Origin of the sequence: Streptomyces sp. LBL, from assembly GCF_029893585.1 — a bacterium.
Taxonomy (GTDB): domain Bacteria; phylum Actinomycetota; class Actinomycetes; order Streptomycetales; family Streptomycetaceae; genus Streptomyces.
Window position 1 is genome coordinate 1 of record NZ_JARXYX010000018.1, and the last position, 57,293, is coordinate 57,293.

Below are 57,293 nucleotides of genomic sequence, written 5' to 3' on the forward strand. Positions count from 1 at the left end.
CGGTTGCCGATCGAGTCGTAGCCGTATTCCGTCCAGAACGGGGACACTCCCCCGACCGTCGAGGACGACGCACCGGAGGAGCACGCGCTCTCCGACGCCCCCGTGCCCGACGCCCCACCGGACGTCACCGACGACGTCCACATGTCCGTCAGTTCGGTAATGGTGGATGATCCGCAATCTCCGTCAAAGGTTCAGATCTTGCTGAGGGAAGAAGGCAAGTAGCTTCGTGACGCTCGCAGGAACGGCCGAGGCTCCCTTAAGGTCTCGGCGGTTTCTCGCATGCGGCGTGGGGCGTCGTTCCGCTCGGGGTATGTCGACCTATCCGTGCCGGAACTCTGGATCTATTCTCCTGCTGACCGGGTTGCGGTGGAGATTTCATTCTCTGGCGTAGTGACTGCGGCCCATGTGCCTGTGGATGCTGATGACCGGAGTTCTGCGTAACTCCGTTTGACGGCAACGCTGACGGCAACGTCAGCGGACAAGCACCGCTGAGGGCGGCAGCTCTTCGGAGTCGTCGCCCTCAGCAGTTCCTTGATCACGACGAGGTCGACTCCCTCTTCCAGTAGCAGGGTCGCGGTCGAGTGGCGAAGGTCGTGGAAGCGGATGTGCCGGAGCCCGGCTCGGTTGAGGAGGCTGCGGAAGCGGCGGGTGAGGTTGGCCGGGTCGAGAGGTCTGCCGGTGGGCGTGGTGAAGGCGAAGCCACTGTCTCTCCAGATCGGCCCGGGCCTTCTTCCGCTCCCACTCTGTCCTTGGGCAGTGAAGTCAGTCGCCCTGTCATCCAGTCGAGGCGTTTGACAACGAACTCAGGCGTCCATGCCCACCAGCCGCCCCGACCAGCTGGAGGACCCCAAAACGAGGCTGCACAGGCGCCGTTGCGGTGAAGAATGGCAGCCATGACGAACGAGGGCTCCTCCATCGACCCGGCCAAGCCCAGCATCGCCCGCGTCTACGACTACCTGCTCGGCGGCAAGGACAACTACGCCGTGGACCGTGAGATCGGCGACGTGTTCAAGCGCGACCTGCCCGGTTCGGTGGCCATCGCCTTCGCCAACCGCGCGGCCCTGACGCGGGCGGTCAGGGAGATCGCGAATACCACCGGCATTCGGCAGTTCATCGACCTGGGCAGTGGCCTGCCGACCGCGGACAACGTCCACCAGGTCGCGCAACGGCACGCTCCCGAGTCCCGGGTCATCTACGTCGACATCGACCCCCAAGTGTTGGTCTACGGCCGCGCACTGCTGGAGAAGAACGACCGGACCCGCGTCGTCGCGGTCGATGTGCGCAACCCCGAAGGCATCCGCACTCACCCCGACACCATCGAAATCATCGACTTCGCTCGTCCCGTGGCCGTCATCCTCAGCGCCATCCTCCACCACGTAAACGATGACGAGGACCCTGCCGGCATCGTCCGCTACTGGCGCGACCACGTCCCCTCCGGAAGCTACTTCTTCGTCAGCCACTTCCGCTCTGGCAACAACCCGGAGACCGCGGAGGCCGAGACGGTCCTCCAGCAGACGTTCGGTCGCGGCCGGTGGCGCAGCGACGCGGAAATCGCCTCCCTGCTGGACGGCCTGGAAATCCTCGACCCCGGGATCGTCCCCGCGTCCCTGTGGCGTCCCGACAAAACCGACAACGCGTGGGACAGGGGCGAAAGACGAGAGCTCACGGTCTGGGAACACCTCATCGCCGCCGGACTGGCCCGGAAAGCCTAGACGTAATCCCCGGATGGCGATCGCCGGGCGGTTGCGCCTCTGACCGCCAGATCGCCGGGGTGGCGCAGCGCCTCGGTATCCACCCCGGCTGCGTTGGAGTGAGTGGCAGATGGTGGCGGTGCCTGCGTTGAGGTCGAGGTCTTCCCAGCGGAGGCTGAGGAGTTCGCCTTTGCGGAGTCCGGTGCGCAGGGCGAGTTCGTAGAGCGCATGCAGCCGGTCGGCGAGGGCAGCGTCGAGGAAATGGCGGGCCTCGGTTGCGGTGATCCCCTCCCGCACCCGGCCGAGCGAGCCGCAGCCGGAAGAGCTGGCCTACGTCATCGGAGAAAGCCTCTTCTGGGGCGAGCCGGGAGACACGGGCGGCACCAAAGGCATCCCAGGAGAGCAGCCGCCGCACCCTACTCCGCCCGCATCCCGGGACATGGATCTGGAGGGCAAGCTGGATCTGATCCTGGAGCAGATGGCCGACCCGCGAACCACGCCGGTTGTGACTCGCATCATGCCGCTCATGCCGCGCGTCGGCATCGCTCCATGCAGGACGGGCACAGCTACCGGGTGCCCTCTGGACAAAACAGAAGGTTAGGCTAACCTAAGCCTGATTCCGCCACCCACTGTTGGCGTGCACCCCGTTGTCCCCGTACGCACGAAAGCAGACCCCTCCATGCCGAACGCCAGTACCGCCCGCCTCTCCCGCCGCGGCCTGCTCGCCACCGGCGGCGCGCTCGGCCTCGGCGCCTTCCTGGCCGCCTGCGGCGACAGCGACGCGGAGAGCGGCGACTCGGACTCGACAGCGCCCGCCCAGGCATCCGGCCCCTGGTCCTTCAAGGACGACCGCGGCACGACCGCGAAGCTGGACGAAGTCCCGGCGAAGATAGTCGCCTTCACCGGTGTGGCCGCGGCCCTCTTCGACTACGGCATCGAGGTCAAGGGCGTGTTCGGCCCGACCACGACGAAGAGCGGCAAGGCCGACGTCCAGGCAGGCGACATGGACGTCAGTAAGCTGACGGTCTTCGGGAACGTGTGGGACCAGTTCAACATCGAGAAGTACGCGGCCTTCGCACCGCAGGTCCTGATCACCACCACCTTCGACGCCGCCGGCACCCTCTGGTACGTGCCCGAGAAGTCGAAGGACAAGATCGCCAAGCTGGCCCCGAGCGTCGCCGTCTCCGTCTACGACCGTCAGCTGACCAAGCCGCTCGCGCGCATGTGGGAGCTGGCCGAGTCGCTCGGCGCGGACCTGACGGCCGCCAAGGTCACCGACGCCAAGAAGCGTTTCGAGGCCGCCTCGGAACGGCTGCGCAAGGCCGCCAAGGCCCGGCCCGAGATCAAGGTGCTGGCGGGTTCCGCCGCGGAGAGCGCGTTCTACGTCTCCGGTAACAACCTCTCCATCGATCTGGAGTACTTCAAAGCCCTCGGCGTGAACTTCGTCGAGCCCCCGGAGTCCGCCAAGAAGGCGACCGGCGGCTGGTACGAGACGCTGAGCTGGGAGAACGTCGACAAGTATCCCGCCGACATCATCATGATGGACGACCGCACCGCGACCATCCAGCCCGCCGACATCACCGAGGCGACCTGGAAGAAACTCCCCGCGGTCGCGGCCGGCCAGGTCATCTCCCGCTCTCCCGAGCCGATCCTGTCGTACGACAAGTGCGTGCCGATGGTCGAGAACCTCGCGAAGGCCATCGAGGACGCGAAGAGGGTCAGTTGAACCCGCGCCGCAGGTAAGCATCCCTGACGCCGATTCAGGAGTTACCCATGACTACCGCCGTAGCCGCCCCGTTCCGTTTCTTCTCCCTCCAGGTCGTACGGACGAGGCGGCTGGGTCCGTCCCTGGTCCGGGTGACCTTCGGCGGGGAGGATCTGCACGCCCTCTTCTCCGACGGGCGGGACCAGAGCCTGTCGCTGTTCGTTCCGCATCCCGGCCAGCCCGAGCCCGTCGTACCGATCGAGCTCGGCGACGGCTGGTGGCAGGCGTGGCGTGAACTCCCGGACGACGTACGGGCCGTGATGCGCTCGTACACGCTCCGGGACCTGCGGCGCGGCCCCGACGGGAACACCGTCGAGATCGACATCGACTTCGTGCTGCACACGCCGGCCGGTCCGGCCTCCGCGTGGGCCGCACGGGCCGCCGCCGGGGACAAGGTCCTGCTGCTCGGGCCGGCGCTCGCGGACAACCGGGCGATCCGGTTCCGGCCGCCGGCGGACACCGACCTGGTGGTGATCTGGGGCGACGAGAGCGCCGTCCCCGCCGCCTGCTCCATCGTCGGGTCGCTGCCGGCCGGCACCCGTGCCCGGGTCTGGCTGGAGGTGCCGCACGCCGCGGACATCCAGGACCTGGTGACCGAGGCGGACGCCGAGATCACCTGGCTGGTGCGGGAGGGAAACCACACCACCGGCTCCCCCCTGGCACTCGACCCCCTCCGCGCCGCCCACCTCCCGCCGGCCGAGCGTCCGTACGTCTGGATCGCGGGCGAGTCCGGCTGTGTGAAGGAGCTGCGCCGGCACTTCGTGCGGGAGCGGGGGTTCGACCGGCGCAGGATCACCTTCGTCGGCTACTGGCGGCGGGGCCTGTCCGAGGAGCAGCTTCGCGAGCAGGAGTGACCTGACCCGTTTCACCCCAACTCGCCTCCGCCAGGCCTGCGTTCGGAGTGACGGCGGTCACGGCAGGTCAAGGTTTCGTTCGCTTTAATTAGGTTAGGCTTACCTAAATTGAAGCCGAGGCTCCGTCCCACTCCCCGCCCCACGGACTGTCCCCACCGGAGGACCCGCACATGCGCTCGCACCTGCTCAACGACACGACCGCGGAGCACTACCGACGCTCCGTGACCGAAGGAATAGAGCGGGTGGCGGCCAAACTCGCCACCACGTCCCGTCCGTTCACCGGCATCACCGCCGACGCCCTCTCCCCGCGCATCGACGAGATCGACCTCGACCAGCCGCTGCAGGACACCGCCGCGGCACTCGACGAGCTGGAGGACGTCTACCTCCGGGACGCCGTCTACTTCCACCACCCCCGCTACCTCGCCCACCTCAACTGCCCGGTCGTCATCCCGGCCGTGCTCGGCGAGGCGATCCTCTCCGCCGTCAACTCCTCCCTGGACACCTGGGACCAGTCGGCCGGCGGCACCCTCATCGAACGCAAGCTCATCGACTGGACCGCCGGGCGCATCGGCCTCGGCGAGAACGCCGACGGCGTGTTCACCTCCGGCGGCACCCAGTCCAACCTCCAGGCACTGCTGCTGGCCCGCGAGGAGGCCAAGCCGGGCCGGGAGGGGTGGGAAGGTCCGGCCTCCTTCGGCACCATGCGCATCTTCGCCTCCGAGGCCAGCCACTTCAGCGTGAAGAAGTCCGCGGAACTGCTGGGCCTGGGCCAGGACGCCGTGGTGTCGATCCCCGTAGGCGCCGACCAGCGGATGCAGACCGTGGCGCTCGCCCGTGAGCTGGAGCGCTGCGAGCAGGACGGTCTCGTCCCCATGGCCGTCGTCGCCACCGCCGGCACCACCGACTTCGGCTCCATCGACCCGTTGCCCGAGATCGCCGAGCTGTGTGCCCAGTACGGCGTGTGGATGCACGTGGATGCCGCCTACGGCTGCGGGCTGCTCGCCTCCGTGAAGTACCGCGGCCGTATCGACGGCATCGAGCGCGCCGACTCGGTCACCGTCGACTACCACAAGTCCTTCTTCCAGCCGGTGAGTTCGTCCGCCGTGCTGGTCCGGGACGCGGCCACCCTGCGCCACGCCACCTACCACGCGGAGTACCTCAACCCGCGCCGCACGATCCAGGAACGCATCCCCAACCAGGTCGACAAGTCCCTCCAGACCACCCGCCGCTTCGACGCGCTCAAGCTCTGGATGACCCTGCGCGTGATGGGCGCCGACGGCATCGGACAGCTCTTCGACGAGGTCTGCGACCTGGCGGTGGAGGGCTGGAAACTGCTCGCCGCCGACCCCCGCTTCGACGTCGTCGTCGAGCCGGCCCTCTCCACCCTCGTCTTCCGGTACATCCCGGCCGACGTCACCGACCCCGCCGAGATCGACCGCGCCAACCTCCACGCCCGTAAGGCCCTGTTCGCCTCCGGCGACGCGGTGGTCGCCGGTACCAAGGTGGGCGCCCGCCACTACCTCAAGTTCACCCTGCTCAACCCCGAGACGACGACCGACGACATGACCGCCGTCCTCGACCTGATCGCCGGCCATGCCGAGCAGTACCTGGGAGAGTCTTTTGACCGCGCTTCCTGAAGCCACGAACCGCACCCATGACTTCGTGGGCATCGGGCTCGGCCCCTTCAACCTCGGCCTGGCGTGCCTCACCGAGCCCATCGCCGAACTCGACGGCGTCTTCCTGGAGTCGAAGCCCGACTTCGAGTGGCACGCCGGCATGTTCCTGGACGGTGCCCACCTCCAGACCCCGTTCATGTCGGACCTGGTCACCCTCGCCGACCCGACCTCGCCGTACTCCTTCCTCAACTACCTGAAGGAGAAGGGCCGGCTGTACTCGTTCTACATCCGCGAGAACTTCTACCCCCTGCGGGTCGAGTACGACGACTACTGCCGCTGGGCCGCGAACAAGCTGAGCAGCGTGCGCTTCTCGACGACGGTCGCGGAGGTGACGTACGAGGACGAGTTGTACGCCGTACGGACCACCGACGGGGACGTCCACCGCGCCCGCCACCTGGTCCTCGGCACCGGTACGACCCCGTACATCCCGCAGGCCTGCGCGGACCTGGGCGGCGACCTCCTGCACAACTCCCGTTATGTGCGGCACAAGGCGGAGCTGCAGCGGAAGGAGTCGATCACGCTCGTCGGCAGCGGCCAGTCCGCCGCCGAGATCTACCACGACCTCCTCAGCGAGATCGACGTCCACGGCTACCAGCTGAACTGGGTGACCCGCTCGCCCCGCTTCTTCCCCCTCGAATACACCAAGCTCACGCTGGAGATGACCTCCCCGGACTACATCGACTACTTCCGTGCCCTGCCGGAGGCCACCCGCTACCGGCTCACCGCCCAGCAGAAGGGCCTGTTCAAGGGCATCGACGGCGACCTCATCAACGAGATCTTCGATCTGCTCTACCAGAAGAACCTCGGCGGTCCGGTCCCCACCCGGCTCCTCACCAACTCCTCGCTGACCGGCGCGCGGTACGAGAACGGCACGTACACCCTCTCCTTCCACCAGGAGGAGCAGGAGAAGGACTTCGAGATCAGCTCCCAGGGGCTGGTCCTGGCCACCGGCTACCACTACGCCGAGCCGGAGTTCCTCGCGCCGATCAAGGACAGGCTGCGCTACGACTCCCAGGGCAACTTCGACGTGGCTCGCAACTACGCCATCGACACCACCGGCCGGGGCGTGTTCCTGCAGAACGCCGGCGTCCACACCCACAGCGTCACGTCCCCCGACCTCGGCATGGGCGCCTACCGCAACAGCTACCTCATCCGTGAGCTGCTCGGCACCGAGTACTACCCGGTCGAGAAGACCATCGCGTTCCAGGAGTTCGGCATATGACCATCACCTTCCGCCCGCTCGACCCCCTCAAGGACGCCGAGCTGCTGCACTCCTGGGTCACCCACCCCAAGGCGGCCTTCTGGATGATGCAGGACGCGGGCCTTGAGGACGTCGAGCGGGAGTACACGCAGATCGCCGCCGACGAGCACCATCACGCCCTGCTCGGTCTGCACGACGGTGTACCGGCGTTCCTGATGGAGAAGTACGACCCGGCCCACCGCGAGCTGGTCGGCCTGTACGAGCCGCGGCCCGGTGATGTCGGCATGCACTTCCTGGTCGCCCCCACCGACCGGCCCGTGCACGGCTTCACCCGGGCGGTCATCACGGCCGTGATGGCGCACCTCTTCGCGGACCCGGAGGTCCACCGCGTGGTCGTCGAGCCGGACGTGACCAACACGGCCGTGCACGCCCTCAACGAGGCAGTCGGGTTCGTGCCCGACCGGAAGATACAGAAACCGGAGAAGACGGCGTTGTTGAGCTTCTGCACCCGTGAACAGTTCCACCAGGCGGTGCCCGCATGACCCTCGCCGACGCCGTGGCCCACCTCTCCCCCGAACGCTGGGAGACGGCCGGCCGTCTCCTCGTCCGCAAGGCCCTCGCGGAGTTCGCCCACGAGCGGCTCATCACGCCCGAAAAAGCCGTCGCGAAGGCTGTCGAGCAGGACGGCGAGAAGCACGACGAGCAGTACGTCGTCCGCAGCGACGACGGCCTCACCAGCTACCGCTTCTCGGCCACCCGCCGTGCCCTGGACCACTGGCAGGTGGACGCCGGTTCGATCACCCGCACCCGCGACGGGAAGGAACTCCCGCTCGACGCTCTCGACTTCTTCATCGAGCTGAAGAAGTCGCTGGGCCTGAGCGACGAGATCCTGCCGGTCTACCTGGAGGAGATCTCCTCCACCGTCTCCGGCACCTGCTTCAAACTCACCAAGCCGCAGATCCCGGTCGCCGAGCTGGTGAACAGCGGCTTCCAGGCCATCGAGACCGGCATGACCGAGGGCCACCCGTGCTTCGTCGCGAACAACGGGCGGCTCGGCTTCGGGATCCACGACTACCTCTCGTACGCCCCCGAGGCCGCGAGCCCGGTCCGTCTGGTGTGGCTGGCGGCGCACCGCTCGCGGGCGGCGTTCACGGCGGGCGTCGGGATCGCGTACGAGTCCTTCGTACGGGAGGAACTGGGCGAGGAGACGGTCGACCGCTTCGACCGGACGCTGCGGGACAAGGGCCTCGACCCCGCCGACCACCTCCTCATCCCCGTCCATCCCTGGCAGTGGTGGAACAAGCTCAGCGTCACCTTCGCCGCCGAGGTCGCGCGTGGCCACCTCGTCTGCCTGGGCGAGGGCGACGACGAGTATCTGGCCCAGCAGTCCATCCGGACCTTCTTCAACCGGTCGCACCCCGAGAAGCACTATGTGAAGACGGCCCTGTCCGTCCTCAACATGGGCTTCATGCGCGGACTCTCGGCCGCGTACATGGAGGCGACCCCGGCGATCAACGACTGGCTGGCCCAGCTCATCGAGGGCGACCCGGTGCTGAAGTCGACGGGCCTCACCATCATCCGGGAGCGGGCCGCCGTGGGCTACCGGCACCTGGAGTACGAGCAGGCGACCGACCGCTACTCGCCGTACCGCAAGATGCTCGCCGCGCTGTGGCGGGAGAGCCCGGTCCCGTCCCTCCAGGACGGCGAGTCGCTCGCCACGATGGCCTCCCTCGTCCATGTGGACCACGAGGGCGCCTCCTTCGCGGGTGCCCTGATCGAGCGGTCCGGGCTGCCGCCGGCGCAGTGGCTGCGCCGCTATCTGACGGCGTACTACACCCCGCTGCTGCACAGCTTCTACGCCTACGACCTGGTGTTCATGCCGCACGGCGAGAACGTGATCCTGGTCCTGAAGGACGGCGTGGTCCAGCGCGCGATCTACAAGGACATCGCCGAGGAGATCGCCGTCATGGATCCGGACGCGGTGCTGCCGCCGACGGTCGAGCGGGTGCGCGTCGAGATCCCGGACGACCAGAAACTCCTGTCGATCTTCACGGACGTCTTCGACTGCTTCTTCCGGTTCCTCGCCGCGAACCTCGCCACCGAGGGGATCCTGGAGGAGGAGGACTTCTGGCGCACGGTCGCCGAGGTCACCCGCGACTACCAGCGCTCGGCGCCCGAACTCGCCGACCGGTTCGAGCAGTACGACATCTTCGCCCCCGAGTTCGCGTTGTCCTGCCTCAACCGGCTCCAGTTGCGCGACAACCGGCAGATGGTGGACCTGACGGACCCCTCCGGCGCGCTGCAGCTGGTCGGGAACCTTCAGAACCCTCTGGCCGGGCTCTGACAGAGACGGACAGACGGACGTGCGGACGGACGGGCGGACGGGCGGACGGGCGGACGGGCACCCCGGAGTACGGTCCTCCGGGGTGCCCGTCCGTCGGTGTGCCCGCCTTTCGAGCTGCCCGCCTTTCGAGCTGCCCGAACTACCGTGCGGGCCAGGGGACTTCCGGCGCCCGGTGATAGCCGATCCCCAGCGCGTCCCACCGCGGCCCCTGCGCCGCGAGCCGCACCTTGTACGTGCCCCAGTCGTGCGTGGCCGCCGGCGACCAGCCGAGCTCGGCGACGCCCGCGAGGCGTGGGAAGGCCATGTACTCGAGGTCCGCGCTCGTCACGAGTGTCTCGGTCCACATCGGCGCTTCGACACCCCGCACGGCCTCGGCCGGCGCTCCCGGCAGATAGGCGCCCGGATCCCAGTCGTAGGACCGCTTCACGTCGACGTACCCCGCCCAGGACAGCCCCAGGGGCGTGTCCTCGTCGTATTTCATGTCGAGGTAGATCCGGTCGGCGGGCGAGAGGATCAGTCCGGTGCCGTTCTGCGCGGCCTTGGCGACCTGGGCTTTCTCCGCCGCGCTCGTCGAGTCCAGGCCCCAGTACTGGGCGAGCGCCCCCTTCGCCGGGGTCGCGCCGGTCAGCTGGTGCCAGCCGACCACCGTCTTGCCGTACTTGGCGACGATAGGCTGCACCCGGTCCATGAACGTGACGTAGTCCTCATGGCTCGTGGAGTGCGCCTCGTCGCCGCCGATGTGGAGGTAGCGGCCCGGGGTGAGGGCGGCCAGCTCCCGGATGACGTCGTCCACGAAGTCGTACGTGATCTCCTTCGACACGCACAGCGAGCTGAAGCCGACGTCGGTGCCGGTGTAGAGCGGGGGCGCGACGCCGTCGCAGTTCAGGTCGGCGTAGGAGGCCAACGCCGCGTTCGTGTGGCCCGGCATGTCCATCTCCGGGACGACCTCCAGGTAGCGCGAGGCCGCGTACCGGACGATCTCCCGGTAGTCGGCCTTCGTGTAGGAGCCGCCGGGGCCGCCGCCCACCTGTGTGGAGCCGCCGTACGTGCTCAGGCGCGGCCAGGAGTCGATCGCGATGCGCCAGCCCTGGTCGTCGATGAGGTGCAGGTGCAGCTTGTTGACCTTGTAGAGGGCGAGTTGGTCGATGTAGCGCTTGACCTGGTCGACGGTGAAGTAGTGCCGGGAGACGTCGAGCATCGCGCCGCGCCAGCCGTAGCGCGGGGTGTCCTGGATCGTGCCGCCCGCGACCAGCCAGGGGCCGGGCTGCGCGGTGTCCTTCTCGACGGCCGCCGGCAGGAGCTGGCGCAGGGTCTGGACGCCGTGGAAGAGCCCGGCGGGCCGGGTGGCGGTGACGGTGACGCCCTTGGCCCCGCTGTCGAGACGGTAGCCCTCGGCACCGAACGGGCCCTTGGCCAGACGCAGTCGGATACCGCCGTCGCCCTGGGTGGTGACGGGGAGGGGGTAGCCGGTGGAGGGGCGCAGCAGCCGCGCGAGGTAGGCGCCGAGGTCGCGGGCCTCGCTGGAGTCGTCGACGCGGATGTGCGTGTCGCGGGTGATGCGGTACGGCGATCCCCCGGGCGTGACCGAGGCGGGCGCCGGGACCACCCGGTCGAGCGGGGTCGTGGGCGGTGTACCGGCGGCGGGTGAACCGGCGGCCGGTGTCGCGCCGACGGCGAAGGCGCTCGCCGTCGCGACGAGCAGCAGCGAACCGAGAAGGCGGGTCGTCCTGTGGCGCTGTCTCACCAACGGTCCCTTCCTTGCGCTCCTAGTACTCCTAGTACTCCTAGTACTGCAACCGTGTTTGGCGTGACGGGTATTCAGTTCACGGGCTGTGGCCACGTCGATTGTAGTGACTGATGCGTGCGCGGTGTTGTGCTTGTCGTCGCCGGCGGGACCAGTGCAGGACCTGGGTGACCGGGGGAAGAAGACGTGCGGGGTGCTGCCGTCGGCGGGCCACGGAGCCGGCTCCGGCCCGTCCCGTCACCGGGGCGGGCCACGGAGCCGGCTCGGGGCGGGGTCACGGGCGGGCGGGGAGGTCCTCCATGAGCGAGGACCAGTGGCTGATCGTCGGCTGCTCCAGCAGGTCGGTGTAGCGGACCACGGCTCCGCTGCTGCTCCACCGGCTGGCCAGCGTCATGACCGCGAGCGAGGTGAGCCCGAGCATGATCAGGTTCTCTTCGTCGGCGACCTCCTCCGGAGCCGCGCCCAGAAGGTCGGCGATGTCGCGCCGCATCTCCGCCCGGCCGAAGGTTGCCGGTGCCGGTGCCGGTGCCGGTGCCGAAACCGAAGCCGGAGCGGGAGCGGGGACGGGGCCCGGTGCCGGTGTCGCCGGGACCGCGTGCAGCGCGACGCTGCGCAGTTTCTCGCTCGTCTCCTCGCGCTCCCGCTCGGGGGTCGACTGGGCGACGATCCCGGCGCCCGCGCGCAGCCACGTCCGGTTCTCGGCGCGGAACACCGTCCTCAGCACGAGGGCCGCGTCGAGCGTGCCGTCCTGGCCGACCGTCAGCACCGCTCCCGCGTACAGTCCCCGGTCGCCCGGCTCGTACTCCCGGATGTAACGGTAGGCGACGTCCTTGGGGACGCCCGAGGCCGTCACGGCGGGGAACAGCGTGGCGAACGCGTCCCATGCGCCCCTGTCCCGCGGCAGTTCGGCCCGGACCTCCGAGCCCAGGTGCTGCACGCTGCCGCGCTCCTTGACCACCATGAAGTCGCTGACCACCGGGGAAGCGGGCGCGCTGAGCGCGGCGAGCTCGTCGTAGGCGATCTTGACGGAGATCGCGTGCTCGAAGATCTCCTTGCTGTCCGCCAGCAGTCCCTCCCTGACCCGGGCGTTCTCCTCCGCGTCCGGGTACAGCGCCCGGGTGCCGGCGAGCGGCTGGGCGGTCACCTGCCGGGAGGAGTCCACCGACACCACGATCTCGGGGCTGAACCCCGCCGCCTCGATCCCGCCGAGTCGCAGCAGGAAGGACCTGGCCGGCGTGTTGTTCCGTCGGCCCTCGACGTAGGTGGCCACCAGGTCGATCTCTCCGGAGAGCGGGACGACCCGGGAGAGGATGACCTTCTGCAGCTTCCCCTCGTTGATGTCCCGGACCGTGTGGTCGACCGCCTTCTCGTAGTCGGCCGCGCCGGCATCCTCCACGGGGACGGGCGCGGTCTCGACGTCCGGCTCCGCGGTCGGGCCGAGCACGAGGTCGGCGACGCGGTTCAGGCGGTGCCGGTCGGTGCCCCGGATCTCGGCGACGCCGTCGTGCAGCGTCACCTCCAGCTCCGGGACGATAAGGCGCAGCAACGGCCGGTCGTCGAGTGTGTCGTGCAGCTCGCCGCCCGCGTAGGAGAGTTCGAAGTCGGCGGTGCCGTAGGCCCGCCACTCCTCGACGGGCAGGCCGTCGAGGGCCCGCTGCAGCGCGGGGTAGGGGGACGAGGTCCAGGGCTCGCGGCTCTCCCTGCCGCGGTGGCGCACACGGACGGCATCACGGTGCACCGCGACGTCCGCGAGGCGGCCGACCGCGAACGCGTACCCCCGGGGGCCCTCGTAGACGACGTGGTCCTCGGTGCCGAACTCGCGGGCCAGTGCCGCCACGACGAGCAGCGGATCGTTGGACGTCGGCACGACCAGTTTGTGGTAGCGGATGCGGTGGGACATGGCCCTCCTTGTGTCTCGTGGCTCGTGGCTTGTGGCTCGTGGCTTGTGTCTCGTGGCTTGTGTCTCGTGGCTTGTGTCTCACGGTTCGTATGCCGCGGCCTGTGTGCCGCGGTGTCCGCCCGCGGCGTGCGGCGTTGCCGCCCCCGGCCCCCGGCGGGGCGGCGGGCCGGCGGTGGTCCTGGGGTGTCCGCGGGGCGGTGGGCGGCCGGTCATCCCGAGGCGCCGGCGGGACGCCGCTCGGCCAGGAACCGGGCGAGCGCCTTCTTGTCGACCTTGCCCACGCTCGTCAGCGGCCAGGAGTCGACGACCTCCACGCGGTCCGGCGCCTTGAAGGCGGCGATCCCGCGGGCGGTCAGGAACCGCCTGACCTCGCCCAGACTCGGGCCGGCTCCGCTGACCCGCAGGAAAGCGCACATCGTCTCTCCGAGCCCGGCGTCCGCCATGCCGACGACGACGGCCTCCTGGATCGCCGGGTGTTCGACCAGGTGCTGCTCCACCTCGGCGGCGGCTATCTTCTCCCCGCCCCGGTTGATCTGGTCCTTGATCCGGCCCTCGACGACCAGGTTCCCCTCGGGTGTCACCCGGACCACGTCGCCGGTCCGGTAGTAGCCCTCGAGGGTGAACGCGACGCGGTTGTGGCTCTCCGCGCGGTAGTAGCCCCGCAGGGTGTAGGGGCCGCGGGTGAGGAGTTCGCCGCACTCGCCCGGCGCCACGGGGTTGCCGTGCTCGTCCTCCACCCGCACCTCGTCCGCGGGCGACATCGGCCTGCCCTGGGTGGTGACGACCATGTCCTGGGGATCATCCAGGCGGGTGAAGTTCAGCAGTCCCTCCGCCATGCCGAACACCTGCTGCAGGGCGCAGCCGAAGGCGGCCAGGACCTGCCGCGCCTGGGTCTCGGCCAGCTTGGCGCCGCCGACCTGCATCAGGCGAAGGCTGCCGAGGTCCGTGTCGAGCCAGCTCCTGGCCTCGGACCACAGCACGGCGAGCGTCGGCACCAGCGCGACCGTGGTGACCTGCTCCTGCTCGATGAGTGGGAAGGCCTCGGGCGGACTGGCGTTGTGGGCGAGCACCACCTTGCCGCCGGCCTGTAGGACTCCCAGCACACCGGGGCAGCCCCAGGCGAAGTTGTGGGAGACCGGCAGTACCACGAGATAGCTGGTGGACTCGTCGAAAGCGCAGAGTTCGGCACTTTTCCGTATGTTGTACGCATAGTCGTCATGGGTGCGCGGGATGAGTTTGGGGAGCCCCGTGGTGCCCCCGGACAGCAGCAGCATCGCGACACCGGCCGGATCCGGCGCCGGTAGCCGTTCGGGTTCGGCCGCCACCGACGCCAGAGCTGTGAACTCGGCCGGGTCGCCCAGCACCAGGACGTGCCGCAGTTGCGGCGACTCGGCGACCACCTCCCGGGCGAGGTCGCGAAAGTCGAAGCCCTCGTGCGTGCTCGCGACGACGTACGCGACCGCCTCCGACAGCCGGCACAGGTGGATGATCTCGCTGCGGCGGTGCCCCGGCAGGGCCAGGACGGGGATCACCCCGGCCCGGTAGAGGGCCAGGCACAGCACCACGAACTCGCCGACGTTGGGGAGTTGGACCACGACCCGGTCGCCCGCCACGACGCCGAGGCGCCGGAGGCCGGCGGCCGTCCGGTCCGCCTCCTCGTCCAGCTCGGAGTACGTCCACGACCGGCGCGCGTCGACGAGGGCGGTCCGCCCACTGTGCCGCTCCGCCGCGGTGCGGAGCAGGTCGCCCAGAGTCTCGCCCCGCCAGTAGCCCTCGCGGCGGTAGCGGTCCGCGAGGTCGGCCGGCCAGGGAACAAACGTTTCCGCCATGTGATCACTCCTTCAGGTGGGCCGACAGGTCTCGCCCAGGCCCTGTCCGGTCGGGTCCGGAGCCAGGTTCGGGAACTGGGCGGGTTCGGCGACGGGACCGGGACGGGGTCGGCAACACGCGCGCTCATGTCCCGGCTCCCCGGCCCGGTACGAACGCGTCCGGCGCGGCCCCGTCCAGCACCACGTCCAGCACGTCGCCCAGGCCCGCCGACGGCCCGGCGTCCACGAACGCGTCAAGGAAGGCGGTGAGGCGGTCCATATGGCCGTCTATCTCGTCCTGCGCGTACGCCTCGGGATTCGCGTCGATGTCGACGGCGAGGGTCGCCTCCCTGGACTCCTCCCCGGACTCCTCCCGGGCTTCGTGAACGACTTCGTAGACGGCCAGGGAGAGGTCGTCGATCGGGCCGGTGCTGATGTTCCTTGCCGTACCGCGCGCCCCTGCGAAGTCGAACTCCCGGGGGAACGGCATGAGGTTGACGAGCGGCCCGTACAGGGGACCGGAGTTCCCGGTCGCACGCAGGTGCCGGCGCATGTCCTCCTGCCGGAAGCGTTGGTGCCCCAGCACCCGGATCATGGCGCTGCCCACCTGCGCGACGTAGCTCCCGACGGTCCAGGACGGGCGGACATCCAGGTGCAGCGGAAGGATGTTGGAGATCATGCCCGGGACGTCGGCCGCGCCGATTCCGGAGCGCCCCGAGGAGAAGAGGCCCAGGACGACCTCGTCCACCCCCCGGACCGCGCCGAGGTACGCGGCGGTGCAGGCGGTGACGAGGACCGGCCAGCTTGTCCCCAGGTCCCGCTCCGCTCGGGTGATCCGGCCGAACCGGCTCGACGGCAGCACCGCGGACGAGCGGAGGAAGGTCTCCGACGCCGTGGCCGCCGGCGCGGCGGACAACAGGACTGGGTGGGGCTGCGCGGCCAACTGCTCGATCCAGAAAGCCCGGTCCGCGGAGAAGCGGTCGGAGCGGCGGTACTCGGCCTCGCTCGCGACCAGCTCCGCCAGCGGCGGGAACGTGGGGCCGCGGTCGGTGCCTCCGGTGGTCAGCGTGGTGTAGAGGTCGGCGGTCCGGCGGGTCAGCCTGGAGAGGCTGAAGGCGTCCACCAGAAGGGTGTGCACGCGCTGGTACCAGATGAAGTTCCGTTCCCCCAGCCGGAAGAGCAGGTGGCCGACGAGGGGGCCGGCGACGACGTCGACCTTCTGCCCGAGGTCGTCGCGCATGCGGTCCAGGGCCTCGCGGCGCGGATCGGCGCAGGAGCGGAGGTCCACCGTCTGCAGCAGCCCGCTCGCCGGCGGCCGGACGACCTGGCGCAGCCCGTCCGGCGTCTCCACGAACTCGACCCTGAGCGCCTCCGCCTCCTCGACCACCTGGCGCAGAGCCAGCGAGAACGCGGGGACGTCCAGGTCACCGGTCAGCTCCACGTACTCGGCGGAGTTGAACGACGGGCTGCCGGGCTCCGCCGTCATGTCGGACCAGATGCCGCTCTGGGCGCCGGTCAGCTCAAGGACTTCCTCTGGCTTCCCCTGCACTTTGCCCCCTCATTGCCGCTCATTGCCGCGTGGCCGGACACATCCGTCTTCGACCTCACGGAAGGACGTGGAGATTCTCGGGAGCCGACGGAGCCGACGGCTGTCGGGCATCGCCCTGCGCGGACCGGGCGGGCCCGCCCCTGCGGGGCCTCAGAACCGCAGGACGGGAGAACCGCAGGACGTGAGAACCGCAGGACGTGACCGTGGGGTGTCAGAACTCCAGCAGGTTCTCGCGCAGCGTGGCCCCGGCTGTGTAGGCAGAGCGCGTCAGGCCGCGGCGCTGGAGCGCCGGGACGAGTCCGTCTGTGACCTCGGCGACGTAGCGGCGGTTCATCCGCAGCAGGGGCGTCGTGAGGATGAACCCGTCGCCGCCCACCTCGTCCATCACCTCGCCCATGCGGTCCGCGACCTGGTCCGGTGTGCCGACCAGCTCCACCGAGGACACCAGCCCGCCGGCGCCGTCCATCACCAGTTCGCGCAGGGTCTTGTCGCTTCCCCACTGCTGGAACTTGTCCAGGGTGCCCTGCTCGCCGTTGGTCTCCAGCTTGTACGGCAGCGGCTTGTCGACGTCGAACTGCGCGAAGTCGATCTCGGTGAGGGCGGACATCTGGGCGAGGATGTCCCTGATGAACTGGGGCGAGGAGACGGTCCTGGCCTGCTTCTCCCGCGCGTCCTCCTCCGTGTCGCCCAGGGTGGGGGTGACGCAGAACAGCACCCTGATCTCGGCGGGGTCCCGGCCCAGTTTCCTGGCCCGGCTGTGGATGTCGTCGCGGAAGGCCTTCATGCTTTCCGGGCCGTTGGCGATGGCGATGATCGAGTCGGCGTTGCGGGCAGCGAAGTCCCGTCCCGCGGGGGAGGCGCCGGCCTGGACGAACGCGGGGCGGTGCTGGGGCGAGGGCACCGTGTTCAAAGGGCCGCGCACAGTGAAGTACTCGCCCTTGAAGTTGATCGGGCGGACCTTGGTGTGGTCGGCGTAGATCCCCTTCTCCCGGTCGAGCACGACCGCGTCCTTGTCCCAGGAGGCGAACAGCTGCCTGACCACCTCGACGTACTCGTCCGCCATCGCGTAGCGGACGTCGCGCGGCGGCAGCTTCTCCATGCCGAAGTTCTGGGCGGCCAGGTCCTCGGCGCTGGTGACGATGTTCCAGCCGTAGCGCCCGCCGAGCATGTTGTCCATGGTGGAGGCCAGACGCGCGGTCATGAACGGGGGATAGGCCAGCGTGGACAGCGTGGTGACGATGCCGAGGTGCTGGGTGGCCAGCCCCATGGCGACGGCGAGCGGGACGGGGTCGTGCTTGGGCACGATCATGGCCTGCGTGAGCGCCGCCTCCCGCGAGCCGCCGTAGCTCTCGGGCACCATGAGCTTGTCCTCGACGATGACGAAGTCGAAGCAGGCGCGCTCCAGCGCCTGGGCCACACCGGTGTGGAACGTGCCGTCCCAGGGCGAGCCCCCCGTGCCGAACGGGCCCCGCCATTCGTCCGCGGCGAAGTCGAAGATGAAGGCCAGATGGAATTTACGCGTCATGATTGCGCGTCCCTTCTGTTGCGGTGGCGGCCCGGCGGGGCTCGTCCGGTCCGGTCCGCGCCCGCAGGAGCCCGGCGCCTTCGCGTACCATGGCCACCGCCTCGTCGGTCACATGGCGGAAGAGCTTCTCGCCCAGCTCGGCGCTCGATCCCGAAGTCGAGGACAGGACACCGTTGTTGCTGATCAGGTCCACGTCGACGGGGTGCAGGTACACCCCGGCGCGCGGCGGGGTGTCGTGGTCCGGCCGCAGGTCGGTGACCAGGTCCGGCCGCAGGTGGAGCATCAGGCTCGTCTCGGTCACGCCCGCGTGCTCCGCGTGCCAGCCGGGGAAGGCGTCCGTCTCGGCGGCTGTCCAGGACTCCTGCACGAGGCTCCACCAGCTGAAGGCGAAGACCTCCTTGTCGGCGAGCAGGCCCTCTTGGCGCACCTGGTCGAGCGCCTCGAAGATGTACGGCTCGTTCTCGAAGTGCCCGTTCACCACGACCAGCCGCGCCATCGGCAGGCATAGCAGCGACCGCAGCGCCTCGCGCAGGAACCGGACGAGGGTGTCCCCGCCCACGTACACGGTGCCGGGGAACGACAGCCCGCCGCCGCTCTGCGGCAGCGACCGCGCGGCGATCGACTGCACCGGCAGGGTGAGCCCGTCGAGCTCGCCGGCGATCTCGCGGGCGAACTCCTCGGCGAGCACGGCGTCGACGGAGAGCGGCAGGTGCGGACCGTGCTGCTCGGTGGCCCCGATGGGCCAGACGACGGTCCGGCCGGTCACCCGGTCGGTGATCTGGGCGCTGGTGAGGTCGGTGATCGGCCCGGCCATCAGGTCGTCACCTCCACCGTCTCGAGGGTGACGGGAGCGGTCCCGGAGAGGATGTCGTCGGTCTCGGCGACGATCCTCTTCAGCGTGTCGTACATGTCGGTGTGCAGTGCCGTGTACACCTGCGCCACGTGTGCGCCGACGTTCAGATAGTCCGCCACGTCGCGGCCGGAGTTGATGCCGCCGCACCCCATGATGGGCAGGTCGAACCCCCGCTTGCGCAGTCGCCAGATGGCCGCCAGCACCAGGGGCTTGATGCCCGCCCCCGAGTAGCCGTAGGTGCCGCCCAGTTCCAGCCCGCCGGTCAGCGGGGACACGGCCGCGCCGGGGATGGTGTCGCTCATCGTGATGGCGTCCGCGCCGCCGGCGATCGCGGCCCGCACCCGCTCTTCCAGGGCGTCGCCGATGGCCACCTTGACCGAGAAGGGCAGCGCGACCCGGCTGCGGGTCTCGGCGGTATACGCGAATACCCGGTCGGGGTCGTCGTCCCCGAACCCGGTCTCGTCGTTGAGGCACGAGATGCCAAGTTCCAACGCCCGGCAGCCGGTGCGCTCGACCTCCCGAGCGAGCTCGCCCAGCTCCACTGGCGTGTCGGCGTGGACGGAGGCGATGACCGGCAGCCCCTCCGCGGCACAGGAGCGCAGGGCCCGCAGCCAGTAGTCGACGGAGCGCTTGGAGTACGTCGTGCTGTTCAGCATGCCGACGGGCAGCCGCAGGATCCGCTCCTCCAGCCCCTGCGGGGGACTGGGGTGGATGGTCTTGGTGACAACGGCTCCCGCGCCCGAAGTCAGCAGTCTGCGTATGTTGCGCTCCTGATCCGTCAGGAGCCCGGATCCGACGATCACCGGATTCTTGATCCGTAAGCCCAGGACAGGAAAGTCGGGCACTTGGCTCTCCCTCGAAAGAGGACAGGGGTGCAGGTGGGGGTCGGCGCACGCCCTATGCGGAGGTGACGGCGTCCTCCTGCTGGTCCAGGGCCGCGAGGATGGCCTCGATCAGCCGCTCGGGCTTCTCGTTGAACTCGTCGAAGCCGATGGCCTGCACCGAGCCCACGCGGTGCAGCCCCTTGAGGAGGTGGCTCGCCGAATCCACGAAGGGCTGTGGGGTGATGAGCACGACGGGTCGCTCCAGGGCCGTGGCCCACCCGAGTTCGATGTGTGTGCCGTCCGTCCGGTGCAGGGTCTGGTCGGGCAGAACCGGGAGAATCGGGACGAAGATGTCGCACTTCTTCATCCATTGGAAATCCCGCACCGACACCTGTTCCGGGGTGAAAGCCGCCGTCTCCGCTCCGAACTTCTCGACCATGTGTGCCGAGAAGATGTTTCCGCCGTGCTCCCGGACCGTGCCGATCGCCCGGAGGAACGTGTCCTGCAGGGGGCCGGGGAAGCCCTGGACGATGGCGTGCTGGATCGGCCCTCCGATGAAGACATCGAACCCCGCGAGCAGGCCCGGCTGGTTCGCGGCAGAGTCCATTTCGTCGACACTCTCCTCTTTAGGATTGGGATCGTTGTTTTCCGCTCGGGAAGAGTGCTCCGGAATGACGGGAGTCCCATTCCGGAGCAGTCGGTCGGTTCAGTCGACGGCTTCGCCGCCCACCTGCGCGTAGCGACCCCGGTAATACAGCAGGGGAGGACGGGCGGGAGTCGCGTCGAGCCATCGGACGTCTCCCGCGACGATGACGTGGTCGCCCCGTCGTATTCCATGTGCTGTTGGTAGTCGAGCCATGCGGAAGCGCCTGCCAGTAGCGGGGATCCATAGGGGGAGAAGATCCATGCGACACCCCCTGGAACCTGTCGCCGCCGGACTGCGCGAATTGAATGCCGAGGCTGCGCTGGTTCTCCGCCAGTACATTGACGCAGAAAGAGCCGCGGGCGCTGATGATGGGCCAGGTCGTCGAGGTTCGGCTGGGACACAGGACGATCCGGGGAGGGCGGAGCGACAGGGAGGAGAACGCCTGGCAGGTGAAGCCCACGGGTCCGTCCGGCCCCATGGAGGTGACCACTGTTACTCCGGAGCAGAAATTCCCGAGTACCGAGCGGAATTCTGCGGGATTGACGGGATTGACTTGTCCCCCGGCGCACCGTGCCTCGAATTGCCCGTTCGGGCATCGAGACCTCCGTACACGCCGCACGACCGCGCGGGAGAATCGAACACATCACGGACCGCTCGTCCGGCCGTGGCTGACGCGCTGTCAGGTAAGCACGCGAAGGTGGTTGTTCCCTCGCCTTTCCCGGCCCCACGGTCGGGGTGGCCGACCGCGAGGGACTCTCCGTGATCACCGCATCGGGTATCGTCGCGGTCCACGGCGCTTCGAACATTCAGGGACGGTGCGGCGACGGGCCCGGTCGCCCGATCGGGTAGTAGTCGGCGGCTGCTACGGGAGTGCAACCGTCGAGCGGCTTCGTCTACGACCATGCCCCTTAGTCGACATGATCTCGTCCGGCGGAGTCCAACACAGGTAAGCTGTGGGACGACAGTGGTTCACTGTGACAGCAGGTGAGGATGTTAACGGAGACTGTGGCGCTGTATGGCATTGCTTACTGCGGGTTCATGTTCAACGCGCACAACTCCGTGGAATAGCGCATATGGAACTTGATTTACGCCTCATACGCTATGCGGTGATCCTGGCAGATGAGTTGCACTTCGGGCGTGCCGCTCAAAAGTTACTGATTGCCCAGCAAACATTGTCCTCGCAGATCGCTCAGCTCGAAGCCAGGCTGGGGGTCGTGCTCTTTATCCGGGACAGCCGTCACGTCGAGCTGACACCGGCCGGAGTATTTTTTGTCGACCGCGGTCGGCGGCTGCTCGCAGAGGCCCGGGCCATGATCGTGGAGCTCAACCGGACCGCGCCGCTGCTGCGGGTCGATGTGATCACCGAGGGGCTGCCCACCACCGACCTGATCGCGCGGCAGCTGCGCTCGCGACTGCCCGAGGTGACGCTGGAAGTCGTGCAGGGGCACGGTTTCACCGTCGCCGTGACGGGTCTCCTCCAGGGCAGGACCGATCTCGCCTTCGGCCGGGTGCACGGCCTCGACGGCCCCCTGCCCAAGGTTCTGCAGCACCAGCTGGTGCGGCTGGAGTCCATGGGCGTCGCCCTGCCCGCGGAGCACAAGCTCGCCGGGCACGACGCCGTCCGGATGGAGGATCTGGCCGAGTACCCGTTGCTGCTGCACATCGCAGAGGAGGCGACCGACTGGCTGGACTGGAACGAGGAACTCATCGCCGAGTTCGGGCTGGAGGTCGGGTACCGCATGCGCGGCCACGGCCGCAGTGCGGCCAACGCGGCGGTGACCGCCTACCACGCGCCGGCGTTAGGGCCGCTGTTCACACCGGTGGCGGACGACGTGGTGGTGCGGCCGGTGGTCGACCCGGTACCCGTCTACCCGTTCTCGGCAGTCTGGCGGTCCGGACCGCCGATCAAGTCGCTGGACGGCGCCATCACCGCCATCCGCACCATCGCCGCCGAGAGCGGTTGGCTGGATCCGCCGCCCCAGGCATGGTGGATGCCCGCCGCCGACCACACCTGAACCGCCCCGACGCCGGGGCGGGCGGTCTTCGGATGCAATGGTCTGCACGACCCCCGGTTTCGCAGACCCGGTCCGGCCCGCACGTTCGGTGACGGCGGTCTCGTTCAGCGCGTAGGCCAGGTGGCGGGAAGTCCCGGCCGGGTGGGCCAATGCCAAACCTCGGCGGTGGGCCGGGGCAACCGCCGGTGGAGGACATCTCCGTGCGCTTCCTCCGAGGTTTTCAGTCGTCCGCGTAGTTCCGGAATATCTGTCCTCCCGTACTGTCCAGAGCCCCGTGGACAACGTCGAGCAGTCCTGTACAGCTCGCGCCTGGCCGGAGCAGGGCTCGGAGTTCTTGTCCAGCGGATGCGAACATGGCAGGTGCGGAGCTTTCCGTCAGCGAAAAGCCACCGGAAAGCTCCGCGCGGGTGCAGGTGCCACAGAGAGACTCGGTAAGGATTCCATCCTGGAGTTCGGACATCCAGGCAGAAGTCTCTCCACCTCCACGAGACCGCCAAGTGACGGCAAACTGCCGGTCATGACCAGCCACGCGCATCTCAGTCAGCTGGGCGAATTCCCCGAGTGTTCGCACCGCGTCCTTCGAAGCGACTGACGAACAGGGCCGCATATACGTCGGCAATGGCGACGAAGCGGCTTCTGCCTCCGGGCATGCTGACGAAAAAGGCCAACGGCCTTCCGCCGACCTGAAAGCGTACGCATGTCAACCGAACTCACCGAGTCAGAAGTCAGATGTTCCTTCCCCGCCAGGCCCGCTGTGGCGCCGTCGCGGCGAACGTTCATCGCGACGACTACCGCGGTCTGCGGGGTCGTCGCGGCCGGCGGCCTGGTCGCGGGGCCGCCGCTGCCGGGCATCGAGGAAGCGGCTGCCGCCGATGCCCCCCGAGTGGTCGTGTCTCGCTGACGGTCGACGGGAAGCGGCATTCCGTCACGGTCGACAACCGGACCTCGCTGCTGGACCTGCTGCGCGAGATCACGGACCGCGCAGAACTTCTTGAACCCGGCAGGTACAGACCAATCCTCCCCCAGAACGAGTGAAACAATCCCCTCATGGCGGAAATCCTCCAGAAGGACGGTACTTGGGCCTTCGACGGCGACGCCCTGAGGCTGGCTCCCGGCCGGGACAAGAACGTCAGCCTGCTCCGCAAGACGCTCGGTGAACTCGTTCTTCCCCTGCGCGCGTTGGCGGGCGTCTCCTTCGAACAGGGCAAGAAGACCGGGCGGCTGCGGCTGCGGCTGCGGGACGGCGCCGATCCGCTGCTGCTGGCCACCGGCGGCCGGCTCACCGAGCCGCACGATCCCTACCAGCTGATCGTCGAGTCCGGCCGCTACGGAGTCGCCGAGTACTTCGTGGACGAGGTCCGCAACGCGCTGCTCCTGGACCAGGTTCCGGCCGACCCGGTGGACGCGTATCTGCTGCCGGGCCCGGCCGTGCCGGTCTCGGTCTCCGCCGGAGACGGCACCGCGAGCTTCGACGGCGAGCAGGTCCGTCTGGAGTGGAACTGGAAGACGGAGGACGCCAAGGCCGCCGCCGGCGCCCGCACCCTCGCGCTCAGCGAGATCACCGGCGTGCAGTGGCATCCGGGGGTCGGTCTGGAGAACGGCTTCCTCCGCTTCACCGTGCGGAACGCCCCGGCCAAGGCCCCGCCGAAGTACGACCCGAACGCCGTGGAGCTGTGGAACTTCCGGAAGGACCCGCTGATGGCCCTGGTCGCGGCGGCCGTCCAGGTCCGGCTGCCGCATCCGGCGACCCAGGTGAGGGACGTACGGCCGGTCCTGGCCGAGGCGGCGCTCGCCGCGTCCGCGCCCGCGCCCGCGCCGGCCGTCGAGGACGGCCACGACGCGGTGCTGCGGCGACTGCGCGAACTCGGTGAGCTGCACCGCTCGGGTGTGCTCACGGACGAGGAGTTCGCGGTGGCCAAGCGGGCGATCCTCAGGAAGATGTGAGGATCGCCCGCTCGGGATGCGCCCTGCGTTCCGTCCGGGCACACGGACACCGCTCGTGGCCTTACTTGGCCCTACTTGGCACTACTTAGCCCTACTTGGCCCTACTTGGCCTTGCGCGCCACCGTGAAGTGGTCGACCTGCGCGCCGGTCTCCGCTATGCCCCGCACCGTCAGCGTGGCCGTGCGGCCCTTGGCGGCCGGGGTGACGTCCACGCGCAGAAAGGAGTAGTCGAGGTACCGCACCCGGGACCAGGTGACGGTCTCGTTCTGCTTGCCGTCCTTGGTGTTGATGAACGAGGCCACGGAGTCGACCTCGTTCTCGTGGCCCTCGTACGACAGCGGGGCGCTGAACGCGTAGAGGCTGCGGCCCGCCGCGCCCGCCGTCACGTACACGACACCGTCGGTCTCGGGGTACGCCGTGCCGCCGATCGGGAGCTTCTTGGTGACCTTGCCCGCCTTGATGACGTCGGTGCGCTCGTACTGGTGGTTGTGGCCGTTGATCACCAGGTCCACGGTGTACTTCTCGAACAGCGGCACCCACTCCTGTCGTACACCGCCCTCCGAGGCGTGTGCGGTGGACGTGCAGTAGGCGCAGTGGTGGAAGAAGATCACGATGAAGTCGATGTCGTCGGAGGCCCGGTACTTCTTGAGCTGGGTTTCCAGCCACTTGGTCTGGGTGCCGCCGGAGATGCCGAGGTTGGCCGGGATCTCGAAGGAGATGTCGTTGGCGTCGAGCGAGATGACCGCCGTGTTGCCGTAGACGAAGGAGTAGACGCCCGGGAGGTTCTTCTTGTCGGGTCCGTTGTCCGGCAGGTTCCAGCGGGCCTCCTCGCCGCCGTAGCCGTTGGGCGAGTACCAGGCCTCCATGTCGTGGTTGCCGTAGGCCGGCATCCACGGGACGGACTTGGCGACGGACTCGGTCTGGGCGAGGAACTGGTCCCACACGCGCGAGTCGAAGCCGGTGTCCGAGCTCTTGCCCTGGCCGGCCGGGTCGCCGTACGCGATGTCGCCGGCGTGCAGGTGGAAGGCCGGGTTCTGGCCGAGGAGAAGGCTGTTGTTGCCCAGCGCGTGGTAGCTGACGCCCTCGTCACCGAAGGCCGTGAAGGTGAACGGCGTCTTGTGGGCGGGGGCGGTGGTGAAGGTGCCGAGGGTGCCGAGCAGGTGCGGCTCGGCCGGGTCGAAGCCCTGGTGGCCGGCGCCGTAGTAGTAGGTCTGGCCGGGGCGCAGGTGGGTGAGCTTGGCGTGCAGGTAGTACTGGGTGTGGTCGCCACTGGCGCCCACTCCGGCCGGGGTGTACAGGGTGCGTACCTCGGCCTCGATCTTGCGGGAGAGGTCCCAGGGCCGGGCGCCGATCCGCAGGAAGGGCTTCTTGACGGCGACCGGGACCTGCCAGGAGACGGTGATCTCGGTGCGCGAGTCGTTGCCGTAGGCGAGGTGCCGGCCGAAGGGCGCGACCAGCGCGCCGTCGACGGTCTCCGTGCTGACGGCGGTCTGCGCACCGACGGCACTCGGTGTCGGCACGGCCGCCTGGGCGTTCGCGACCGGCACGAACGCGCCACCCGCGACGGCACCCAGCGTGACCGCGCCGCCTCTGATCATCGTGCGCCGCGAGAATCTGGCGCGCAGGTATTCGTGCTGCTCGGCCATGCTCATGCGCTCGGCCAGCTGCTCGGGTACGCCCATACGAGGAATGTCCATGACGTCTGAAACTCGTCCCCCCAGACGACAGTGCGCAAGACGCCATATGGACGAAGTACGAACAGGTCCTCATGACAGATTCAACGTTCACCCAAAGATCCCCATCCGACACCTGCCCGGAATCGGGCAGAATTGTTGCGAAAGCGCCGTCGGTACCCCAGGATCTACCGAGTGCACGACGAACTCGTTGATCATCTGACGCGGTCCACGCCCCTCAACCGGGGCGAGGCACTGCGGGTGATCCAGGACGTGCTCGCCTACTTCGACGAGCCGACCGAGGAGTACGTCCGTCGCCGCCACCGCGAGTTGCAGGCCCAGGGCCTGGTGAACGCGGAGATCTTCGAACGGATCGCGGCGGATCTCGACTACCGCGCGGTGGCACCGCCGGAGCTCACGCTCCGGCAGCTGCGCCGCATCGTCTACGGCTGAGGGACATCTGTATGTGCGGAATCGTGGGTTACATCGGGAAGCGTGACGTCGCTCCCCTGCTCCTGGAGGGCCTGCAGCGCCTGGAGTACCGCGGCTACGACTCGGCCGGCATCGTCGTCACCTCGCCGAAGACGTCCGGCCTGAAGATGGTCAAGGCCAAGGGCCGGGTCCGTGACCTGGAGGCCAAGGTCCCGGCGCGCTTCAAGGGCACGACCGGTATCGCCCACACCCGCTGGGCCACCCACGGCGCCCCGTCCGACGTGAACGCCCACCCGCACCTGGACGCCGAGGGCAAGGTCGCCGTCGTCCACAACGGCATCATCGACAACGCCTCCGACCTGCGCCGCAAGCTGGAGGCGGACGGCGTCGAGTTCCTCTCCGAGACCGACACCGAGGTCCTGGTCCACCTCATCGCCCGCGCCCAGGGCGAGAAGCTGGAGGACAGGGTCCGCGAGACCCTGCGGGTCATCGAGGGCACGTACGGCATCGCCGTCCTGCACGCCGACTTCCCCGACCGGATCGTGGTGGCCCGCAACGGCTCCCCGGTCGTCCTCGGTATCGGCGAGAAGGAGATGTTCGTCGCCTCCGACATCGCCGCCCTGGTCGCCCACACCCGGCAGATCGTCACCCTCGACGACGGCGAGATGGCCACCCTCACGGCGGACGACTTCCGCACCTACACCACCGAGGGCACCCGCACCACCACCGAGCCGACCACCGTGGAGTGGGAGGCCGCCTCCTACGACATGGGCGGCCACGACACCTACATGCACAAGGAGATCCACGAGCAGGCCGACGCCGTGGACCGCGTGCTGCGCGGCCGCATCGACGACCGCTTCTCCACCGTCCACCTCGGCGGCCTCAACCTGGACGCCCGAGAGGCCCGCCGGATCCGCCGGGTGAAGATCCTCGGCTGCGGCACCTCGTACCACGCGGGCATGATCGGCGCCCAGATGATCGAGGAGCTGGCCCGCATCCCGGCGGACGCCGAGCCGGCCTCCGAGTTCCGCTACCGCAACGCGGTCGTGGACCCCGACACCCTCTACATCGCCGTCTCCCAGTCCGGTGAGACGTACGACGTGCTGGCGGCCGTCCAGGAGCTGAAGCGCAAGGGCGCGCGGGTGCTGGGCGTGGTCAACGTGGTCGGCTCGGCGATCGCCCGCGAGGCCGACGGCGGTATCTACGTGCACGCGGGCCCCGAGGTCTGCGTCGTCTCCACCAAGTGCTTCACCAACACCACGGTCGCCTTCGCCCTGCTGGCACTCCACCTGGGCCGCACCCGTGACCTCTCCGTCCGCGACGGCAAGCGGATCATCGAGGGGCTGCGCAAGCTGCCCGGCCAGATCACCGAGATCCTGGAGCAGGAGGAGGAGATCAGGAAGCTGGCCGACCAGTACGCCGAGGCCCGCTCCATGCTCTTCATCGGCCGTGTCCGGGGCTACCCGGTGGCCCGCGAGGCCTCCCTGAAGCTCAAGGAGGTCTCGTACATCCACGCCGAGGCCTACCCCGCCTCCGAGCTCAAGCACGGCCCGCTGGCCCTCATCGAGCCCGCCCTGCCCACGGTCGCGATCGTCCCCGACGACGACCTCCTGGAGAAGAACCGCGCCGCCCTGGAAGAGATCAAGGCCCGCAGCGGCAGGATCCTCGCCGTGGCCCACGCGTCCCAGGAGAAGGCCGACCACACCCTCGTCGTCCCCAAGAACGAGGACGAGCTGGACCCCATCCTCCTGGGCATCCCCCTCCAACTCCTCGCCTACCACACCGCGTTGTCCTTGGGCAGGGACATCGACAAGCCCCGCAACCTCGCCAAGTCGGTCACGGTGGAATAGGCGCCCCGACAACGACTCCGCCCGGGAAAGGGCCGATTGATACGGCGTCAGCGGCCTCGGACACACCGACGATCACGTCGGTGTGTCCGAGGCCGAAGGCCAATAACGTGACGCCGAGCGCGAGTCGGCCGACGACCACAAAAGCGCACGACACCTACGGGATGACGACCACGGGCCTGCGCGCCCGCTTGGCGAGCCGGCCCGCGACGGAGCCGAAGATACGGCCGACGATGCCGTGCGTGGAGCCGACGACGATCGCGTCCGCCTCGTACTCGCGGCCCACCTCTTCGAGCTCGTGGCAGATGTCGCCACCGCGCTCGACGAGGATCCAGGGCACTTCGGCGAGGTACTCCGCACAGGCGAGCTCCAGCCCGAGGACCTCGGTGCGGTGGTCCGGCACGTCGACGAAGACCGGTGGCTCACAGCCCGCCCACACGGTGGTGGGCAGCCGGTTGGCGACGTGGACGATGATCAGGGCCGCCCCGGAGCGATGAGCCATACCGATGGCGTACGCGAGGGCGCGCTCACTGGACGTGGAGCCGTCGAAGCCCACCACGACACCGTGCTTGAAAGCCGGGTCGCAGGACTGTCGTGGCTGTTCCGCCGCCAGGGGCTCGGCCGCCGTGGGATCGGCGACGGGCCGCTTGCGGTCCGCGGGTTCGAAGAATTCGTGACCGGCCATGGCTGTCTCGGCGTTGTGATCCTTTTGGGAGGGACGACAGTGTGCGGCGGAGCTGTGTCCGGGAATCATCTTCCCCACCCCATACCCTCAAGGATACGGCGGCACGCCTCCTTCGCCCAGTCCCCGCCCACTCCCCCGCTCTCGACGTCGCTCGAGCGGGAGGACCCCCGTCGCGGGGGTCCCAGGGAGCATGCACGAGGGGGCGCCCGCCACGCAATGGTTGCTGCGCTGTACAGGCTGTTTGCACAGGATTCACCTACCGGCCCCCCGAGGCGGTCACACGGTGGCCGACGGACAGTGACCGACGGACGGTGACCGAGAGGCCATGACCGACGGACAGTGACCGACGGGCAGTGACCGGCAGGCAGTGACCGACGGGCAGTGACCGACGGGCAGTGACCGACGGGCAGTGACCGACGGGCAGTGACCGATGGATCGAACACGCGTTGAACCCCTTGAGCCACGCCCCAGGGAGCACGCATGTCACGCATGTCCGGTCCCAGCCCCCGTTCCCAGACCCCCCGCGCGACCTCACCCGGCCAGGACTCCGCCACGGCCGTCGTCCGCTGGGCGGCTTTCAGCTGTGTCCTGGTCCCCGTGGTCCTCCTCTGGTACGGCACCTCACTGGCCGGTGCCGCCGGCACGGCCCTGGGTCTGGCCGCCGTGACCGCGGTCTGCCGTATTCTCCTGCGTCAGTCCCAGCGCTGCGCGGCCCGCCCGCTCCCCGAGGAGCGGGAGCCCCGTCGCGGCGCCCACCACGGCCGCCCGCACGGCCGCCGCCACCGGGCCGGAGCGGGGGCGCGCAGGGGCGGACGGCACAATGGGGGGAATACACCGGTCGGTTGACCGGTTTCCGTGCACGCACCCGACTCTTTTCAGCCAACTTCTGAACCCCTCGCACCCCTTGGCCGAACCACCCCCCAACCCCCGTTCCACCTGCACGGAAAGGGCCAACGGGGGTCAGCGCACCCTACGTGGATTGGCCACTGCGACAAGGCGCACTTCCCTGCACGCCCCACGAGTGCAACGCTTCGTGATCGAATGCTTCACGCCAAGTTGCCAAGTCGACAATGTGCCGGATGACTAACTTGTCACAACGGCACCACGGGACACAGTAGATTCGATCTTGACTTTCTTACGGCGGGGGACTCGTGCAGGACCGAGGGGAAACGTGCAGGAGCGACACAACCGAGGAGCCGCGACCACCGAGGGGGGCTTAGCAGCATGAGCCACGACTCCACCGCAGCGCCCGAAGCCGCAGCCCGGAAGCTCTCCGGGCGACGCCGCAAGGAGATCGTCGCGGTGCTGCTGTTCAGCGGCGGTCCCATCTTCGAGAGTTCCATACCACTTTCGGTGTTCGGGATTGACCGCCAGGACGCCGGAGTGCCGCGCTATCGACTGCTGGTGTGTGCCGGAGAGGAAGGCCCGCTGCGGACCACAGGGGGCCTGGAACTCACCGCACCGCATGGCTTGGAAGCGATCTCCCGGGCGGGCACGGTCGTCGTGCCGGCCTGGCGTTCGATCACTTCTCCGCCACCGGAGGAGGCGCTCGACGCGCTGCGCCGCGCGCACGAGGAGGGGGCCCGCATCGTGGGGCTGTGCACCGGCGCCTTCGTCCTCGCGGCGGCGGGCCTGCTGGACGGCCGCCCCGCGACCACACACTGGATGTACGCACCGACGCTGGCCAAGCGCTACCCGTCGGTGCACGTGGATCCGCGCGAGCTGTTCGTGGACGACGGCGATGTGCTGACGTCCGCGGGTACGGCGGCCGGAATCGATCTCTGTCTCCACATCGTGCGGACGGACCACGGCAACGAGGCGGCGGGTGCGCTGGCCCGGCGTCTGGTGGTCCCGCCGCGCCGGTCGGGCGGCCAGGAGCGCTATCTGGATCGGTCTTTACCCGAGGAGATCGGCGCCGACCCGCTCGCCGAGGTCGTCTCCTGGGCGCTGGAGCACCTCCACGAGCAGTTCGACGTGGAGACGCTGGCGGCGCGCGCGTACATGAGCCGTCGTACGTTCGACCGCCGGTTCCGCTCGCTGACGGGCAGTGCCCCACTGCAGTGGCTGATCACGCAGCGTGTCCTCCAGGCACAGCGGCTGCTGGAGACGTCGGACTACTCGGTGGACGAGGTCGCGGGGCGCTGCGGCTTCCGTTCGCCGGTGGCGCTGCGCGGGCACTTCCGCCGCCAGCTGGGTTCGTCCCCGGCCGCCTACCGGGCCGCATACCGGGCCCGCAGGCCGCAGGGGGACCGGCCGCCGGTGGACGGCGACGGCGCGGCGACGCCGGCCGGGCCGCAGGTGAGCGCGTCGGCGGCCGCGCCGCACCAGGAGGGCGGCGGGCCGGTCCCGCTCCAGACGCGCCGCACGTCAGCGCCGAGCCCGATGGGGACGCCCGCGTCCCTGTCTTCGGCGACCTCGGCGGCTTCGGCGTCCTCGTCCTCCTCGGAGAACGGCCGCGAGGCGTACGCGGGGAGCCGGGCGAGTCTGCCGGGGCAGCGCAGCGGGATGTGAGTCCGGCCGGGTAGGGGCGGCGGGCGCGGGGAGGTTCTCGCGCTCGCCGCCCCCACCTGTCGGTCCGGCCCAGTCCCGTCCAGTCCAGTCCAGTCCAGTCCCGTCCGATCCGAGGATTGCAAGGTCGGCACCGGGACCGGGCACCGCGGAAGCGGACGTCGGCTTAGGGTGGTCGCATGAATGACCGCATGGTGTGGATCGACTGCGAGATGACCGGCCTCTCGCTGTCCGACGACGCGCTCATCGAGGTGGCCGCCCTCGTCACCGACTCCGAGCTCAACATCCTCGGCGACGGTGTGGACATCGTCATCCGTCCGCCGGACCAGGCACTGGAGACGATGCCGGAGGTGGTGCGTCAGATGCACACCGCGTCCGGACTGCTCACGGAGCTGTCCGGCGGTACGACGCTCACGGACGCCGAGGAGCAGGTCCTCGCATACGTGAGGGAGCACGTCAAGGAACCGGGCAAGGCCCCCCTGTGCGGCAACTCCGTCGGCACCGACCGCGGTTTCCTGCTGCGGGACATGCCGACCCTGGAGGACTACCTCCACTACCGCATCGTCGACGTGTCCAGCATCAAGGAGCTCGCCCGACGCTGGTACCCGCGGGCGTACTTCAACAGCCCGAAGAAGAGCGGCAACCACCGCGCCCTCGCCGACATCCGCGAGTCCATCGCGGAACTCCGCTACTACCGCGAGGCCGTCTTCGTACCGCAGCCGGGCCCCGACTCCGACACCGCGAAGAAGATCGCCGCCAAGCACATACTGCCCGGACGATAGGGCAGACCAGAGCCCGCGGAGGGGCGCCGCGAAAGCCGGGCGCGAGCACCCCTTCGGACCCTGTACACTTTTTCTCGGCTGGTCGGGGAAACTCGAACCGCCGACATGGTGGGTGTAGCTCAGCTGGTAGAGCACCTGGTTGTGGTCCAGGATGCCGCGGGTTCAAGTCCCGTCACTCACCCTCACCGAAAAGGCCGGTGACCCGAAGTAATCGGGTCACCGGCTTTTTTCGTACCCCCGAAGGCCCTAGGCCAGGGGAAGCTCCGAGAGCATGACGGCGTAGACCGGGGAGTCCGGAAAGGGCTGCCGCTCTCCCACCTTCCAAAATCCCCATGACTCGTAGGTGGCCTGCACGCGGGGGTGTTCGGTGTCGACGAGCAGGACCACGAAATCCTCGTCCCGTTCGCCCAGCAGAGCCCGGCTGACGAGCTGGGACACGCCCCTCTTCCGGTACGCCGTCCGGACAGCCAGCTCCGAGTAGGAGAAGGTGCGGTCCTTGCCCGGCTCCGGGGCGGGCTTCAGGTGCTCACGCCACCACTCGCGATACGGGGTCGCCGGGGCTCCGTACGCGAAGCCCACCGCCTCGTCGCCGTCGTACGCGATCACACAGTCGAAGCCGGGGTAAACGCTTCCTTGTTTGGAGGAGAGCGCCGAGTCCGCCCGGAAGCTCGTACGGACAGCCCTGGCGGCATGGCACCTGGAAGAGCTGACGGACACCGGGACACTGCTCGTCTCAGAGCTGGTGGCCAACGCGGTCAAGCACACGAACAGCCGCGTGATCCGGGTAGTCATCTCGCGGCCGAGTGAGCGGTTCGTACGGATCGGCGTGGTCGACAAGGCCCGGGTGCTGCCGGAGATGACCAAGCCGGGCGACGACCTTCTCACCAGCGGTCGTGGACTCCTCCTGGTCGATGCTCTCGCCGAGCGCTGGGGGACCGACCTTTTCCGCTGGGGCAAGCAGGTCTGGGTCGAGCTGATGTGCGAGCCGGCCTGGTGATGAGGAGAAGCCCAAGGCATGGGTGAGCGGCCAGACTGACCCGAGGCGGAACGTGGCCAGGCGCCTACGCCGCACATGGCTCGGTGATCTGTTCGTCGTGCTCACGGCATGCGCATGGCGGTCGCGGGTGAGAGGTGCGGGCCCTTCTTCCTGCCGGTCACTCGGATACCGCAGGCGGAAGCTGCGCGCACGCGGAAAGTACCTTCCGGCGTGATGGCAGAAGCCCTGGGCAAGCCTCAACATCCCGGCAAAGAAGGTACTTTCGCGTTCCCGCTCAGCTTTCAGACGCCACTGCGGACGAAGCGTCGAGGTCAGCCGAGGGCCAGTCGCTCGATCTTGCTGAGCGCGTCGTGCGCGGCGTACACCGCTGCGAGTTTCTGCACGTTGTCGCGTATCTCGATGTCCTTGAGGACCAGTTGGGCCGCTTCGGCCACTGCTTCCGGTGTGGGCGTCGCGGTCTGCAGGTTGGCGCCGAGGCCGTGGTGGGCGACCCGCGCGGCGACGGCGGGCTTGTCCTCCGTGAGTCCGGCCGCGATGACCGGCACGCCGGCGGCGATCGCCTGCTGGGTGCCGCCGTTGCCACCGTTCGTGATGTACAGGTCGGCCTTCGGCAGCAGCGCGTCGAACGGGATGAATTCGGCGACCCGCGCGTTGGACGGAACCGGGATGGACAGCGCGTCGACCCCGCGGCCGAGGGCGGCCACCACGGTGACGTCCAGGTCGGCCAGGCCGGTCAGGGCGGGTTCGACGAGCTCGGAGAGGTCGTGGTTGGCGACGGTCCCCTGGGTCACGACCACCACCGGGCGGGAGCCGTCCAGCTCCGACCACCAGGACGGGGGCTTCCAGTCGGGGGCGCTACGGCTGGGCAGGATGCCGACCAGGTGCACCGAGTCCGGGGCGTCGCTGCGCTCGAACTCGAAGCCGGGCACGGTCAGCACGGCGTTCGCGTCGGGGACGGTGATGATGCCGTCCACGAACGTGGGGAGGGTCTTCGTGGTGCCGAGGGACTCCAGGACTTCGACAAGATGGTCCTGGGCCGGCTGCATCATCGCGGCGAACTGGGCGTTACCGGCCCGGTTGGCGGCCTTCTGATCCTCTCCGGGCCCGACCGGCACCGGCCCGAAGAAGGTCGTGTCGTCGCTGCTGAGGGGGAGCGGGACCGCGGTCACCGCGACCCAGCGGCGGGGCCGGAGGCCGGGTGCGCCCAGTGCGGTGGGGAGCGCCCCGAGCCACATGGTGTTGCAGACCAGGTACTGGTCGGGGTCCTGCTCCAACAGGCGCTGTAAAACGGCGTGCTGGTCGGGGATGGGGTTGATGAAGGCGTGTCTCCAGTCGTAGTTGAGCATGTCCGGCCCGGGGGTGAGCTTCGCGCGCTCCGGGTCCTGGCCGAGGAGGCGGTCGTCGAAGTCGGCCAGGCCGGTGGCCGGCGTGAAAGCGAGCCCGGCGTTCTCGACGTCCGCGCGGAAGCGGCTGCCGGTCACCACCGTGATCTGGTGGCCACGTCCGGCCAGCCCGCGGGCGAGTTGCAGCAGCGGTGACAGTTCGCCGGTGATGGGCGGGGCCGCGACGATGATCTTTGCCATGATGGCCTTTCCTGGGCTCTGCGGACTCTTCACAGGACGGATCGAGTCACCTGAAGGTTCCTCAACCTCCTTGTTTTTACGGCACGTTCACCGATCGGGACGGCAAGAGCAGCCCGGCTCCTCGCCGGCCTCGAAAAGGGGCTTTACGTCGACGTACGAGCGACACGTCCTGCCCCATGACTGCTCGTAGGGTGGGCCGATGCCCGAGCCACTCGTGTCCGCCGAGCCCCTCTCCACACCCCGCCTCGACCTCCTCCCCCTGCGCGTCGAACACGCCGAGGAGATGGCGGCCGTACTGTCCGATCCCGCACTGCACGCGTTCATCGGGGGCGTGCCCCTCACCGCCGAGGAACTGCGGACGCGCTACGAGCGGCTGGGCGCCGGGGCGCCGGATCCGGCCGTGTCCTGGTGCAACTGGGGGCTGCGGCTGCGCGCGGATGCCTGCCTCGTGGGCACGGTCCAGGCGACGATCACACCGGGACACGGGGGACGCACCGCGGAGATCGCCTGGGTGGTCGGGACGCCGTGGCAGGGGCGCGGGTTCGCGTCGGAGGCGGCGCGGGCGCTCGTCGCGTGGCTGGGGCGGCGGTCCGTGCGGACAGTGGTCGCCCACATCCACCCCGAGCACCTCGCGTCGGCCGCGGTCGCCACGGCGGCCGGACTGGCACCGACCGAGGAGGAGCAGGACGGCGAGCGACGGTGGCGGCTGGGACTACCTGACTGAGCCCGGCGCCTGTGACCCCGCCACCCACTCGCCCACCTTGCGGAAGCGTTCAGTCGGGTTTACCCGCGTGGCCCGTTCTACGACCGCCCACTCCCACAAATGCCGAGCTCAGATCCTTGCGTTGCCGGTGAGCACCTGGCCGAAGACGTCGTAGACGGTGACACGGATGTGCCGTGAGGTCGTTCAGGACGACACCCGGGGTACCCGGCGAGGTCGGTCAGGAGCACGCCCGACGTGCACTATGACGTGGTCAGGAACACGCCCGAAGTGCACCGTGACGTCCGTCAGGACGACGCCCGCGCCACCAGCTCCGTCGCCAGCACCACCTGCCGCCGCTCCAGTTCCCGGGTGGCCGCCGGACGGCGGTCCGCGATCTCGGTCAGCAGCAGGTCGATCATCCTGCGGCCCATCTCCTCGATCGGCTGGCGCACACTGGTCAGGGGCGGGTCCATGTGGCGGGCGATGGCCGAGTCGTCGTAGCCGACGAGCGCCACGTCGTCGGGGATACGACGGCCCTCCTCACGCAGGACCTGACGGGCACCGGCCGCCATCACGTCCGAGCCCGCGAAGACCGCGTCCAGGTCGGGACGGCGGGCCAGCAGCCTCGTCATCGCCCGCCGGCCGCCCTCCTCGGTGAAGTCGCCCGGCGCGATCAGCCGCTCGTCCGGCTCGTGCCCCGCGTCCAGCAGGGCGGCCCGGTAGCCGTCGACGCGGCGTTGGGCGCCGTACACGTCGAGGCGGCCGGTGATGTGGGCGACCGCCCGGCTGCCGTGGGCCAGCAGGTGCTCGACCGCCGAGCGGGCGCCGCCGTAGTTGTCCGAGTCGACCGACGGGAGGGTCTCCGCCGCCGATCTCGGACCGCTGATCACGGCCGGGATCTCCAACTGGGAGAGCAGGTCGGGCAGCGGGTCGTCGGCATGCACCGACACCAGCAGGACGCCGTCGACCCGGTGGGCCGCCAGGTACTGGGCCAACCGCTGCCGTTCCCGGTCGTTGCCCGCGAAGATCAGCAGCAGCTGCATCTCCGTGTCCGACAGTTCGGCGCCCACCCCCTTGAGCATGTCCGAGAAGTACGGTTCCGCGAAGAACCGGGTCTCCGGTTCGGGGACGACGAGGGCGATCGCGTCGGTGCGGTTGGCGGCCAGGGCACGGGCGGCCGTGTTGGGCACATAGCCCAGTTCGTCGACCGCCGCCTCGACCGCGGCCCGGGTGGCGTCGCTGACCCGGGGCGAGCCGTTGATCACGCGGGAGACCGTGCCACGGCCCACGCCGGCCCGCGCCGCCACCTCTTCGAGGGTGGGCCGGCCACCGCTCCGGCCACCGCTCCGGCCCCGCGCTCCGTGGCTTGCCATGGGCTCCGCCTCCCGTTGACCCTGTCGATGGCCTGGAATTTAACAGTCCCGCCGAATCCCACCGAAGGGGCGACCGGCCACGGCGGACTCCTCCGTTCCGCAGGAGGGCACCGCGGGGCTGGCTGGATCTCTGCCTTCGGGTCTCAGTTAACAGCCCGGTAACCGAACGCATCTCTCCGCCCCCAGTCCCTTGACACCCCCGCTCGGACCGACGAACCTTCAACACATCACGAGTGGGAGCGCTCCCACGGTACCTGGCACATACACAACCCGCACGTTCCCCGCCCGAGCCGCAGCTAGAAATAACGGGCCCAACAACGCAGTTGGCCGGGGGGTCGGCACGTCAGGGCAACAGGAGGACGCAATGCGAGCACGTACCCGATCCGCCCGCAACCGGGCGGTTGTCCTCGCGGCCGTAGCGTCGTTGGGCGTCGGACTGCTGGCCGGCTGCGCCGACGACGGAAACGACGGCGGTGACGGTTCGTCTTCGGACGGCGGCAACGGCAGCGGAAAGACCACGGTCACCCTGGGCCTCTTCGGCACCCAGGGCTTCAAGGAGGCCGGGCTCTACACCGAGTACGAGAAGCTGCACCCGGACATCAAGATCGCCGAGAACGTCGTCGAGCGGAACGAGAACTACTACCCGGCTCTCGTCAACCACCTCACCACCAACAGCGGTCTGCAGGACATCCAGGCCGTCGAGGTCGGCAACATCGCCGAAGTCGTGCAGACCCAGGCGAGCAAGCTCGTGGACCTCTCCAAGGCTCCGGGGGTGAGCAAGAGCGCCTGGCTGGACTGGAAGTGGTCGCAGGCCACCACCAAGGACGGCCAGACGGTCGGACTCGGCACCGACATCGGCCCGATGGCGATCTGCTACCGCAAGGACCTCTTCCAGCAGGCCGGTCTGCCGACCGACCGCACGGAGGTCGGGAAGCTGTGGGCGGGCGACTGGAGCAAGCTGGTCACGGCCGGCGAGAACTTCAAGAAGAAGGCTCCCAAGGGCACCTACTTCATGGACTCCCCCGGCGGTCTGCTCAACGCGATCGTCAGCAGTGAGAAGGACAAGTACTTCGACTCCTCCGGCAAGGCCATCTACAAGTCGAACCCGGCCATCAAGAACGCCTTCGACCTGACCTCGAAGGCCGCCACGGACGGGCTGGTCGGTGCGCAGACGCAGTTCCAGCCGGCCTGGGACACGACGATCGCCAACAGCAAGTTCGCCGCGGTGGCCTGCCCGCCGTGGATGCTCGGCTACCTGAAGGGCAAGTCGAAGCCGGAGTCCGCCGGAAAGTGGGACGTGGCCGCGGCGCCCAAGGCCGGCAACTGGGGCGGCACCTTCCTGGCCGTGCCCAAGAGCGGCAAGCACGTCAAGGAGGCGCAGGAGCTGGCCGCCTGGCTGACCGCGCCCCAGCAGCTGGCGAAGCTGTTCAACGTGCAGGGCAGCTTCCCGAGCACGCCGGGCTCCTACGACCTGCCGCTGGTGACGGACGCGAAGAACACGATGACCGGTGACTCGCCCATCGGCAAGATCTTCGCCGAGGCCGCCAAGTCCATCCCGACCCAGGTGATCGGCCCGAAGGACCAGATCATCCAGCAGGGTCTGACGGACAACGGCGTCATCCTGGTCACGAAGGGCAAGTCGGCCGCGGAGGCCTGGAACACGGCCACCAAGACCATCGACAACAACCTGGAGAAGTGACCGGATGACCACCCGGCACGACACCGCCGCGCCCCCCGCGAAGGAGGGGGGCGCGGCCCCGGGCCGCCCTCCGGCAACGCCCGCGGACGCGGAGACGAAGCGCCGGACCCGGCTGTCCCGCCGCTGGCAGCGGGACGTGCGCTGGAGCCCGTACGCGTTCGTCTCGCCGTTCTTCCTGTTGTTCCTCGCCTTCGGTCTGTTCCCGCTGGTCTACACGGCCTGGGCCTCGCTGCACACGGTGGAGCTGACGGCGCCCACCGACATGGAGTGGGCGGGGCTGCACAACTACACCCGGATCTTCGACGACGACTTCTTCTGGAACGCGGCGAAGAACACCCTCACCATCGGGATCATCTCCACCGTTCCGCAGCTGGCGATGGCGATGGGCCTCGCGCACATCCTCAACTACAAGCTGCGCGCCTCGACCTTCTACCGGGTCGTGATGCTGGCGCCGTACGCGACCTCCATCGCCGCCGCGTCACTGGTGTTCGTCCTGCTCTTCGGCCGTGACTACGGCATGATCAACTGGGCCCTGCACTTCGTCGGCATCGACGCGATCGACTGGCAGAACGACAAGTGGCCTTCGCAGTTCGCCGTCTCGTCGATCATCATCTGGCGGTGGACCGGCTACAACGCGCTGATCTACCTGGCGGCGATGCAGGCGATCCCGCAGGACCTGTACGAGTCGGCGGCCCTGGACGGCGCCAACCGCTGGCGGCAGTTCCTCCATGTCACGCTGCCGTCGCTGCGCCCGACGATCCTGTTCACCGTGGTCGTCTCGACCATCGGCGCGAGCCAGGTCTTCGGCGAGCCGCTGCTGTTCGACGCCAACAAGGGCGCGTCCGGCGGCGCGGAGCACCAGTTCCAGACGCTCGGCCTGTACCTGTACGAGCAGGGCTGGGTGAACCAGCACCTGGGCCGCGCCTCCGCGATCGCCTGGACGATGTTCCTGATCCTCATCGTGGTCGGGATCATCAATTACGTCATCTCGCGCCGGTTGCGCGCCAGTAGTTAAGGAGAACCGGCCGTGACGACGACCCTGACGAAACCCCCGGCCGACGCGGTGCCGAAACCGCCCAAGCGTTCCCGGCGCCCCAAGTCGGCGCGCGCGGGAGGGCAGTTGCACGCGGGCCCCATCGCGTACGTCATCCTCGCCCTGTTCACCATCGGCTCGCTGTTCCCGCTGGTGTGGACGGCGATCGCCGCCTCGCGCGACAACCAGCGCCTGGCCGAGTCCCCGCCGCCGTTCTGGTTCGGGAGCGGCCTCTTCGACAAGCTGGAGATCGCCTGGAAGGACGCCAACCTCGGTGAGGCGTTCCTCAACACCACGCTCGTGGCGGGGATTTCCTCGCTGACCATCGTCTTCCTGTCGACGATCGCCGGGTTCGCCTTCGCCAAGCTGCGCTTCCGGGGGCGGGGCGCCATGCTGCTGATCGTGATCGGCACGATGATGGTGCCGCCGCAGCTCAGCATCATCCCGCTGTACATGATGGTCGCCAAGCTGGACTGGTCCGACCAGTTGCAGGCGGTGATCCTGCCGTCGCTGGTGAGCGCGTTCGGTGTGTTCTTCATGCGTCAGTACCTGATCCAGGCCCTGCCGGACGAGATCATCGAGGCGGCCCGGGTGGACGGTGCGAGCAGTTGGCGCGTGGTGTGGCACATCGTGTTCCCGGTGGCGCGGCCGGCGATGGCCGTCCTCGGCATGCTGATGTTCGTACAGACATGGAACGACTTCATGTGGCCGTTCCTGGTGCTGACCCAGAACGGCAACCCGACCGTGCAGGTCGCGGTGGCGGGCCTGGGCCGTGGTTTCACCCCGGACCAGTCCCTGATCATGGCGGGCGCGCTGCTGGGCACGCTGCCCCTGCTGCTGGTCTTCGCGATCTTCGGCAAGCAGATCGTGGGCGGCATCATGCAGGGCGCCGTGAAGGGCTAGGCGCTGGTCCCCAGGGGCGGGGTCCCCTTCCCCAAGGGCTGGGTCCCCTTCCCCAAGGGCTGGGTCCCCTTCCCCAAGGGGCTTGGGCCACCGCCGTCCCAGCCCCCTTTCCCCCTTCTCTTCTCTTCTCTTCTCTTCTCTGCCTCTCCCCTCCCCCCATTCACTCGTCGGTCTCCTCGACCTCCTTGGGAGCGCTTCCATGCCTGAGTCCGAAAAGCCGGACACCCCGGTGACCTTCCCGCCCGCCTTCCTCTGGGGCGCCGCGACCTCCGCGTACCAGATCGAAGGGGCGGTGCGGGAGGACGGCCGTACGCCCTCCATCTGGGACACCTTCAGTCACACGCCGGGCAAGACGGCTGATGGCGAGACCGGTGACATCGCCGTCGACCACTACCACCGCTACCGCGACGACGTGGCGCTGATGGCGGATCTGGGCTTGACGGCGTACCGCTTCTCGATCTCCTGGTCGCGGGTACAGCCGACGGGCCGCGGTCCGGCGGTGCAGCGGGGTCTGGACTTCTACCGGCGGCTGGTCGACGAGCTCCTCGCGCACGGCATCAAGCCCGCCGTCACCCTTTACCACTGGGACCTGCCGCAGGAGTTGGAGGACGCGGGCGGCTGGCCGGAGCGCGACACGGCGTACCGTTTCGCGGAGTACGCGCAGATCGTCGGCGAGGCGCTCGGCGACCGGGTGGAGCAGTGGATCACGCTCAACGAGCCGTGGTGCAGTGCCTTCCTGGGCTACGCCTCCGGCGTGCACGCCCCGGGCCGTACGGACGCGGCTGCGTCCCTGAAGGCCGCGCACCACCTGAACCTGGCGCACGGCCTGGGCACCACGGCCCTGCGTTCGGTGATGCCGGCCCGCAACTCGGTCGCGGTCAGCCTCAACTCCTCGGTGGTCCGGCCGCTTTCGCAGGACCCGGCGGACCTGGCGGCGGCCCGGAAGATCGACGACCTGGCCAACGGGGTCTTCCACGGGCCGATGCTGCACGGCGCGTACCCGGAGACGCTGTACGCGGCGACGGAACTGGTCACGGACTGGTCGTACGTGCAGGACGGTGACCTGGCCGCCATCCACCAGCCGCTGGACGCGCTGGGCCTCAACTACTACACCCCGGCGCTGGTCGCGGCGACGGACCCGGAGGCGGACGGCCCGCGGGTCGACGGCCACGGTGCCAGCTCCCACTCCCCCTGGCCGGGCGCGGACGACGTCGCCTTCCACCAGACGCCGGGCGAGCGCACGGAGATGGGCTGGACGATCGACCCGACCGGCCTGCACGACCTGATCATGCGCTACACCCGCGAGGCCCCGGGCCTGCCGCTGTACATCACCGAGAACGGTGCGGCCTACGACGACAAGCCCGACCCCGACGGCCGGGTGCACGACCCGGAGCGGATCGGCTACCTGCACGGCCACCTCTCGGCGGTCCGCCGGGCCATCACCGACGGCGCGGACGTCCGCGGCTACTACCTGTGGTCCCTGATGGACAACTTCGAGTGGGCCTACGGCTACGGCAAGCGCTTCGGCGCGGTCTACGTCGACTACGCCACCCTGACCCGGACCCCCAAGTCGAGCGCCCACTGGTACGCCCAGGCGGCCCGGACGGGCGCCCTCCCGCCGGTGACTTCGGCGGATCTGCCGCCGCTGGCGGCCACGGACTAACACCCTGGGGGAGCGGGGCGGGGCGCGGCACCCGACGGGGGGTGTCGCGCCCCGGTGTCGTACACACCGCGTGACCGGGTGGAGATCGGGAACTGCTGAGCCGCCAGGACGAACTGCCGAGTCAGCTGGTCAACGGAAGGCGGACGGCGGTGGTGCGGGCGACGCCACGGCCCCCGCGTCCGTCACCGGCACGGCCCCGCCCGTGAAGTCGGTGAGCTGTTTGCCGTGTTCGACGCGACCCGGGTGCGGGTCGGAGGCGGCGCGGCGGGTGAGTTCGGCGAGCGGGAGCGGGTGGTCGCAGGCGACGAGGACCGCGTTGCCGAAGCGTTTGCCGCGCAGCACGGTCGGGTCGGCGACCAGCGCGAGTTCCGGGAAGCGGGCCGCCGCGGTGGCGATCTGGCCGCGCAGATGGGCCAGCGGCGGCCCGTCGGCGAGGTTCGCGGCGTAGCAACCGCCCGGCTTCAGGGCCCGGCGGACCTCGTCGAGGAACTCGGTCGAGGTGAGGTGGGCGGGGGTGCGGGCCCCGCCGAACACATCGGCGATGACGAGGTCGGCCCAGCCGTCGGGCACCTTCGCCAGGCCCTCGCGGGCGTCCGCCGACCTGACCCGGATCCGCGCGTTGGGCGCCAACGGCAGCTCCCGGCGGACCAGTTGGACCAGGGCCGCGTCCCGCTCGACGACCTGCTGGGTGGAGCGGGGGCGGGTGGCGGCGACGTACCGGGCCAGGGTCAGCGCGCCACCGCCCAGATGCACGGCGTGCACGGGCCGGCCGGACGGGGCGATCAGGTCGATGACATGCCCGAGCCGACGTTGGTACTCGAAGGACAGATACGCCGGATCGTCCAGATCGACATGCGACTGCGGCGCCCCGTCGACGAGCAACGTCCAGGCCCGCGCCCGGTCCCGGTCGGGTATGAGCTCCGCGAGCCCACCGTCGACGGCCTCGACGACGGCGCTCACGGCCGCGCCCTGGCGCCGGGGGTTCCTGGACTTTCCCATGGGGCCATTATCGGGTGCCGCACCCGGGACGACTCAGCGACCGTGTACGCGGTTCACCGGCATATGCCTCTGAAGGGACGGCCCAGCGATCTCCTGCCGGGTCACCGGCAGTTGTCCGCCACCTCGATCAGCCGTGCCGCCTCCCCCAGTGCCGCCCGCAGCACCGCCGGATCCGTCGCGAGGTCCGCGTCCCCCGGCGGCAGCAGCCAGTCCGAGCCCTCGACCGGTGACAAGGGGCTGGGCCTCAGGCCCCGCCGGTCGGTCTCCGTGCAGGTGCTCCCCGGCATGTCCCAGGCCGCCGCGGTGCCCGGCGGAACCAGGAACCCCAGCGTGTCGCCGCCGCCGTCGTGCAGTACGGGCCCCACGGCGTCGCCCACCCCCCGCCGCAGGATGTCGACCGCCTCCAGCCCCTGTCGCGTCGGCACCGTGACGAGATCGCACGCGGTGTCCGGACAGGAAGGCGGCGCGCTGGACGCGTCCCGCGTACACGGATCGATGCTCTGACTGGTCTCCATCCCGGCCTCCACTACGGAACCCTCCTCCCACGAACGGGCCGGGAGCCAACGGGCTCCCGGTCCACCCTGTTCAACGCGGCGACGCGTCAACGGCTACGGCCGAAGTCCGCCGCAAGGATGGCAGTTCATGGCAGATCTCGGAGGAGATATCCGGTTTGTGGCCAAACCCTGTGTGGCGGGCCGTGCACAGCAGGTACGTTCTTGCCCGCCGGAGACCAGGGCGAACACGTCGACACATCATCAACTCGCTGCGCATTCGCTCCGCTCCCGGCATGGTTCGACGGTTCGCACGAGAGGACCCGGCCATGACGTCGTCAAAGGCGACCTCGCCCCAGCCCCCCACACCACCACGGCCCAATCTCGCCTTCCGGGAGTTGCGCGGACAGCGCTCGCCTGCCGAGTTCGCCGCGGCGGTACGGCGGGCCGGGAACGAGATCGGCGAGCGGGTCAGCTGTGACGCGCGGTACGTCGGCCGGGTCGAGGCCGGGGAGATCCGCTGCCCCAACTACGCATACGAACGGGTGTTCCTGCACATGTTCCCCGGCCGCACGCTCACCGACCTCGGGTTCGCGCCCCGCTCGTCCGTCCGCGGACGCCAGGCGAGCGCAGCTGAGGACGCGCCTCCTGCACACGCCTCGAACCCGGCGTGCTCGCCGGGTGAGACGCGGGGGACGGACGAGCCGTATGACACGCAGGAGACGTATGACACGCAGGAGACGCAGGACACGCAGGGTCCGTACGGGACACAGGGACCGTACGAGACGCACGACAACTACGAGGAGAGCGACGTGCTGCGTCGCGCATTCATGACCGGCGGGGGCACCACGGTGGCCGCCGCCTCGCTGGGCCCCCTGGGGCTCGCCTTCGACGCCGCGGCCGCGGACCGCCCCCTCCGCCGGGTCGGCGGGAGCGAGGCGAGCGCGCTCGAGGAGGCCGTCCGCAGAATCCGGCATCTGGACGACCGGCACGGCGCGGACGGTCTCTACCGGCGCGCGGCGGTTCCGCTGCGCGCTGCGTACGCGCTGCTGGACGCCGGTGTGACCCGGCAGAAGACCGCCGACCGGCTCCACTCCGGGGCCGGTGAACTGGCCATCTCGGTGGGCTGGCTGGCCCACGACTCGGGCCGCTACGACGACGCCCGCTCGCACTACGCGGAGGCCCTCGCGACCGCCCGGGTGAGCGGCGACGACGCCCTGGAGGCGCACGCCTTCTGCAACACGGCGTTCCTCGCGCGCGACGCCGGACGGCCCCGTGAGGCGGTCCGCGCGGCCCAGGCCGCGCAACGCGTCGCCCGCCCGCTGGGCTCCGCCCGGCTGATGTCGCTGCTCGCGCTGCGCGAGGCGGGCGGCTGGGCCGGGCTGGCCGACCGCACCGGCTGCGAACAGACGCTCGCCCGCGCACAGGCCTTCTATGAGCGAGGCCTCTCGGACGCCGACCCCGAATGGATGAGCTTCTACGGGGAGGCCGAGCTGGAGGGCCTGGAGGCACAGTGCTGGTCGGTGCTGGGCGACTGGCGGCGCGCGGCCCGGCACGCGCGCCGGGCGGCCGACCTACAGGACCCGCACTTCACCCGGAACATCGCCCTGTACACGGCGGAGCTGGCCGACGACCTCGCGCGTGGGGGCCGTCCCGACGAGGCCGCCGCGGCGGGCATGAAGGTGCTGGACCTGCTGAACGAGGTCCAGTCGTCACGCATCCAGACGATGCTGGCGGGCACGGCGAGAGTGCTGCGGCCGCACCGGCGGGCATCGGGCGTGCCGGCGTTCCTGGAGAGGCACGGCTCACTGCCGCGTACCGCCTGAGCCGGCCACCGGGTCCGGACGGGTGAGCCAGGTCGTTATAGGTGAGCCAGGTCGTTACGGGTGCGTCAGATCGTCACAGGTGCCCCAGGCCGTCACAGGTGCGCCAGACCGTCACGGGTGCCCCAGGTCGCTATGGGTGCAACAGATCGTCACTGGCGTGCCGGATCGCCACGGGTGCAACAGATCGTCACAGGTGCGCCAGGCCGTCACAGGTGCGCCAGGCCGTCACAGGTGCCCCAGGCCGTCACAGGTGTCCCAGGTCGTTCCAGCTCTCGATGGCCGGTTCGCCGTACGCCCAGCCGAGGACCGACAGCGAGGCCGGGTTCAGCCGGATGCGCGCCGCGAAGTCCAGCGGCAGGCCGAGCCAACGCGCGCCTATGGACCGCAGGATGTGCCCGTGCGCGAAGACCAGCACGTCCCGGTCGGCCTCCCGCGCCCACGCGACCACCTCGTCCGCGCGGGCCGTCACCTCGGTGGGGGACTCACCCTCCGGCACGCCGTCGCGCCAGATGAGCCAGCCGGGCCGGAGGGCCTGGATGTCCTGGGGGGTCAGGCCCTCGTAGGCGCCGTAGTCCCACTCCATGAGCGTGTCCCAGGTGCGCGCCCGCTCACCGAAGCCGGCGAGTTGGCACGTCTCCCGCGCGCGGGCCAGCGGGCTGGTGCGTATCTCGGCCCCGTCGAGGCTGTCGAACGGCGCCCGGTGCAGGCGCTCGCCGAGCAGTTCGGCGCCGCGCCTGCCCTCCTCCAGGAGGGGGAGGTCGGTCCTGCCGGTGTGCTGTCCGGACAGCGACCACTCCGTCTGTCCGTGCCGGGCCAGCAGGATGCGCGGTGCCATGGGGGACCTTTCCGGATGAATGCGGAGGCGGAAAACCCTTCCATCATCCCGCACCCTGTGCAGGGGCAACCCGACGGGCGATCTCTGCGTCTTTGAGGGCCGGGGGCGATCCACGCAGGAGTGGGAACAGGCCGTAAAGTGGCCCGACGGGCCAGACATCACCGGGCACGCGAGACGAAGGGGGAGGCGATCGGATGCCGCAGACCATGACACCGGGCATCGAGACAGCCCCACGCACCCGGCTGCGCTGGTGGACCGAGCTGCCACTGATCGTCCTGGTGTACGCCTGCTACTCGGCGGGCCGGCTGCTGGCGCGGGGCGACGTGAGCGGCGCCGTCGACCACGGTCTGACGATCCTGCGCATCGAGAAGTTCCTGCACATCAACGCCGAGCACCCGCTCAACCGACTGTTCACGAGCAAGGCCTGGCTGGGTGTACCGGCCGACTTCTGGTACGCGTCGCTGCACTACCTGGTCACGCCCGCCGTCCTGATCTGGGTGTTCCGGTCGCACGCCGTGCACTACCGGATGGCCCGGACCTGGCTGATGACATCGACCTTCATCGGCCTGATCGGCTTCACCCTGCTGCCGACCTGCCCGCCCCGCCTGCTCTCCTCGGGCTACGGCTTCGTGGACACGATGGCCCAGTACAGCTCGTACGGCTGGTGGGGCGGCGAAGCCAGCGCCCCACGGGGACTTGGCGGTATGACCAACCAGTACGCCGCCTTGCCGAGCCTGCACGTGGGCTGGGCGCTGTGGTGCGGAGTGCTGCTGTGGCGTTACGGCACGACGCGTACCGCCAAAGCCGCCGCTGTCGTCTACCCGCTGGTGACGACGATCGTGGTGATGGGCACCGCGAACCACTACTTCCTGGACGCGGTCGCGGGCGCTGCCGTGATGGGCGTCGGACTGCTGCTCGCGCCGTACGTCATACGCGCCGCGGAGTGGGCGAAGGCGCGCCTGCGGGCCCGGTTCGCGGGCGGCACGGCGGGCTCTGCCGACGCACCTGCCTCAATTGTCAGTGCCGGATGCAAGACTTCCGCGGGTGAGCACATTCCACGGCAGCGCGATTCCCGGTTCGCAGGCGGAGCCGAGCCAAGTGCCTCCCCCACGGACACCGGGGAGAGCGCTCCGGCACCGGCTCGCTGAGCTGCGCGGTCCCGAGGTCCCGGCCAAGGCGCTGGACGCCCGCGCCCTGGCGGCGCTCGCCGCCAACCCCGGCTGCCGGCGGCGCGCGATCCTCGACGGTGCCGGGGTGAACAAGACGGCGCTGGCGAGCGCGCTGGGCGCGCCCTCCGCTTTCGGTCAGTCGCAGTTCGCCCTGACCCGGGGTAACGCGTTCGAGGCGCGGGTGAAGTCGGACGGCGGCGCGGAGCTGCTGCGGCTGGTGCACGAGAAGCTGGACCACAAGGCCCGACCGCCGTCGGACGCCGAGGTCCCCGACCTCACCGCGATCGGCCCCGAGGGCCGGACGGCGCGTACGGCCCTCGCCCTGCGCGAGGCCACCGCGGCCGGCGCCTGGACCCTGCTCGACCACCCGATGCTCGCGCTCGACGTCGCGGGCTCCCCCGCCTTCCTGGAGCCGGACGCGGTGGTCGTGCACCCGGACGGCAGCTGGACGGTCGTCGAGATCAAGTCCTTCCCGATGCTGGACGGCTCCGCGGACCCGGCGAAGGCCGGCGCGGCGGCCCGACAGGCCGCGGTGTACGTACTGGCGCTGGAGGAAACCGCCGCCCGACTGGACCCGCCCGCGCGCGTACGCCATCACGTCCTGCTGGTCTGCCCCAGGGACTTCTCCAACCTGGCCACCGCGTCCGCCGTCGACATCCGCAAGCAGCGTGCGGTGACCGCCCGCCAGCTGACCCGCCTCACCCGCCTCGGGGACATCGCCGACGCCCTCCCCGAAGGCACCTGTTTCTCCCCCGAGCTGCCCCCCGAGAAGCTCACGGCGGCCGTCGAGGCGGTCCCGGCGACGTACGCGCCCGAGTGCCTGTCCGCCTGCGAGCTGGCCTTCCACTGCCGCGCCCGCTCCCGCTCGGCCGGTGCGGTGACCTCCCTCGGCCGTTCGGTCCGCGCCGAACTGGGCGGCCTGGCCACGGTCGAGGACGTCCTGGCGGCGGCCCGCGGCGAGGCCGGCGACCCGGACGACCCGGCAGTGGCGGCGCTCAGGAGAGCCGCGGAACTCCGGGCGGAGGCCCTCGGACAACGGGGAGGGGGCACGGCCGACGAGGGTGCACGCCACGAGGGTGCGACCCACGAGAGCACGGCCCTCGGACAGCGGGGAGCGGACACGGCCGACGAGGGTGCACGCCACGAAAGTGCAACCCGCGACAGCACGGCCCCCGCCCAGGAGGTGACGGAGTGTCACTGATCTCCGCCCTCGCCCGCCTCGAAGCGGTCAGCACCGGCCGGGCCCAGCCCGCCGCGACCGTCCGGCACCGGCGGCTGTCCGACCATCCGCTGGTCTTCGTGCCGCTCACCACCGCCGGTGAGGCCGGCGCCCCGCTCGGCGCGCTGGTCGGCACCGACCGGGACGCCCCGCGGCTGATGGTCGTACCACAGCCCCGCGACCGCGACCTCAGGTTCGCGTTCCTCGCCGAACTCGCCGACCTCGTCCTGCCGTACGTCGACACGTACGCCGAATCCGTCGAGGCCGCCGAACGCACCGAGACCGACCCGGAGACCGGCAAACGGGTCAAGGTCGAGGTGGACCTGTGCGCGGACGCCCCGCAGCTGATCGTGCCGAGCCGCGCGGGCATCGAGTTCGTACGGCTGCTCGGGCGCTCCCTGCGCTTCCGGCGTACGGCGGAACAGGACCCGGAGACCCCCTACCCCGCGCCGCCCCGGCTGCCGTTGCTCGGCCGGTGGCTGACCCACTTCGGGGAGCGCGCCCGGGTGCCCGGCTCCTCCCTGCTGCTGGCCATGACGGACGTGCTGGCCCGGCACTGGGCCACGGGCCAGTCCACCCTGGAGGACCAGCATCTGGGCGCGCTGCTCGCCTGGATCGACCCGCCCGAGGGGATCTCCGGCGCCGAGGCGGCCGTCGAGGCCGAACTCGGCCGGGACACGCACGGCCGGCTGGTGTGCCCGCCCGCCGGCCCGGCCACCGACCCGGCGTTCGACAACAAACTCCTCGCCCCCGCCATCGAGCGCTACGACCATGCCCGCACCGCGCTCGCCGCAGCCGAGGACGGCCCGCAGGCCGACGACCGGCTCGGCATCCTCACCGCCGCCGAGCACGAGCTGCGCACCCTGATCGAGAGCCAGACCCGCCCCACCTGGGACGCGGTGTGGCGGGGCCTGGACCTGCTGCGGGCGCTGCCGGAGGGCGCGCACGTCGAGGAGCGGTGGACCCGCGACCGCTGGTCGTTCACCGCCCACCGCGACCGTGTCCTGGCCGGCGAGCCTCCGCAGCCGCGCCGCGACGACGCGGTCACCGCCGCGAACAAGCTCGCCGCGCGCGAACGCGAACAGGCCCGCCTGGAAGCCCAGGAGGCCCTCGACGACCCGCTGGTGATGGCGGGGCGGCGGCTGGCCGGGGAGGCGTTCGCCGGCGAGGTCACGGATGTCGTCATGGCGTACAGCGAGAGCAAGCGGCCCAGCCCCCGCCCGCTGGTGACCGTCCGCACGGACGACCGGCCACAGCTGGGCGCGCGTACGAAGGTGTACCGGTCCCTGGGCGGGAAACCGCAGGCCGCCGAGTTCGTGGGCCAGGCGTTCGCGGGCCGGGAGGCTGCGAACCCGGAGGCTGCGTGTCAGGAGGTCGCGGGCCCGGAAACGGAGGGCTCGGAGTCCGCGGGCCCGGAAGCGGAGGGCCTGCTCGTCCTCCGGATCGTCGACAAGATGGGCCGCGGCAAGGAGCCTGAGCCCGGATCGGTGCCGGAGAAGGGCGACCGGGTCTGCTTCACCCTCTTCGAGCACGAGCAGCGCGGCGGCGCGAAGCTGCCCGACCCGGAGGACACCCCGTGGACGCACGGCGGACCGCCCGGTGAGGCGACGGTTCCCGATCCCGACCCCGTGACCGAGGAGGACACCCTTTGAACCCTCCCCCAGCTGAATCAGGGGGATTCCTGGCTCAGGAAGCCCCACTGGTCAGCGACCAGAAAGGTCTTACTCCCTCAGCACCAGCCGGGACGGAACCTGCCCGGTTACCCGAAAGCGTCGGTGTGCGCCGACTTGTCTCTCGCTCAGCGCGTCGTACGTGCTTGGTTCTCGCTACGCACGGTACGCAGCTTGCCCGATCGTGTAACCGGTCTTTCGCCCTTGAGGCGAAACCCCGTCCGCTGCCCTGCTCCGCAGGGGTTCGATTCCTCCCCGGCCTGACCTCGAAGGAGACCTGGTGACGGCTCAGCCCTTCGATCCCGGCGCCGCGGCCTCCCGCGCCACCGAGGCGATCCTCCACGACACCCTGCACGGCACCCACCGCGGGGTCGTCGTCGACTCCCCGCCCGGCGCCGGCAAGTCCACGCTCGTCGTCCGGGCCGCGCTCGAACTCGCCGACGCCGGACGCCCGTTGATGGTGGTCGCCCAGACCAACGCCCAGGTCGACGACCTGGTGCTGCGGCTCTCCGAGAAGAGCCCCGACCTGCCGGTCGGCCGGCTGCACAGCAGCGACAGCGACCCGTACGACAAGGCGCTCGACGACCTGCCGAACGTACGGAAGTCCTCGAAGGCGTCCGACCTCGGCGGCCTCGCGGTGGTGATCTCGACGGCCGCGAAGTGGGGGCATGTGAAGGTCGACGAGCCGTGGCGGCACGCGATCGTCGACGAGGCGTACCAGATGCGCTCCGACGCGCTGCTCGCCGTGGCCGGTCTCTTCGAGCGGGCGCTGTTCGTGGGCGACCCGGGCCAGCTGGACCCGTTCTCGATCGTCGGCGGCGAGCAGTGGGCGGGCCTGTCGTACGACCCGTCGGGCTCCGCCGTGACGACCCTGCTCGCGCACAACCCCGAGCTGCCGCAGCACCGACTGCCGGTGTCCTGGCGCCTGCCGGCGTCGGCGGCCCCACTGGTCTCGGACGCCTTCTACCCGTACGCGCCCTTCCGCAGCGGCACCGGCCACGACGACCGCCGCCTCGCCTTCGCGGTCCCCTCGGACGGTTCGGGACCCGACCAGGTGATCGACGAGGCGGCCGTGTCGGGCTGGGGCCTGCTGGAGCTGCCCGCGCGGTACACCCCGCGCACGGATCCCGAGGCGGTGCGGGCGGTGGCGACGGTCGTACGCCGGCTGCTGGACCGGGGCGGCGCGGCCACCTCGGAGCGCTCCCCCGACCCCACACCCCTCACCGCCGACCGGATCGCGGTCGGCACCGCCCACCGGGACCAGGCAGCAGCGGTCCGCGCGGCACTGGCCGAGCTGGGCGTCACGGACGTGACGGTCGACACGGCCAACCGCCTCCAGGGCCGCGAGTACGACGTCACGGTCGTCCTCCACCCGCTCTCCGGCCGCCCCGACGCCACCGCGTTCCACCTGGAGACCGGCCGCCTGTGCGTCCTGGCCTCCCGCCACCGGCACGCCTGCATCATGGTCTGCCGCGCGGGCGTCCCCGACCTCCTCGACGCCTACCCGTCCACCGAACCGGTCCAGCTGGGCACGGTGGTGAAGTTCCCGGACGGCTGGGAGGCCATGATGACCACCTACGACCACCTGTCCAACCACCGGGTGACCTGGCGCCCGTGACGCCTACGGGGCTTTGAGCGTGGCGACCCTGCGGTGGCCGGTCATGCGCAGGACGCGTGCTTCAGCAACTCGGAGGACGTCTCGGTCGGGGCACCGCTGGGGAATGGCCTTGAGTCTCCAGTGACTGGAGACAGCAGAGTGGGGGACATGGACGTTACGACCCTCTACTCGATCGGGGAGCTTTCCCGGCGGACCGGCTTGTCTGTGAGGACCATCCGGTTCTACTCCGATTCGGGGGTGGTAGCGCCGACCACCCGTAGTCCCGCCGGTTACCGGCTCTACGACCTCGACGCACTGCTTCGTCTGGAACTTCTCCGCACCCTGCGCGAGCTGGGCATGGACCTGGCCACGATTCAACGGGTACTGGACCGCGAGCTCTCGGTGGCGGAAGTCGCCGCGGCGCACGCCGACGCCGTGGACGTCCAGATCCGGATGCTGCAACTGCGTCGGAGCGTTCTGCGAGTCGTGGCCAGACGCGGGTCCAGTCCCAAGGAGACCACACTCATGCACAGGCTCACGCAGTTGTCCGGCGAGGAACGCCGACGTTTGATCGACGATTTCGTGGAGGGCACCTTCGGCACAGTGGATGCCGACCCGACCGCGGTGGCCATGGTTCGCGCTGCCACTCCCGACCTCCCCGATGATCCGACCAGCGAGCAGGTCGCCGCGTGGGTGGAGCTCGCCGAGCTGGTCGGCGACGAGGATTTCCGTGCCCGGATGCGCCGGACAGCCGTACGTCAGGCCGCCGGGCGCCCGCTCGACATCGAATGCGATGCCGGCGAGGAACTGATGGAATTCACCCGTCAGAAGGTGGCCGAGGCCATGGAGTCGGGCATCGACCCGCTCAGCGACAGGGGCGCACCCGTCATCGACGACCTCGTGCACCGCTTCGCCGAGGTGCTCGCGCGCACCCCTGACACAGAATTCCGGGACTGGATGGCCCAGCAGTTCGAAGAGGCGCACGATCCCCAGGTGGACCGATACTGGCGGCTGGTGTGGATCGTCAACGGCTGGCAGGTGGTACCGAACCTGATCCCGGTGTACCCCTGGCTCATCCAGGCCCTGCGAAATCACCGTGACGCATAGTCACCGCAGCGGACACGCCCCGGATCCCTGAATGAGTCCAGGGGATCGCCTGCGGACATGAGACGAGGGCGTCCAACGTCGATGTGTGACCAACGACCTGGACACCCTCGCAACGGCACTCCATGCCCGGACTGACGACGAGTTGAAGGCCTCACCGTGGCTGGCGCGGTGGCCTGAGTCCCGGTGCTCGGCTTCCACTCCTGCAACAAGATCCCCTGAGCTTCCGCGGGGGTACTACGGGCCGAGCCGCTCGATCTCGATCGCGAGGGCGCCGAGTGCTTCCTTCTCGGGTGGGTAGATGCCGCGGATGTTCGCGAGTTGCTGCTCGCGAGTGCTGGTCGGGTTAACGTTCGCCGGTCCCTCGCCGTCGAGCAGCGCCTCGAAGCCCGGGTGCTCCGTCACTCGCAGCACCCGGACGTCGCACGTCTCGTCGGTGCCCTTGACGCGGAACCGGATCACGTCGCCGGCGGCAATGCCTTCAAGGTGCGGATACCGCACCCGGACCTCGATCGTCTTGCGGCCGGCCGCGACCAGGTCGAAGTACTGGCGGTACAGGTTCAGCTCGTGCCGGCGGGCGGTGGTCGTGTCTGTCATGGGGCAGTGACGCTCCTCGCGGGTCGGGACATCAGGCGGCCGAGCTCCCCGGCCGAGTACGAGCGGAAGAAGTGCCGCGGGTCTCTGAGGAGCACCGCGCCCATGTCGAGCAGCCGGTCGGCGTATGGGGACAACGAGCCCGGCCACCTCCTGGTGTCGAGCATCCACGGTGCCGTGCCATCGGGCACCGCGCGGGGTCAGGAACCCGTCCGCATGTGCTCGCGTACCCCTTCGTGGAAGTCCGGGAGGTCAGGGCTGACGCCCCCGACCGCATACGGCTGATGAGCCGATCGACCGTCCAGGAGCAGGCCTGCACGGGGAACATCGCGCACCTTGGGGACCTTGATACCGCTGGAGTGTCCGGAGCCACCGTCGGTGTCACTCGGCGCTCTTGCGTGGGCGCGGGACAATGGATGGTGGCACGTTTCCAGACAGGTCATCCGTGACGTACGAGGAGGACAAGACATGGCGGAGCCCACGCCGCGTCGGAACGAACCGCGGCTACGCCCCGCGCCTTTGCTCTTCGAGCCCGCGCAGGCCGGCGCGGATCCCGAGCACTTCTTCGACCTGGAGTCGATCGACGACCCCCGGGAGCTGCTGGCCCGTGCGACGGAACTGACGCAGGCGTTCCGCGCGGCCACCGACCGTGCCGTGGAGTTCCAGGCGATCGCGGCGGCCCAGCTGGCCGACCCACGCCGCTTCGACCGGCTGACCCCGGCGGACATCGCGGCGCGGGCCGAGTGGACCGAGGACTACGCGAAGAAGATGGTCGAGTACGGCCGGGACCTGCTGCGCGGCGACGTGGAGGGCCGGGGGACCACCGACCCGGTGTGAGACGCCTCCCTGGGGGGCCTCCCAGGGGCTACTCCCCGGGGGCCCAAAGCCTCCAAAGCCTCCACCGGGGCGCCCGAGGCCTCCTGGGGCGTCCCCCGAGGCACCCGGGTCCACAGCGGCACCCTGAGGCGTCCCGAATCCCCCGTCGCGGCATATGCCAGGCGGGCAAGATACTCCCCCTGACTCCCCCATGTCCGACTTTTCGGCAACTCCAGGAAACCGCGCACTCACAGCCCGTACACATATCCCCATGAGCAGTCCACGGGATGAGCAGGCACACATCACCCCGGACGGAGCGGCCTGGCTCGCCTCCGCCGGAACACATCCGCGCAGCACTCTGGCGCTCTGGGAGGAGCGGCCGGACGCGCCGGTCGTCCTGCCCTGCGGTTCCGCCTTCGACGTGGTCAGCGCGCCGGCGGTCTTCGGGCGCCGCATGGTCGACCGGCTGTGGGCACAGGGCCCGGGATCAGGGCCGGTCGCGGCGTTCCGGGGCCGGATGCTCCTGTTCGCCCCGCCCGGCACGGCACAGCGGCTGCCCTCGCTGCTGCACTGGGAGGAGTTCGGCCGTACGGCCACGATCCCGCCGCTGCTGTGCCACGGCATCGGGGACGCGGTGACCGTCCCCGCACCCCTGGCCGCCGACGGCTCTCCCGGCCGCCCCGACGCGCGCTGGCTGGTCGCCCCGGAGACCCGCCGACCTTGGCTGCCGGGCCCGGAATTCCTGCTCTGGGCGGCCGTCCGGGCGGCCCGCGCAGCGGTGCGGATATCGATTTTTCCCCCGGCGGATCAGGGTGCTAAGGTCTAGACGTCGGCAGGCGCCGCTAGCTCAGTTGGTTAGAGCAGCTGACTCTTAATCAGCGGGTCCGGGGTTCGAGTCCCTGGCGGCGCACGATGACGAAGGCGAGGCAGGTTCGCGGAAAACGCGAACTGGTCTCGCCTTCGTCGTGTCCGCGTGCTCATGTGTCCGCTCGCTCAGGCCGAGCGGTCACCCGACCGTGATCTTCACCGTCCACGCCCCCGAAGCCGTCCGCCCCTCCACCTCCACCCGGACGTTCTCGCCGGGCACCGTGAAGCTCTCGCCGAGGGCGACCGGGGCGTCCGCGAGGGGTGGATAGACGGAGTTCTCCCAGCAGGCGTCGGTGTGCGGGTGGGCGTCGATCACCTCGACGGGCCCGCGGCCGGACTCGGCGGCGCCGCTGATCCGGTAGACGAGGATGCCCGGCCGGCAGGCCGCCGTGTCGTTGCCGACCGGACCACGCGCCTCGAAGGCGAGCGCGCTGTCGGCGCCGGTGCGGACGACCGCGAGCTCGGTCCCGTGGCCGAGCCCGAAGGCCGGCGCCCCGGCGGCGCCCGTCGCCGGGACACCCGGCCCCGCACCGAGCGGCTCCAACGTCAGCCAGGTCGGCCCGCTCCGCCGTACGCAGGTCACCTGCCTCGGTTCCAGCCAGCCGAGCTTCCACTTGTGCCAGCCGAAGAGATCCGGCGCCAGCCCGAACTGGCTGCCCATCAGATCCCAGTCGCCGACGTACGTGTCCCAGTCGCCCTTGCCGTCCACCGGCCGGTGGTAGAGGTCCGGCAGATCGAAGACGTGCCCGGTCTCATGGGCCAGAACCAGCCGGTCCGGCGGGTGCTGCTCGAACACCGTGACGACCCGCCGGATGTCCGTGCCGTCGGCCCGCAGCGGGGTGTCCAGGTTCACCACCTTCGTCGCGTCCGAGTCCACGCCGGGCGCGTCCGGGTCGGCGACGAAGTAGACGACGTCGTAGCGGGAGAAGTCGACCTGCATGTCGGCCGCGGCGAGCGCGTCGTGCAGATAGGCGGCGCGGTGCGGGGCGCTCCAGTCGCGCTGTATGACGTACGAGGTGGACGACTTCGGCATCCGGGTCCAGTGCCGCAGCGGGTGCGGGCGCAGGGTGAACCGGCCGTAGGAGGCGCGCTCGAAGAAGCGGCTGGTGGCCGGGAAGTGGTCGGCGGCCAGCCTGGCGGGGGTGGTCAGCGGGACGGAGTCGGGGAAGGAGAGGAAGATCATCACCGCGTCCAGCGCGCGGGTCGGGCGCGGATAGGCGGCGTTCCAGGTGTCCAGGCCCTCCGAGTGGTGGGCGACGGTGCGCTGGAGGGCGCAGGGTGTCGCCGAGAACGGCTCGGCGACCGAGGGGCCGGTGACGAGGGAGGTCGCCACGAGGGCCGACAGGGTGGTGAAGAGGGCCGCGGTGCTGCGCAGGCGGGGGCGCGAGAACAGACGCGGCACAGGGACCTCCGGGAGCGGTTCAACGGGACACCGCACTCAGATTGTGTGAGTTTGTCGTACAAAGCCCTGTTTATCTGCACCAGACGAGTGAGAGGGCCGAGGGGCCGTCAGCAGCGACACCCCCGAACCGCTCACGGAACGTCACAACTGGTCAGACGCCTGAAGAACCCGCCCAAGGTCCGAGCAGAAACGATCTGTCGGAACGGCGGGTTGTTCCGGGACAATGGCGAGTGGCTGGTAGGCCTTTGGGGCAGCCTCTATGATCGGCACACTTTCCTGCCGGACAGCGATCGAGTGCACTGCGGGAGCGAGCGGTGAGCGGAACGTCCGAAGGGCCGACGCCCGCGGCAGACCTCGACCGGTCAGCCGTCACAGAGAGTGATACCCATGCGGCTCGCGGTGCCGAGCCCCGGACCTACCGCTCGGTCTTCACGGCCGCTCCCCTCGCGATGGCCGTCGTCGACCGCGAGGGTCTGGTCGTCGG

46 protein-coding genes, 2 tRNA genes and 5 pseudogenes (1 of these 53 running past the window's edge) are annotated in these 57,293 nt (G+C 69.8%); 32 read left to right on the top strand and 21 right to left on the bottom strand.

Going from position 1 to position 57,293, the window contains the following annotated elements; translation table 11 throughout:
• Positions 1-341: 341 nt before the first annotated feature.
• Positions 342-713: pseudogene (locus M2271_RS21765) on the bottom strand (tyrosine-type recombinase/integrase); the annotation flags it as partial.
• 171 nt (positions 714-884) lie between these two features.
• Between M2271_RS21765 and M2271_RS21770 the strand changes: the two are divergent.
• Positions 885-1,712 (top strand): SAM-dependent methyltransferase, encoded by an 828-nt coding sequence (locus M2271_RS21770; protein ID WP_280888966.1) that lies wholly within the window; start codon positions 885-887, stop codon positions 1,710-1,712.
• Positions 1,713-1,796: 84 nt separating this feature from the next.
• On the opposite strand, the pseudogene M2271_RS21775 reads toward M2271_RS21770, so the two are convergent.
• A pseudogene (locus M2271_RS21775) lies at positions 1,797-1,976 on the bottom strand (tyrosine-type recombinase/integrase); the annotation flags it as partial.
• A gap of 394 nt (positions 1,977-2,370) precedes the next feature.
• On the opposite strand from M2271_RS21775, the gene M2271_RS21780 reads away from it, so the two are divergent.
• The 6 genes from M2271_RS21780 to M2271_RS21805 all read left to right on the top strand — a co-directional run bounded on the left by M2271_RS21780 (position 2,371) and on the right by M2271_RS21805 (position 9,531).
• Positions 2,371-3,417 (top strand): ABC transporter substrate-binding protein, encoded by a 1,047-nt coding sequence (locus tag M2271_RS21780; RefSeq protein ID WP_280888967.1) that lies wholly within the window; start codon positions 2,371-2,373, stop codon positions 3,415-3,417.
• Positions 3,418-3,464: 47 nt separating this feature from the next.
• The gene (locus M2271_RS21785; protein ID WP_280888968.1) at positions 3,465-4,310 is read left to right on the top strand and encodes a siderophore-interacting protein; all 846 of its coding nucleotides are present in this window, start codon (positions 3,465-3,467) and stop codon (positions 4,308-4,310) included.
• Positions 4,311-4,480: 170 nt separating this feature from the next.
• Positions 4,481-5,947 carry a lysine decarboxylase DesA gene (gene desA, locus M2271_RS21790; protein ID WP_280888969.1) on the top strand — a complete coding sequence of 489 codons (1,467 nt, stop codon included), beginning with the start codon at positions 4,481-4,483 and terminating at the stop codon, positions 5,945-5,947.
• The gene (locus M2271_RS21795; protein WP_280888970.1) at positions 5,931-7,208 is read left to right on the top strand and encodes a lysine N(6)-hydroxylase/L-ornithine N(5)-oxygenase family protein; all 1,278 of its coding nucleotides are present in this window, start codon (positions 5,931-5,933) and stop codon (positions 7,206-7,208) included. Before desA ends, M2271_RS21795 begins: the two co-directional genes overlap by 17 nt.
• The gene (locus M2271_RS21800; protein ID WP_280888971.1) at positions 7,205-7,729 is read left to right on the top strand and encodes a GNAT family N-acetyltransferase; all 525 of its coding nucleotides are present in this window, start codon (positions 7,205-7,207) and stop codon (positions 7,727-7,729) included. Before M2271_RS21795 ends, M2271_RS21800 begins: the two co-directional genes overlap by 4 nt.
• The gene (locus M2271_RS21805) at positions 7,726-9,531 is read left to right on the top strand and encodes an IucA/IucC family siderophore biosynthesis protein (protein ID WP_280888972.1); all 1,806 of its coding nucleotides are present in this window, start codon (positions 7,726-7,728) and stop codon (positions 9,529-9,531) included. Before M2271_RS21800 ends, M2271_RS21805 begins: the two co-directional genes overlap by 4 nt.
• Positions 9,532-9,670: 139 nt before the next feature.
• On the opposite strand, the gene M2271_RS21810 is transcribed toward M2271_RS21805, so the two are convergent.
• The 9 genes from M2271_RS21810 to M2271_RS21850 all read right to left on the bottom strand — a co-directional run bounded on the left by M2271_RS21810 (position 9,671) and on the right by M2271_RS21850 (position 20,858).
• Complete coding sequence (locus tag M2271_RS21810; protein WP_280888973.1) at positions 9,671-11,275, bottom strand: beta-N-acetylhexosaminidase; 1,605 nt, start codon at positions 11,273-11,275, stop codon at positions 9,671-9,673.
• Between the two features lie 274 nt (positions 11,276-11,549).
• Positions 11,550-13,175, bottom strand: coding sequence for a salicylate synthase (locus M2271_RS21815; RefSeq protein WP_280888974.1), 1,626 nt, complete (start codon positions 13,173-13,175; stop codon positions 11,550-11,552).
• 209 nt (positions 13,176-13,384) lie between these two features.
• Positions 13,385-15,004: an AMP-binding protein gene (locus M2271_RS21820; RefSeq protein ID WP_280888975.1), complete on the bottom strand. Its 1,620-nt coding sequence runs from the start codon at positions 15,002-15,004 to the stop codon at positions 13,385-13,387.
• A gap of 124 nt (positions 15,005-15,128) precedes the next feature.
• On the bottom strand, positions 15,129-16,532 hold the full coding sequence (locus tag M2271_RS21825; RefSeq protein WP_280888976.1) for a condensation domain-containing protein: 1,404 nt from the start codon (positions 16,530-16,532) through the stop codon (positions 15,129-15,131).
• A 211-nt stretch (positions 16,533-16,743) separates the two neighbouring features.
• Positions 16,744-18,057 carry an NtaA/DmoA family FMN-dependent monooxygenase gene (locus M2271_RS21830; RefSeq protein ID WP_280888977.1) on the bottom strand — a complete coding sequence of 438 codons (1,314 nt, stop codon included), beginning with the start codon at positions 18,055-18,057 and terminating at the stop codon, positions 16,744-16,746.
• Positions 18,047-18,871: a creatininase family protein gene (locus M2271_RS21835; protein ID WP_280888978.1), complete on the bottom strand. Its 825-nt coding sequence runs from the start codon at positions 18,869-18,871 to the stop codon at positions 18,047-18,049. The genes M2271_RS21830 and M2271_RS21835 overlap by 11 nt, the downstream gene beginning before the upstream one ends.
• Positions 18,871-19,755, bottom strand: a complete 885-nt coding sequence (locus M2271_RS21840; RefSeq protein WP_280888979.1) for a dihydroorotate dehydrogenase — start codon at positions 19,753-19,755, stop codon at positions 18,871-18,873. The genes M2271_RS21835 and M2271_RS21840 overlap by 1 nt, the downstream gene beginning before the upstream one ends.
• A gap of 52 nt (positions 19,756-19,807) precedes the next feature.
• On the bottom strand, positions 19,808-20,341 hold the full coding sequence (locus tag M2271_RS21845) for a hypothetical protein (protein WP_280888980.1): 534 nt from the start codon (positions 20,339-20,341) through the stop codon (positions 19,808-19,810).
• A 19-nt stretch (positions 20,342-20,360) separates the two neighbouring features.
• Entirely contained in the window at positions 20,361-20,858 is a 498-nt protein-coding gene (locus M2271_RS21850; RefSeq protein ID WP_280889126.1) for a flavin reductase family protein, read from the bottom strand.
• Between the two features lie 595 nt (positions 20,859-21,453).
• Here M2271_RS21850 and M2271_RS21855 point away from each other — a divergent pair.
• From M2271_RS21855 to M2271_RS21865, 3 genes and pseudogenes are all read left to right on the top strand, one after another.
• Positions 21,454-22,395, top strand: coding sequence for a LysR family transcriptional regulator (locus M2271_RS21855; protein ID WP_280888981.1), 942 nt, complete (start codon positions 21,454-21,456; stop codon positions 22,393-22,395).
• A gap of 697 nt (positions 22,396-23,092) precedes the next feature.
• Positions 23,093-23,364: pseudogene (locus M2271_RS21860) on the top strand (twin-arginine translocation signal domain-containing protein); the annotation flags it as partial.
• Positions 23,365-23,442: 78 nt separating this feature from the next.
• Positions 23,443-24,339: a DUF4429 domain-containing protein gene (locus M2271_RS21865; RefSeq protein ID WP_280888982.1), complete on the top strand. Its 897-nt coding sequence runs from the start codon at positions 23,443-23,445 to the stop codon at positions 24,337-24,339.
• Between the two features lie 101 nt (positions 24,340-24,440).
• Here M2271_RS21865 and M2271_RS21870 read toward each other — a convergent pair whose 3' ends face one another.
• Positions 24,441-26,036 carry a metallophosphoesterase family protein gene (locus M2271_RS21870; protein ID WP_280888983.1) on the bottom strand — a complete coding sequence of 532 codons (1,596 nt, stop codon included), beginning with the start codon at positions 26,034-26,036 and terminating at the stop codon, positions 24,441-24,443.
• Positions 26,037-26,207: 171 nt separating this feature from the next.
• On the opposite strand from M2271_RS21870, the gene M2271_RS21875 reads away from it, so the two are divergent.
• Together M2271_RS21875 and glmS are read left to right on the top strand one after the other, a co-directional pair.
• Complete coding sequence (locus tag M2271_RS21875) at positions 26,208-26,465, top strand: hypothetical protein (RefSeq protein ID WP_280888984.1); 258 nt, start codon at positions 26,208-26,210, stop codon at positions 26,463-26,465.
• Between the two features lie 11 nt (positions 26,466-26,476).
• Complete coding sequence (glmS, locus tag M2271_RS21880) at positions 26,477-28,294, top strand: glutamine--fructose-6-phosphate transaminase (isomerizing) (protein ID WP_280888985.1); 1,818 nt, start codon at positions 26,477-26,479, stop codon at positions 28,292-28,294.
• A gap of 154 nt (positions 28,295-28,448) precedes the next feature.
• On the opposite strand, the gene M2271_RS21885 is transcribed toward glmS, so the two are convergent.
• Positions 28,449-28,976 carry a universal stress protein gene (locus M2271_RS21885; RefSeq protein WP_280888986.1) on the bottom strand — a complete coding sequence of 176 codons (528 nt, stop codon included), beginning with the start codon at positions 28,974-28,976 and terminating at the stop codon, positions 28,449-28,451.
• A 489-nt stretch (positions 28,977-29,465) separates the two neighbouring features.
• Between M2271_RS21885 and M2271_RS21890 the strand changes: the two genes are divergently transcribed.
• The 4 genes from M2271_RS21890 (at position 29,466) to M2271_RS21905 (ending at position 32,447) form a co-directional block, all read left to right on the top strand.
• Positions 29,466-29,822: a hypothetical protein gene (locus M2271_RS21890; protein WP_280889127.1), complete on the top strand. Its 357-nt coding sequence runs from the start codon at positions 29,466-29,468 to the stop codon at positions 29,820-29,822.
• 378 nt (positions 29,823-30,200) lie between these two features.
• Positions 30,201-31,487, top strand: coding sequence for a helix-turn-helix domain-containing protein (locus M2271_RS21895; RefSeq protein ID WP_280888987.1), 1,287 nt, complete (start codon positions 30,201-30,203; stop codon positions 31,485-31,487).
• Between the two features lie 176 nt (positions 31,488-31,663).
• Positions 31,664-32,266 (top strand): oligoribonuclease, encoded by a 603-nt coding sequence (gene orn, locus M2271_RS21900; protein WP_280888988.1) that lies wholly within the window; start codon positions 31,664-31,666, stop codon positions 32,264-32,266.
• Between the two features lie 108 nt (positions 32,267-32,374).
• A tRNA-His gene (locus M2271_RS21905) sits at positions 32,375-32,447 on the top strand.
• A 65-nt stretch (positions 32,448-32,512) separates the two neighbouring features.
• Here M2271_RS21905 and M2271_RS21910 read toward each other — a convergent pair.
• Positions 32,513-32,887, bottom strand: a pseudogene (locus M2271_RS21910) (GNAT family N-acetyltransferase); the annotation flags it as partial.
• A 16-nt stretch (positions 32,888-32,903) separates the two neighbouring features.
• On the opposite strand from M2271_RS21910, the gene M2271_RS21915 reads away from it, so the two are divergent.
• Positions 32,904-33,263 carry an ATP-binding protein gene (locus M2271_RS21915; protein WP_280888989.1) on the top strand — a complete coding sequence of 120 codons (360 nt, stop codon included), beginning with the start codon at positions 32,904-32,906 and terminating at the stop codon, positions 33,261-33,263.
• 311 nt (positions 33,264-33,574) lie between these two features.
• Here the strand turns inward: M2271_RS21915 and M2271_RS21920 are convergent, their stop codons facing one another.
• The gene (locus M2271_RS21920; RefSeq protein ID WP_280888990.1) at positions 33,575-34,846 is read right to left on the bottom strand and encodes a nucleotide disphospho-sugar-binding domain-containing protein; all 1,272 of its coding nucleotides are present in this window, start codon (positions 34,844-34,846) and stop codon (positions 33,575-33,577) included.
• A 199-nt stretch (positions 34,847-35,045) separates the two neighbouring features.
• Between M2271_RS21920 and M2271_RS21925 the strand changes: the two genes are divergently transcribed.
• Positions 35,046-35,570, top strand: a complete 525-nt coding sequence (locus M2271_RS21925; RefSeq protein WP_280888991.1) for a GNAT family N-acetyltransferase — start codon at positions 35,046-35,048, stop codon at positions 35,568-35,570.
• Positions 35,571-35,854: 284 nt separating this feature from the next.
• Here M2271_RS21925 and M2271_RS21930 read toward each other — a convergent pair whose 3' ends face one another.
• Positions 35,855-36,922 (bottom strand): LacI family DNA-binding transcriptional regulator, encoded by a 1,068-nt coding sequence (locus M2271_RS21930; RefSeq protein ID WP_280888992.1) that lies wholly within the window; start codon positions 36,920-36,922, stop codon positions 35,855-35,857.
• Positions 36,923-37,286: 364 nt separating this feature from the next.
• Between M2271_RS21930 and M2271_RS21935 the strand changes: the two genes are divergently transcribed.
• From M2271_RS21935 to M2271_RS21950, 4 genes are all read left to right on the top strand, one after another.
• The gene (locus M2271_RS21935) at positions 37,287-38,621 is read left to right on the top strand and encodes an extracellular solute-binding protein (protein WP_280888993.1); all 1,335 of its coding nucleotides are present in this window, start codon (positions 37,287-37,289) and stop codon (positions 38,619-38,621) included.
• Positions 38,622-38,625: 4 nt separating this feature from the next.
• Positions 38,626-39,636 (top strand): sugar ABC transporter permease, encoded by a 1,011-nt coding sequence (locus M2271_RS21940; protein WP_280888994.1) that lies wholly within the window; start codon positions 38,626-38,628, stop codon positions 39,634-39,636.
• Between the two features lie 12 nt (positions 39,637-39,648).
• Positions 39,649-40,557: a carbohydrate ABC transporter permease gene (locus M2271_RS21945; protein WP_280888995.1), complete on the top strand. Its 909-nt coding sequence runs from the start codon at positions 39,649-39,651 to the stop codon at positions 40,555-40,557.
• A 199-nt stretch (positions 40,558-40,756) separates the two neighbouring features.
• On the top strand, positions 40,757-42,220 hold the full coding sequence (locus tag M2271_RS21950; protein ID WP_280888996.1) for a GH1 family beta-glucosidase: 1,464 nt from the start codon (positions 40,757-40,759) through the stop codon (positions 42,218-42,220).
• 129 nt (positions 42,221-42,349) lie between these two features.
• Here M2271_RS21950 and M2271_RS21955 read toward each other — a convergent pair whose 3' ends face one another.
• Both M2271_RS21955 and M2271_RS21960 read right to left on the bottom strand, forming a co-directional pair.
• Positions 42,350-43,219, bottom strand: a complete 870-nt coding sequence (locus M2271_RS21955) for a fused MFS/spermidine synthase (protein WP_280888997.1) — start codon at positions 43,217-43,219, stop codon at positions 42,350-42,352.
• A gap of 101 nt (positions 43,220-43,320) precedes the next feature.
• Positions 43,321-43,734, bottom strand: a complete 414-nt coding sequence (locus tag M2271_RS21960) for a hypothetical protein (protein WP_280888998.1) — start codon at positions 43,732-43,734, stop codon at positions 43,321-43,323.
• A gap of 305 nt (positions 43,735-44,039) precedes the next feature.
• On the opposite strand from M2271_RS21960, the gene M2271_RS21965 reads away from it, so the two are divergent.
• Positions 44,040-45,536 (top strand): tetratricopeptide repeat protein, encoded by a 1,497-nt coding sequence (locus M2271_RS21965; protein ID WP_280888999.1) that lies wholly within the window; start codon positions 44,040-44,042, stop codon positions 45,534-45,536.
• A 244-nt stretch (positions 45,537-45,780) separates the two neighbouring features.
• On the opposite strand, the gene M2271_RS21970 is transcribed toward M2271_RS21965, so the two are convergent.
• Positions 45,781-46,371, bottom strand: a complete 591-nt coding sequence (locus tag M2271_RS21970; protein WP_280889000.1) for a histidine phosphatase family protein — start codon at positions 46,369-46,371, stop codon at positions 45,781-45,783.
• A gap of 194 nt (positions 46,372-46,565) precedes the next feature.
• Between M2271_RS21970 and M2271_RS21975 the strand changes: the two genes are divergently transcribed.
• The 5 genes from M2271_RS21975 (at position 46,566) to M2271_RS21995 (ending at position 53,133) form a co-directional block, all read left to right on the top strand.
• On the top strand, positions 46,566-47,519 hold the full coding sequence (locus tag M2271_RS21975) for a phosphatase PAP2 family protein (RefSeq protein WP_280889001.1): 954 nt from the start codon (positions 46,566-46,568) through the stop codon (positions 47,517-47,519).
• Positions 47,470-48,741, top strand: coding sequence for a hypothetical protein (locus M2271_RS21980; protein WP_280889002.1), 1,272 nt, complete (start codon positions 47,470-47,472; stop codon positions 48,739-48,741). Before M2271_RS21975 ends, M2271_RS21980 begins: the two co-directional genes overlap by 50 nt.
• The gene (locus tag M2271_RS21985; protein WP_280889003.1) at positions 48,732-50,411 is read left to right on the top strand and encodes a hypothetical protein; all 1,680 of its coding nucleotides are present in this window, start codon (positions 48,732-48,734) and stop codon (positions 50,409-50,411) included. Before M2271_RS21980 ends, M2271_RS21985 begins: the two co-directional genes overlap by 10 nt.
• A gap of 298 nt (positions 50,412-50,709) precedes the next feature.
• Positions 50,710-52,047, top strand: a complete 1,338-nt coding sequence (locus tag M2271_RS21990; RefSeq protein ID WP_280889004.1) for an AAA domain-containing protein — start codon at positions 50,710-50,712, stop codon at positions 52,045-52,047.
• A 147-nt stretch (positions 52,048-52,194) separates the two neighbouring features.
• Positions 52,195-53,133 (top strand): MerR family transcriptional regulator, encoded by a 939-nt coding sequence (locus M2271_RS21995; protein ID WP_280889005.1) that lies wholly within the window; start codon positions 52,195-52,197, stop codon positions 53,131-53,133.
• A 234-nt stretch (positions 53,134-53,367) separates the two neighbouring features.
• Here the strand turns inward: M2271_RS21995 and M2271_RS22000 are convergent, their stop codons facing one another.
• Positions 53,368-53,727, bottom strand: coding sequence for an ASCH domain-containing protein (locus M2271_RS22000; RefSeq protein WP_280889006.1), 360 nt, complete (start codon positions 53,725-53,727; stop codon positions 53,368-53,370).
• A 465-nt stretch (positions 53,728-54,192) separates the two neighbouring features.
• On the opposite strand from M2271_RS22000, the gene M2271_RS22010 reads away from it, so the two are divergent.
• From M2271_RS22010 to M2271_RS22020, 3 genes and pseudogenes are all read left to right on the top strand, one after another.
• Complete coding sequence (locus tag M2271_RS22010) at positions 54,193-54,561, top strand: hypothetical protein (protein ID WP_280889007.1); 369 nt, start codon at positions 54,193-54,195, stop codon at positions 54,559-54,561.
• Between the two features lie 250 nt (positions 54,562-54,811).
• Positions 54,812-55,386 (top strand): annotated as a pseudogene (locus M2271_RS22015) (bifunctional DNA primase/polymerase).
• Positions 55,377-55,450 (top strand) — tRNA-Lys (locus tag M2271_RS22020). Before M2271_RS22015 ends, M2271_RS22020 begins: the two are co-directional and overlap by 10 nt.
• A gap of 96 nt (positions 55,451-55,546) precedes the next feature.
• On the opposite strand, the gene M2271_RS22025 is transcribed toward M2271_RS22020, so the two are convergent.
• Positions 55,547-56,809: a M6 family metalloprotease domain-containing protein gene (locus tag M2271_RS22025; protein ID WP_280889008.1), complete on the bottom strand. Its 1,263-nt coding sequence runs from the start codon at positions 56,807-56,809 to the stop codon at positions 55,547-55,549.
• Positions 56,810-57,123: 314 nt separating this feature from the next.
• Between M2271_RS22025 and M2271_RS22030 the strand changes: the two genes are divergently transcribed.
• A protein-coding gene (locus M2271_RS22030) for an EAL domain-containing protein (RefSeq protein ID WP_280889009.1) crosses the window boundary here: on the top strand, positions 57,124-57,293 show its beginning. It continues 1,639 nt past the right edge of the window; 170 of the gene's 1,809 nt are visible here — the first part of the coding sequence; it begins with the start codon at positions 57,124-57,126; its stop codon lies off the right edge, out of view.

Excerpts from the sequence above, each read along its gene's own strand:
- M2271_RS21770 (WP_280888966.1), top strand. The coding sequence starts at position 885 with ATGGCAGCCATGACGAACGAGGGCTCCTCCATCGACCCGGCCAAGCCC.
- M2271_RS21780 (WP_280888967.1), top strand. The coding sequence starts at position 2,371 with ATGCCGAACGCCAGTACCGCCCGCCTCTCCCGCCGCGGCCTGCTCGCC.
- M2271_RS21785 (WP_280888968.1), top strand. The coding sequence starts at position 3,465 with ATGACTACCGCCGTAGCCGCCCCGTTCCGTTTCTTCTCCCTCCAGGTC.
- desA (WP_280888969.1), top strand. The coding sequence starts at position 4,481 with ATGCGCTCGCACCTGCTCAACGACACGACCGCGGAGCACTACCGACGC.
- M2271_RS21800 (WP_280888971.1), top strand. The coding sequence starts at position 7,205 with ATGACCATCACCTTCCGCCCGCTCGACCCCCTCAAGGACGCCGAGCTG.
- M2271_RS21805 (WP_280888972.1), top strand. The coding sequence starts at position 7,726 with ATGACCCTCGCCGACGCCGTGGCCCACCTCTCCCCCGAACGCTGGGAG.
- M2271_RS21815 (WP_280888974.1), bottom strand. The coding sequence starts at position 13,175 with ATGTCCCACCGCATCCGCTACCACAAACTGGTCGTGCCGACGTCCAAC.
- M2271_RS21820 (WP_280888975.1), bottom strand. The coding sequence starts at position 15,004 with ATGGCGGAAACGTTTGTTCCCTGGCCGGCCGACCTCGCGGACCGCTAC.
- M2271_RS21830 (WP_280888977.1), bottom strand. The coding sequence starts at position 18,057 with ATGACGCGTAAATTCCATCTGGCCTTCATCTTCGACTTCGCCGCGGAC.
- M2271_RS21835 (WP_280888978.1), bottom strand. The coding sequence starts at position 18,871 with ATGGCCGGGCCGATCACCGACCTCACCAGCGCCCAGATCACCGACCGG.
- M2271_RS21845 (WP_280888980.1), bottom strand. The coding sequence starts at position 20,341 with ATGGACTCTGCCGCGAACCAGCCGGGCCTGCTCGCGGGGTTCGATGTC.
- M2271_RS21850 (WP_280889126.1), bottom strand. The coding sequence starts at position 20,858 with ATGGGGCCGGACGGACCCGTGGGCTTCACCTGCCAGGCGTTCTCCTCC.
- M2271_RS21855 (WP_280888981.1), top strand. The coding sequence starts at position 21,454 with ATGGAACTTGATTTACGCCTCATACGCTATGCGGTGATCCTGGCAGAT.
- M2271_RS21865 (WP_280888982.1), top strand. The coding sequence starts at position 23,443 with ATGGCGGAAATCCTCCAGAAGGACGGTACTTGGGCCTTCGACGGCGAC.
- M2271_RS21870 (WP_280888983.1), bottom strand. The coding sequence starts at position 26,036 with ATGGACATTCCTCGTATGGGCGTACCCGAGCAGCTGGCCGAGCGCATG.
- glmS (WP_280888985.1), top strand. The coding sequence starts at position 26,477 with ATGTGCGGAATCGTGGGTTACATCGGGAAGCGTGACGTCGCTCCCCTG.
- M2271_RS21885 (WP_280888986.1), bottom strand. The coding sequence starts at position 28,976 with ATGGCCGGTCACGAATTCTTCGAACCCGCGGACCGCAAGCGGCCCGTC.
- M2271_RS21890 (WP_280889127.1), top strand. The coding sequence starts at position 29,466 with ATGTCCGGTCCCAGCCCCCGTTCCCAGACCCCCCGCGCGACCTCACCC.
- M2271_RS21895 (WP_280888987.1), top strand. The coding sequence starts at position 30,201 with ATGAGCCACGACTCCACCGCAGCGCCCGAAGCCGCAGCCCGGAAGCTC.
- orn (WP_280888988.1), top strand. The coding sequence starts at position 31,664 with ATGAATGACCGCATGGTGTGGATCGACTGCGAGATGACCGGCCTCTCG.
- M2271_RS21920 (WP_280888990.1), bottom strand. The coding sequence starts at position 34,846 with ATGGCAAAGATCATCGTCGCGGCCCCGCCCATCACCGGCGAACTGTCA.
- M2271_RS21925 (WP_280888991.1), top strand. The coding sequence starts at position 35,046 with ATGCCCGAGCCACTCGTGTCCGCCGAGCCCCTCTCCACACCCCGCCTC.
- M2271_RS21930 (WP_280888992.1), bottom strand. The coding sequence starts at position 36,922 with ATGGCAAGCCACGGAGCGCGGGGCCGGAGCGGTGGCCGGAGCGGTGGC.
- M2271_RS21935 (WP_280888993.1), top strand. The coding sequence starts at position 37,287 with ATGCGAGCACGTACCCGATCCGCCCGCAACCGGGCGGTTGTCCTCGCG.
- M2271_RS21940 (WP_280888994.1), top strand. The coding sequence starts at position 38,626 with ATGACCACCCGGCACGACACCGCCGCGCCCCCCGCGAAGGAGGGGGGC.
- M2271_RS21950 (WP_280888996.1), top strand. The coding sequence starts at position 40,757 with ATGCCTGAGTCCGAAAAGCCGGACACCCCGGTGACCTTCCCGCCCGCC.
- M2271_RS21955 (WP_280888997.1), bottom strand. The coding sequence starts at position 43,219 with ATGGGAAAGTCCAGGAACCCCCGGCGCCAGGGCGCGGCCGTGAGCGCC.
- M2271_RS21960 (WP_280888998.1), bottom strand. The coding sequence starts at position 43,734 with ATGGAGACCAGTCAGAGCATCGATCCGTGTACGCGGGACGCGTCCAGC.
- M2271_RS21965 (WP_280888999.1), top strand. The coding sequence starts at position 44,040 with ATGACGTCGTCAAAGGCGACCTCGCCCCAGCCCCCCACACCACCACGG.
- M2271_RS21970 (WP_280889000.1), bottom strand. The coding sequence starts at position 46,371 with ATGGCACCGCGCATCCTGCTGGCCCGGCACGGACAGACGGAGTGGTCG.
- M2271_RS21975 (WP_280889001.1), top strand. The coding sequence starts at position 46,566 with ATGCCGCAGACCATGACACCGGGCATCGAGACAGCCCCACGCACCCGG.
- M2271_RS21995 (WP_280889005.1), top strand. The coding sequence starts at position 52,195 with ATGGACGTTACGACCCTCTACTCGATCGGGGAGCTTTCCCGGCGGACC.
- M2271_RS22000 (WP_280889006.1), bottom strand. The coding sequence starts at position 53,727 with ATGACAGACACGACCACCGCCCGCCGGCACGAGCTGAACCTGTACCGC.
- M2271_RS22010 (WP_280889007.1), top strand. The coding sequence starts at position 54,193 with ATGGCGGAGCCCACGCCGCGTCGGAACGAACCGCGGCTACGCCCCGCG.